Annotated in this window: 64 protein-coding genes and 1 pseudogene (1 of these 65 running past the window's edge); 54 read left to right on the top strand and 11 right to left on the bottom strand. The window is 52.9% G+C overall.

Going from position 1 to position 55,612, the window contains the following annotated elements:
- The first annotated feature begins 205 nt into the window (after positions 1-205).
- The 4 genes and pseudogenes from WBG83_RS03135 (at position 206) to WBG83_RS03120 (ending at position 3,539) form a co-directional block, all read left to right on the top strand.
- Entirely contained in the window at positions 206-1,162 is a 957-nt protein-coding gene (locus tag WBG83_RS03135) for a metal ABC transporter substrate-binding protein (protein ID WP_336742576.1), read from the top strand.
- A 127-nt stretch (positions 1,163-1,289) separates the two neighbouring features.
- A pseudogene (locus WBG83_RS03130) lies at positions 1,290-1,982 on the top strand (metal ABC transporter ATP-binding protein); the annotation flags it as partial.
- A gap of 15 nt (positions 1,983-1,997) precedes the next feature.
- Complete coding sequence (locus WBG83_RS03125) at positions 1,998-2,801, top strand: metal ABC transporter permease (RefSeq protein ID WP_336742571.1); 804 nt, start codon at positions 1,998-2,000, stop codon at positions 2,799-2,801.
- A 24-nt stretch (positions 2,802-2,825) separates the two neighbouring features.
- Positions 2,826-3,539 carry a cytochrome c biogenesis CcdA family protein gene (locus WBG83_RS03120; RefSeq protein WP_336742570.1) on the top strand — a complete coding sequence of 238 codons (714 nt, stop codon included), beginning with the start codon at positions 2,826-2,828 and terminating at the stop codon, positions 3,537-3,539.
- Positions 3,540-3,543: 4 nt separating this feature from the next.
- On the opposite strand, the gene splB is transcribed toward WBG83_RS03120, so the two are convergent.
- Complete coding sequence (splB, locus tag WBG83_RS03115) at positions 3,544-4,605, bottom strand: spore photoproduct lyase (RefSeq protein WP_336742568.1); 1,062 nt, start codon at positions 4,603-4,605, stop codon at positions 3,544-3,546.
- Positions 4,606-4,795: 190 nt separating this feature from the next.
- Here splB and mntR point away from each other — a divergent pair, with 190 nt between their 5' ends.
- Both mntR and WBG83_RS03105 read left to right on the top strand, forming a co-directional pair.
- On the top strand, positions 4,796-5,203 hold the full coding sequence (gene mntR / locus WBG83_RS03110) for a transcriptional regulator MntR (protein ID WP_336742631.1): 408 nt from the start codon (positions 4,796-4,798) through the stop codon (positions 5,201-5,203).
- Positions 5,204-5,448: 245 nt separating this feature from the next.
- Positions 5,449-6,450: a patatin-like phospholipase family protein gene (locus WBG83_RS03105; protein ID WP_336742567.1), complete on the top strand. Its 1,002-nt coding sequence runs from the start codon at positions 5,449-5,451 to the stop codon at positions 6,448-6,450.
- A gap of 41 nt (positions 6,451-6,491) precedes the next feature.
- Here the strand turns inward: WBG83_RS03105 and WBG83_RS03100 are convergent, their stop codons facing one another.
- Together WBG83_RS03100 and WBG83_RS03095 are read right to left on the bottom strand one after the other, a co-directional pair.
- Positions 6,492-6,773 (bottom strand): hypothetical protein, encoded by a 282-nt coding sequence (locus WBG83_RS03100; RefSeq protein ID WP_336742565.1) that lies wholly within the window; start codon positions 6,771-6,773, stop codon positions 6,492-6,494.
- Positions 6,774-6,783: 10 nt separating this feature from the next.
- Positions 6,784-7,719: a DUF1385 domain-containing protein gene (locus tag WBG83_RS03095; RefSeq protein WP_442955776.1), complete on the bottom strand. Its 936-nt coding sequence runs from the start codon at positions 7,717-7,719 to the stop codon at positions 6,784-6,786.
- A gap of 162 nt (positions 7,720-7,881) precedes the next feature.
- Between WBG83_RS03095 and WBG83_RS03090 the strand changes: the two genes are divergently transcribed.
- The 6 genes from WBG83_RS03090 to WBG83_RS03065 all read left to right on the top strand — a co-directional run bounded on the left by WBG83_RS03090 (position 7,882) and on the right by WBG83_RS03065 (position 12,787).
- Positions 7,882-8,505, top strand: a complete 624-nt coding sequence (locus WBG83_RS03090; protein ID WP_336742563.1) for a YqhR family membrane protein — start codon at positions 7,882-7,884, stop codon at positions 8,503-8,505.
- Complete coding sequence (aroQ, locus tag WBG83_RS03085) at positions 8,502-8,942, top strand: type II 3-dehydroquinate dehydratase (protein ID WP_336742561.1); 441 nt, start codon at positions 8,502-8,504, stop codon at positions 8,940-8,942. Before WBG83_RS03090 ends, aroQ begins: the two co-directional genes overlap by 4 nt.
- Positions 8,943-8,948: 6 nt before the next feature.
- Positions 8,949-10,019, top strand: a complete 1,071-nt coding sequence (locus WBG83_RS03080) for a M24 family metallopeptidase (RefSeq protein ID WP_336742559.1) — start codon at positions 8,949-8,951, stop codon at positions 10,017-10,019.
- A 32-nt stretch (positions 10,020-10,051) separates the two neighbouring features.
- A complete protein-coding gene (gene efp / locus WBG83_RS03075; RefSeq protein ID WP_336742557.1) occupies positions 10,052-10,609 on the top strand; it encodes an elongation factor P in 558 nt (185 codons plus the stop codon).
- An 87-nt stretch (positions 10,610-10,696) separates the two neighbouring features.
- Positions 10,697-11,422, top strand: a complete 726-nt coding sequence (locus tag WBG83_RS03070) for a rhamnogalacturonan acetylesterase (protein ID WP_336742555.1) — start codon at positions 10,697-10,699, stop codon at positions 11,420-11,422.
- 108 nt (positions 11,423-11,530) lie between these two features.
- Positions 11,531-12,787 (top strand): aspartate kinase, encoded by a 1,257-nt coding sequence (locus WBG83_RS03065; RefSeq protein WP_336742553.1) that lies wholly within the window; start codon positions 11,531-11,533, stop codon positions 12,785-12,787.
- Here the strand turns inward: WBG83_RS03065 and WBG83_RS03060 are convergent.
- Genes WBG83_RS03060 through WBG83_RS03050 form a run of 3 tightly spaced genes read right to left on the bottom strand, consistent with a single transcriptional unit; the run spans position 12,784 to position 14,883 of the window.
- Positions 12,784-13,245, bottom strand: a complete 462-nt coding sequence (locus WBG83_RS03060; protein ID WP_336742551.1) for a DUF441 domain-containing protein — start codon at positions 13,243-13,245, stop codon at positions 12,784-12,786. The two genes, WBG83_RS03065 and WBG83_RS03060, sit on opposite strands and share 4 nt — an antisense overlap.
- An 18-nt stretch (positions 13,246-13,263) precedes the next feature.
- Positions 13,264-14,025: a 2-phosphosulfolactate phosphatase gene (locus WBG83_RS03055; protein WP_336742549.1), complete on the bottom strand. Its 762-nt coding sequence runs from the start codon at positions 14,023-14,025 to the stop codon at positions 13,264-13,266.
- Positions 14,026-14,058: 33 nt separating this feature from the next.
- On the bottom strand, positions 14,059-14,883 hold the full coding sequence (locus WBG83_RS03050) for a phosphosulfolactate synthase (RefSeq protein WP_336742547.1): 825 nt from the start codon (positions 14,881-14,883) through the stop codon (positions 14,059-14,061).
- 331 nt (positions 14,884-15,214) lie between these two features.
- Between WBG83_RS03050 and WBG83_RS03045 the strand changes: the two genes are divergently transcribed.
- The 29 genes from WBG83_RS03045 (at position 15,215) to WBG83_RS02905 (ending at position 39,371) form a co-directional block, all read left to right on the top strand.
- A complete protein-coding gene (locus WBG83_RS03045) occupies positions 15,215-15,478 on the top strand; it encodes a YqhV family protein (protein ID WP_336742545.1) in 264 nt (87 codons plus the stop codon).
- Between the two features lie 78 nt (positions 15,479-15,556).
- A complete protein-coding gene (locus tag WBG83_RS03040) occupies positions 15,557-16,672 on the top strand; it encodes a stage III sporulation protein AA (RefSeq protein WP_336742543.1) in 1,116 nt (371 codons plus the stop codon).
- Positions 16,666-17,184: a stage III sporulation protein SpoIIIAB gene (gene spoIIIAB, locus WBG83_RS03035; protein ID WP_336742541.1), complete on the top strand. Its 519-nt coding sequence runs from the start codon at positions 16,666-16,668 to the stop codon at positions 17,182-17,184. The genes WBG83_RS03040 and spoIIIAB overlap by 7 nt, the downstream gene beginning before the upstream one ends.
- 33 nt (positions 17,185-17,217) lie before the next feature.
- Complete coding sequence (spoIIIAC, locus tag WBG83_RS03030; RefSeq protein WP_336742540.1) at positions 17,218-17,421, top strand: stage III sporulation protein AC; 204 nt, start codon at positions 17,218-17,220, stop codon at positions 17,419-17,421.
- 10 nt (positions 17,422-17,431) lie between these two features.
- The gene (spoIIIAD, locus tag WBG83_RS03025) at positions 17,432-17,821 is read left to right on the top strand and encodes a stage III sporulation protein AD (RefSeq protein WP_336742538.1); all 390 of its coding nucleotides are present in this window, start codon (positions 17,432-17,434) and stop codon (positions 17,819-17,821) included.
- A 12-nt stretch (positions 17,822-17,833) separates the two neighbouring features.
- On the top strand, positions 17,834-19,099 hold the full coding sequence (gene spoIIIAE / locus WBG83_RS03020; protein ID WP_336742536.1) for a stage III sporulation protein AE: 1,266 nt from the start codon (positions 17,834-17,836) through the stop codon (positions 19,097-19,099).
- Between the two features lie 19 nt (positions 19,100-19,118).
- The gene (gene spoIIIAF, locus WBG83_RS03015) at positions 19,119-19,847 is read left to right on the top strand and encodes a stage III sporulation protein AF (RefSeq protein WP_336742534.1); all 729 of its coding nucleotides are present in this window, start codon (positions 19,119-19,121) and stop codon (positions 19,845-19,847) included.
- 4 nt (positions 19,848-19,851) lie between these two features.
- Positions 19,852-20,490: a stage III sporulation protein AG gene (gene spoIIIAG / locus WBG83_RS03010; protein WP_336742532.1), complete on the top strand. Its 639-nt coding sequence runs from the start codon at positions 19,852-19,854 to the stop codon at positions 20,488-20,490.
- Between the two features lie 91 nt (positions 20,491-20,581).
- Complete coding sequence (locus WBG83_RS03005) at positions 20,582-21,352, top strand: SpoIIIAH-like family protein (protein WP_336742530.1); 771 nt, start codon at positions 20,582-20,584, stop codon at positions 21,350-21,352.
- 108 nt (positions 21,353-21,460) lie between these two features.
- Complete coding sequence (gene accB / locus WBG83_RS03000; RefSeq protein ID WP_336742529.1) at positions 21,461-21,964, top strand: acetyl-CoA carboxylase biotin carboxyl carrier protein; 504 nt, start codon at positions 21,461-21,463, stop codon at positions 21,962-21,964.
- A 24-nt stretch (positions 21,965-21,988) separates the two neighbouring features.
- The gene (gene accC, locus WBG83_RS02995) at positions 21,989-23,344 is read left to right on the top strand and encodes an acetyl-CoA carboxylase biotin carboxylase subunit (RefSeq protein WP_336742527.1); all 1,356 of its coding nucleotides are present in this window, start codon (positions 21,989-21,991) and stop codon (positions 23,342-23,344) included.
- Between the two features lie 132 nt (positions 23,345-23,476).
- Positions 23,477-23,890, top strand: coding sequence for an Asp23/Gls24 family envelope stress response protein (locus WBG83_RS02990; RefSeq protein ID WP_336742525.1), 414 nt, complete (start codon positions 23,477-23,479; stop codon positions 23,888-23,890).
- 74 nt (positions 23,891-23,964) lie between these two features.
- Complete coding sequence (amaP, locus tag WBG83_RS02985) at positions 23,965-24,522, top strand: alkaline shock response membrane anchor protein AmaP (protein ID WP_336742523.1); 558 nt, start codon at positions 23,965-23,967, stop codon at positions 24,520-24,522.
- Between the two features lie 2 nt (positions 24,523-24,524).
- Positions 24,525-24,761: a DUF2273 domain-containing protein gene (locus WBG83_RS02980; RefSeq protein ID WP_336742521.1), complete on the top strand. Its 237-nt coding sequence runs from the start codon at positions 24,525-24,527 to the stop codon at positions 24,759-24,761.
- 118 nt (positions 24,762-24,879) lie between these two features.
- On the top strand, positions 24,880-25,341 hold the full coding sequence (gene nusB, locus WBG83_RS02975; protein ID WP_336742519.1) for a transcription antitermination factor NusB: 462 nt from the start codon (positions 24,880-24,882) through the stop codon (positions 25,339-25,341).
- A gap of 1 nt (position 25,342) precedes the next feature.
- Positions 25,343-26,209 (top strand): bifunctional methylenetetrahydrofolate dehydrogenase/methenyltetrahydrofolate cyclohydrolase FolD, encoded by an 867-nt coding sequence (gene folD / locus WBG83_RS02970; protein WP_336742517.1) that lies wholly within the window; start codon positions 25,343-25,345, stop codon positions 26,207-26,209.
- 13 nt (positions 26,210-26,222) lie between these two features.
- The gene (xseA, locus tag WBG83_RS02965) at positions 26,223-27,596 is read left to right on the top strand and encodes an exodeoxyribonuclease VII large subunit (protein WP_336742516.1); all 1,374 of its coding nucleotides are present in this window, start codon (positions 26,223-26,225) and stop codon (positions 27,594-27,596) included.
- Positions 27,577-27,837, top strand: coding sequence for an exodeoxyribonuclease VII small subunit (gene xseB / locus WBG83_RS02960; protein ID WP_336742514.1), 261 nt, complete (start codon positions 27,577-27,579; stop codon positions 27,835-27,837). The genes xseA and xseB overlap by 20 nt, the downstream gene beginning before the upstream one ends.
- A gap of 48 nt (positions 27,838-27,885) precedes the next feature.
- The gene (locus WBG83_RS02955) at positions 27,886-28,791 is read left to right on the top strand and encodes a polyprenyl synthetase family protein (protein WP_336742512.1); all 906 of its coding nucleotides are present in this window, start codon (positions 27,886-27,888) and stop codon (positions 28,789-28,791) included.
- A gap of 365 nt (positions 28,792-29,156) precedes the next feature.
- Entirely contained in the window at positions 29,157-31,046 is a 1,890-nt protein-coding gene (gene dxs / locus WBG83_RS02950; protein ID WP_336742509.1) for a 1-deoxy-D-xylulose-5-phosphate synthase, read from the top strand.
- 42 nt (positions 31,047-31,088) lie between these two features.
- Entirely contained in the window at positions 31,089-31,943 is an 855-nt protein-coding gene (locus WBG83_RS02945; protein ID WP_336742507.1) for a TlyA family RNA methyltransferase, read from the top strand.
- Positions 31,944-32,174: 231 nt separating this feature from the next.
- The gene (locus WBG83_RS02940) at positions 32,175-32,636 is read left to right on the top strand and encodes a hypothetical protein (RefSeq protein ID WP_336742505.1); all 462 of its coding nucleotides are present in this window, start codon (positions 32,175-32,177) and stop codon (positions 32,634-32,636) included.
- A complete protein-coding gene (gene ahrC, locus WBG83_RS02935) occupies positions 32,633-33,082 on the top strand; it encodes a transcriptional regulator AhrC/ArgR (protein WP_336742504.1) in 450 nt (149 codons plus the stop codon). The genes WBG83_RS02940 and ahrC overlap by 4 nt, the downstream gene beginning before the upstream one ends.
- 29 nt (positions 33,083-33,111) lie before the next feature.
- Positions 33,112-34,812 carry a DNA repair protein RecN gene (gene recN / locus WBG83_RS02930; protein ID WP_336742503.1) on the top strand — a complete coding sequence of 567 codons (1,701 nt, stop codon included), beginning with the start codon at positions 33,112-33,114 and terminating at the stop codon, positions 34,810-34,812.
- Positions 34,813-34,971: 159 nt separating this feature from the next.
- Positions 34,972-36,306, top strand: a complete 1,335-nt coding sequence (spoIVB, locus tag WBG83_RS02925) for a SpoIVB peptidase (protein WP_336742502.1) — start codon at positions 34,972-34,974, stop codon at positions 36,304-36,306.
- A gap of 341 nt (positions 36,307-36,647) precedes the next feature.
- Positions 36,648-37,442, top strand: a complete 795-nt coding sequence (gene spo0A / locus WBG83_RS02920; RefSeq protein WP_336742501.1) for a sporulation transcription factor Spo0A — start codon at positions 36,648-36,650, stop codon at positions 37,440-37,442.
- Positions 37,443-37,900: 458 nt separating this feature from the next.
- Positions 37,901-38,320 (top strand): HD domain-containing protein, encoded by a 420-nt coding sequence (locus tag WBG83_RS02915; RefSeq protein WP_336742500.1) that lies wholly within the window; start codon positions 37,901-37,903, stop codon positions 38,318-38,320.
- 125 nt (positions 38,321-38,445) lie between these two features.
- Entirely contained in the window at positions 38,446-38,721 is a 276-nt protein-coding gene (locus WBG83_RS02910) for a hypothetical protein (RefSeq protein WP_336742499.1), read from the top strand.
- 140 nt (positions 38,722-38,861) lie between these two features.
- The gene (locus tag WBG83_RS02905; RefSeq protein WP_336742498.1) at positions 38,862-39,371 is read left to right on the top strand and encodes a phosphoesterase; all 510 of its coding nucleotides are present in this window, start codon (positions 38,862-38,864) and stop codon (positions 39,369-39,371) included.
- 217 nt (positions 39,372-39,588) lie between these two features.
- On the opposite strand, the gene WBG83_RS02900 is transcribed toward WBG83_RS02905, so the two are convergent.
- From WBG83_RS02900 to WBG83_RS02890, 3 genes are all read right to left on the bottom strand, one after another.
- Positions 39,589-40,494: a DUF2167 domain-containing protein gene (locus WBG83_RS02900; RefSeq protein WP_336742497.1), complete on the bottom strand. Its 906-nt coding sequence runs from the start codon at positions 40,492-40,494 to the stop codon at positions 39,589-39,591.
- 284 nt (positions 40,495-40,778) lie between these two features.
- A complete protein-coding gene (locus tag WBG83_RS02895) occupies positions 40,779-40,958 on the bottom strand; it encodes a DUF2524 domain-containing protein (RefSeq protein WP_336742496.1) in 180 nt (59 codons plus the stop codon).
- A 367-nt stretch (positions 40,959-41,325) separates the two neighbouring features.
- On the bottom strand, positions 41,326-41,598 hold the full coding sequence (locus tag WBG83_RS02890) for a DUF2627 domain-containing protein (protein WP_336742495.1): 273 nt from the start codon (positions 41,596-41,598) through the stop codon (positions 41,326-41,328).
- A 159-nt stretch (positions 41,599-41,757) separates the two neighbouring features.
- Here WBG83_RS02890 and lpdA point away from each other — a divergent pair, with 159 nt between their 5' ends.
- The 4 genes from lpdA to WBG83_RS02870 all read left to right on the top strand — a co-directional run bounded on the left by lpdA (position 41,758) and on the right by WBG83_RS02870 (position 46,943).
- Positions 41,758-43,179 (top strand): dihydrolipoyl dehydrogenase, encoded by a 1,422-nt coding sequence (gene lpdA / locus WBG83_RS02885; RefSeq protein ID WP_336742494.1) that lies wholly within the window; start codon positions 41,758-41,760, stop codon positions 43,177-43,179.
- Between the two features lie 234 nt (positions 43,180-43,413).
- Complete coding sequence (locus WBG83_RS02880) at positions 43,414-44,430, top strand: thiamine pyrophosphate-dependent dehydrogenase E1 component subunit alpha (RefSeq protein WP_336742492.1); 1,017 nt, start codon at positions 43,414-43,416, stop codon at positions 44,428-44,430.
- Between the two features lie 3 nt (positions 44,431-44,433).
- On the top strand, positions 44,434-45,414 hold the full coding sequence (locus WBG83_RS02875) for an alpha-ketoacid dehydrogenase subunit beta (protein ID WP_336742490.1): 981 nt from the start codon (positions 44,434-44,436) through the stop codon (positions 45,412-45,414).
- Between the two features lie 71 nt (positions 45,415-45,485).
- Entirely contained in the window at positions 45,486-46,943 is a 1,458-nt protein-coding gene (locus WBG83_RS02870) for a dihydrolipoamide acetyltransferase family protein (RefSeq protein WP_336742489.1), read from the top strand.
- A 119-nt stretch (positions 46,944-47,062) separates the two neighbouring features.
- On the opposite strand, the gene prli42 is transcribed toward WBG83_RS02870, so the two are convergent.
- Positions 47,063-47,161 (bottom strand): stressosome-associated protein Prli42, encoded by a 99-nt coding sequence (gene prli42 / locus WBG83_RS22560; protein WP_442955775.1) that lies wholly within the window; start codon positions 47,159-47,161, stop codon positions 47,063-47,065.
- Between the two features lie 96 nt (positions 47,162-47,257).
- Between prli42 and WBG83_RS02865 the strand changes: the two genes are divergently transcribed.
- A complete protein-coding gene (locus WBG83_RS02865; RefSeq protein ID WP_336742488.1) occupies positions 47,258-48,388 on the top strand; it encodes a M20/M25/M40 family metallo-hydrolase in 1,131 nt (376 codons plus the stop codon).
- Between the two features lie 104 nt (positions 48,389-48,492).
- On the opposite strand, the gene WBG83_RS02860 is transcribed toward WBG83_RS02865, so the two are convergent.
- Complete coding sequence (locus WBG83_RS02860; protein WP_336742486.1) at positions 48,493-48,684, bottom strand: hypothetical protein; 192 nt, start codon at positions 48,682-48,684, stop codon at positions 48,493-48,495.
- 92 nt (positions 48,685-48,776) lie between these two features.
- Between WBG83_RS02860 and WBG83_RS02855 the strand changes: the two genes are divergently transcribed.
- The 8 genes from WBG83_RS02855 to deoB all read left to right on the top strand — a co-directional run.
- Positions 48,777-49,328 (top strand): NUDIX hydrolase, encoded by a 552-nt coding sequence (locus WBG83_RS02855; protein ID WP_336742485.1) that lies wholly within the window; start codon positions 48,777-48,779, stop codon positions 49,326-49,328.
- The gene (locus WBG83_RS02850; RefSeq protein ID WP_336742484.1) at positions 49,328-50,551 is read left to right on the top strand and encodes an endonuclease Q family protein; all 1,224 of its coding nucleotides are present in this window, start codon (positions 49,328-49,330) and stop codon (positions 50,549-50,551) included. Before WBG83_RS02855 ends, WBG83_RS02850 begins: the two co-directional genes overlap by 1 nt.
- A gap of 28 nt (positions 50,552-50,579) precedes the next feature.
- Positions 50,580-51,239 (top strand): stage II sporulation protein M, encoded by a 660-nt coding sequence (gene spoIIM, locus WBG83_RS02845; protein WP_336742483.1) that lies wholly within the window; start codon positions 50,580-50,582, stop codon positions 51,237-51,239.
- Between the two features lie 130 nt (positions 51,240-51,369).
- Positions 51,370-51,849, top strand: coding sequence for a ferric iron uptake transcriptional regulator (gene fur / locus WBG83_RS02840; protein ID WP_336742481.1), 480 nt, complete (start codon positions 51,370-51,372; stop codon positions 51,847-51,849).
- A 212-nt stretch (positions 51,850-52,061) separates the two neighbouring features.
- Positions 52,062-53,210 (top strand): alanine dehydrogenase, encoded by a 1,149-nt coding sequence (ald, locus tag WBG83_RS02835; RefSeq protein ID WP_336742629.1) that lies wholly within the window; start codon positions 52,062-52,064, stop codon positions 53,208-53,210.
- A gap of 77 nt (positions 53,211-53,287) precedes the next feature.
- Positions 53,288-53,521: a DUF4227 family protein gene (locus WBG83_RS02830; RefSeq protein WP_336742478.1), complete on the top strand. Its 234-nt coding sequence runs from the start codon at positions 53,288-53,290 to the stop codon at positions 53,519-53,521.
- Positions 53,522-53,685: 164 nt separating this feature from the next.
- Positions 53,686-54,591 (top strand): site-specific tyrosine recombinase XerD, encoded by a 906-nt coding sequence (xerD, locus tag WBG83_RS02825; protein ID WP_336742476.1) that lies wholly within the window; start codon positions 53,686-53,688, stop codon positions 54,589-54,591.
- A gap of 366 nt (positions 54,592-54,957) precedes the next feature.
- A protein-coding gene (gene deoB, locus WBG83_RS02820; protein ID WP_336742475.1) for a phosphopentomutase crosses the window boundary here: on the top strand, positions 54,958-55,612 show its 5' portion. It continues 518 nt past the right edge of the window; the window shows 655 of its 1,173 coding nt (coding positions 1-655); it begins with the start codon at positions 54,958-54,960; the stop codon falls past the right edge of the window.

Here is a 55,612-nt window from a genome sequence, read left to right as displayed (position 1 = left end):
AAATCAATTCGACAGTAATCGGCAAACTCCTTTCAAAGCTGGCAAAATTTTCATGACCTTGATAAAAGCTGGCCATGTTATGCTGCAATCTGGTTCATTTCTACTCGCGCTCTTGCAATCGCGGACGAGGGCGCGTATAATCAACAATGCAATTAATAGTAAAGATTACTATTAGAATCATAGAATTGAGAGGAACGAGTGGAACATGAAAAGCAGCATCAAAGCAGGCTTCCTGCTGCTGGTAACGGCGGCGCTGGCGCTGATGTCCGCATGCGGGGGAAATCAGGCCAAGATGGTGGAGGGCAAGGTTAACGTTATTACCAGCTTTTATCCGTTATATGATTTCACAAACAAAATCGGCGGCGAGCATGTGAACGTTGTGAACCTGGTGCCGACAGGGGTCGAGCCGCATGATTGGACGCCGAAATCGAGCGATATGAAACATCTGTCCGCCGCGCAGGTGTTTGTCTATAACGGTGCCGGCTTGGAAGGCTGGGTCGGCAATTTCCTCGGCAGTTTGAACAAAAACAGCGCTCTGCAAGTCGTTGAGGCGAGCAAAGGAATTGATCTGATTCGAGCCGAAGAACAAGAGGGGCACGGTGAAGACAGCGGCCACGGCCACGAGCATGAGGAATTGGAATTTAATCCTCATGTGTGGCTGAGCCCGCTGCAGGCCAAGAACATGGCCGAAAACATCAAGCATGCGCTGATTTCAGCCGATGCCGCTCATAAGTCAGACTACGAGGCCAATTTTGCTCAGCTGAGCGCCCGGCTGGATGCGCTGCACAACAAGTTTCAGAACACCCTCGGGAAGCTGCCGAATAAAAATATCGTCGTCTCGCACGATGCCTTTGCGTATTTGGCCAAGGAATACGGCTTGAAGCAGCTGCCGATAATGGGCCTGGCCCCTGATGCGGAGCCGACGGCCCAGTCGATGAAGGAAATCGCAAGCTTTGTCAGACAAAACCAGGTCAAAGCTATCTTTTTCGAGGAGCTGGTTTCGGATAAAGTCGCCAAAGCGCTAGCTGCGGATACGGGAGTCAAAACACTGCTCGTTCTGAACCCGCTGGAGGGCCTGACGGAGGAGCAGGAGAAGTCGGGCGCAGATTATTTCACTTTAATGGAGAACAATTTGCAAAATCTCGTCAAAGGATTACAATAGAGTACGATATGATTTGAAGGAGCCGTCCGTGATGAAAAAACTGATCGAACCGCATTGTCACCAAAGCATGATCACCCTGGAGGACGTAAGCTTTCACTATGAACAGCAGCCTGTCATTGAAGGGCTAAGCTTTACGCTGTATCAAAGGGACTTTGTGGGGCTCATCGGCTCAAACGGCGCCGGAAAAAGCACGCTGCTCAAAATGATTGTCGGTTTGCTCAAGCCTAACCAAGGAGACATTCGGCTCTTTGGTCAGGCTATTTCTCAATTTAAAGACTGGGAACGAATCGGCTATGTCCCGCAAAAGAAAAACTTTAATCCCTTATTTCCGGCTACGGTGCGTGAGGTCGTCTTATCCGGCTTGTTCAGCCGCAAACGGCTATTCCGCCGTGTTAGCAGCAGTGATATGGCCCGCTGTGAAGAAGCGATGCATGCGCTCAGCATCGAGGATTTGGCGGAGAAGCGTATCGGGTTGTTGTCCGGGGGACAGCAGCAGCGGGTTTTCCTCGCCCGAGCCTTGATTAACAACCCGGACTTGCTTATCCTGGATGAACCGATGACCGGCGTTGATGCGGAAACACAGGACCATTTTTTCCATTTGCTGCGTCACATGCATGAGCACCATAACCTGACCTTTCTGATGGTCTCCCATGATGTTGACCTGATGAAATCTTATTTGGGCGGACAGCCGAAGCAAACCGCCGGCAAGCTGAATTTCTATGTCAAGCATTCCCATAGCCTGGAGGATTGCCGGGAAACGAGCATTACGCATTCGCTGCGGGATTTGCGGGGCCGGCTTGAGCCGGAGTACGCAAAGTAGAAAGGAAGAGCAGGCTTGGATATTTTCACGTATGAATTTTTTATTCGCGCCCTGATCGGAGGGATTTTGATCGGGCTTGCTGCGCCGCTGCTCGGTATATTTCTGGTGCTTCGGCGGCTTTCCATGATTGGGGATACTCTGGCTCACGTCTCGATAGCAGGAGTCGCGCTCGGGCTTCTCATTAATATTTACCCCCTGTTCGTCGGGCTGCTGTTTGCAGTCGTCGCTTCGTTCGCGATTGAGAAGCTGCGCAAAGCTTACAAGACGTATGCCGAGCTGTCGATTGCGATTATGATGTCGGGCGGGGTAGCCTTGGCCTCCTTGTTGTTTACCATGGGAAAAGGCTTTAACATTAATGTGCAAAGCTATTTGTTCGGGAGCATTCTTACGCTGGATTGGATGGATGTCGGCGTTACGCTGCTCGTTACTGTCATCGTTATCGGCTTTATCGCCGCTTATTACAAAGAGCTGTTCCTGCTCGTGTTCGATGAGGATGCAGCAAGCGTCAGCGGACTGCCGATGCGCTCCCTGAATCTGATGATGACGATATTGACCGCTCTTGTCATCAGCGTTGCGATCAAAATTGTCGGCGCTCTGCTCGTCTCCGCGCTGGTGACCGTTCCAGCCGCATGCAGTCTCGTTTTGAGCCGCAGCTTCAAGCAAACGATCTTTATTTCAATGCTTGTTGCCGAAATTGCTGTCATCGGAGGACTCATTACAGCGGGGCTGTGGGATACGGCGCCGGGAGCAACAATCGTGCTTGCTCTAATTACGATGCTGGGTATCTCCTTATTTGTGAAGCGGGGCGTTCGTACCTAGAATGAAGAAAAGAGGTCATCGACTGTGGATCAGATCACGATCTGGATTGCCCTGTGGGCAGGTTTTGCTTCGTTTATTTCACCCTGCTGTCTCCCGCTGTATCCGTCCTATTTGTCCTACATAACAGGCATCTCGGTATCCAAGCTGAAGGACGAACGAAGCGCCCGCGAGGTTCGCTTAACGACGATGGGACATACATTGTGCTTTATTATCGGATTCTCGCTGGTGTTCTATACCCTAGGCTACGGGGTGAATTTAGTCGCAGATTTGTTTTATGACTATAAGGATGCCATCCGTCAGGTTGCGGCACTGTTGATTTTGATTATGGGCCTTGTGCTGTTAGGCGTGCTTCAGCCCCAATGGCTGATGAGGGATATGAAGTTTCAGTTTAAAAACAAGCCTGCCGGCTACTTCGGATCGCTTGTCATCGGCATCGGTTTTGCCGCAGGCTGGTCTCCGTGCGTAGGCCCGATTCTCGGCGGCATATTGGGTCTGGCGGCGACCAGCCCGAGTGACTGGTTTACGCTGATGACAGCTTATTCCATCGGATTCGCGGTTCCGTTTTTCGTCCTGTCCTTTTTTATTGGAACAACGAAATGGATATTGCGGTATTCCGGGGCATTGATGAAGGCCGGCGGCGCGTTAATGATCGTGATTGCTGTTCTGCTATTTACGGACCGGATGCTGCTGATTACAGTCTGGCTGCAAGAGCGGACGCCGGATTGGCTGAAGTTCTAGTGTCCTACGTAAAATAATCAATGGAAGCTTCGGGAAAATGCTCAAAGATGCGCTCAGTGATAAATTCGCGGAGCGCATTTGCTTGTTCATCGGGATATACATACTTGCCCTGTCCCCAGCGCCCCCACTTATATTTGCGCTTAGCCTCATCCATTTCCAGCTTGGTTTTGGGGTAGCGCTGCTCGATAACGGTTTTGGCTGTTTTGGTAAAACGGTGCTGTATCAGCTCAAAGGTTAAATCGCGGACGGCTTCGGGCGGCAGCGCGTGAGCCAGCTTTTGCAATAGAGCGGCGTAGCCTTGCTCCCAGCCGTCATGCCATATAATGGGGGCAATAATAAATCCGAGCGGGTATCCGGCTCGGGCCACTTTGCCCGCGGCTTCAATGCGCTCCTCGAAGGAGGAGGTGGCCGGCTCAAAATTTTTGATGACATAATCGGCATTGACACTGAAGCGGAATCGGGTATGGTTGTTATGCTTTGCAGTCAACAGCGAATCGACATGATGAAATTTGGTTACAAACCGGAGACGGCCGTATTCTTCTTGGCCCATAAACTCAATTAATTCCCTGAGCGAGCTGCTGATATGCTCGAGACCGACCGGGTCCGAAGTACAGGCTGCTTCAAAGCGGGTTATTTCCGGCGCCCGTTCATCGATATATTGCTTGGCCGCTTGCATGATGTCATCCGTATTCACATATACCCGGATATACGGCTTGGCGCCTAGTGTTGTCTGCAGATAACAGTAGTGACAATGGCCCATGCAGCCGGTTGCAATCGGTATCGCGTATTCTGCGGAGGGCTTGGACGTATCGAATGTTAAGGTTTTTCGCACGCCGACAACAAGGGTCCGCTTGGCAAGGCGGTACTTTTCCAGGTCACTTTCTCCCGGCAGGCCGGTGATACGGTTATGGGAAGGGGTGATGCGAATGGGCAAGTTCTGCTCCTCTGCCCAGGCGTGAATCCGGCGTCCTTTCTCATATTCCAGAGCACCCGGCTCGAAATACACCAAATCGGGCACAAACATCAATGTATTTTTGGAAGGCGCTTCCAAGGCGGATGGCATCATTTGTTCCTCCTTTGGGGCTTGTAGGGCCGTGACGAAAGACGTCGTTATTTTGGCCGGAATAGCGCTTGCAGCACTCCTGACAATTTCAAGTAAGCCGCAGGGAAGCTTGCTTTATGCCGGGTGAACGTGTATTATACTATGTGCGTAACAAGCGATGGAAGGGGGAACAAGCGTGGCGGCCACACCGAGCATGGAAGATTATTTGGAACGAATCTACAAGCTCATCGATGAAAAAGGGTATGCCCGGGTGTCCGATATCGCCGAGGGACTGGAAGTGCATCCCTCCTCCGTGACGAAAATGATTCAGAAGCTCGACAAGGATAACTATCTCGTTTATGAGAAGTACCGTGGGCTGGTCCTCACCTCCAAAGGGAAAAAGATGGGCAAACGTCTGGTAGACCGACACCAGCTGCTGGAGCAATTTTTGCAGCTGATTGGTGTGCAAGAGGAGAACATTTACACGGATGTGGAAGGCATTGAGCATCATTTAAGCTGGGATTCGATTACGTGCATCGAGGTGCTGGTGGAATATTTTCACCGTCATCCGGAGCAGGCGGACCTACTGGCATCGATACGCAAGGAATTGGAATCGGAATAATACTGTTTTCTAGCAATACATACCTCCCTACCGGCAGGATTGCCGGCTGCATGGGAGGTTTTTTGCGTTTTCCGGACTTTTATTTCCTTGTCTGCCTCCAAATCTCATACGTACAACCATTCCCGGCATAGACCTAAAAGAGCGGTGATAAAACCGGAGGGTCCGATACAGCGGCTCGGCCTGGGTTAGATTGGGCTGGCACTAATGCGATCGGGAGCCTGGTGGGAGAGGGAGCGGAATGCGGTATGAAAATTAATGCTGTTTTTGAAGGTGGGGGCGTGAAGGCTATCGGACTTGTTGGAGCGCTCCAGGCCGCGCAGGAGAAAGGAATTCAATTTGAGCGTGTCGCAGGCACCTCCTCGGGCTCTATGGTGGCCTCTATGCTGGCGGCAGGGTACACGCCGGAAGAAATGAGGGATATAATCGCTTCAACCCCTTTCACTTCGTTTATCAAAAAAGGGCCGCTCCATCAAATCAGGATTATCGGCCCGGCTGTCCGCCTGTTTATTAAGAAGGGGCTGTATTCAGGGGAAGCGCTGGAGCGGTGGATGGCTCACAAGCTTGCCGCCAAGGGGGTTCGGACCTTTGCTGATTTGAAGCCCGGCACACTGAAAATCGTTGCCTCCGACATTTCGCAGGGAAAGCTGCTCGTCCTGCCGGACGACATTGAGCAGTATGGCTGGAAGCCTGCACAATTGTCTGTGGCTCGGGCGGTGCGCATGAGCACCAGCATTCCTTATTTTTTTGATCCGGTCATTTTACGAAAGCCGTTTCAGAAGCAGAAGCCGCAGCTCCCGTTCGCGCAGCAGTTTGTGTACGTGGTGGACGGCGGACTGCTCAGCAATTTCCCGTTATGGCTGTTTGACCGGGAGGAATCTCCGAAGGTATCCAGTGTGGTCCCGACGCTCGGCTTTCAGCTTGTGGGTATCTCCGACAGCCGCCAGCACCAGATCCGCGGCCCGCTTTCCATGCTGACGGCACTGTTCTCCACCATGATGGAGGCTCATGATCAGCGCTATATCGAGCAGCATAATGTATTTCGGACCATCAAGATTCCTACTCTCGGTGTCCGCGTAACAGATTTTGATATTAGCCCGGAAAAAAGCATGGCGCTGTACGATTCCGGTCTTGAAGCGGGAAGGCAATATTTCTCGAGCTGGACCGTAGGCCATTACGTTCAGGAAATGAACAAGGTCCGCCGGATGCAGTCGGCCGCTGCCGCCCAGCAGCAAGCAGAAAAAAAATGACGCCCTTCCTAGGAAGGGCGTCAGCTGCCGTAAACTACAGCTTAGTGATATTTCGGCGGTTCCTCATCATCGGTTTTACTGCCCGGAATGACGCGGAATTTGGCGGTCTTGCTTTTCGGCTGCTGCTTCATCCGGGGGCTGGGGCCGGAAGTAAAGCCGCCGCCCCGAAAGCGCTTGGGCGGAAATTTCCACAAGTAGAACACCACGGCGAAAATAATGACCGGCAGCGCAAGGCCGCTTGGGTTTTTTATAACGCTGGTGAGCAGCCCGATTACCATAAACACGCCAACAATATACATAAAAGGGGAGTAGCGGCGAAACATGCGAATCACCTCATTTGTATTGTGCGTCAAGCTCACGCATCCGGTTGAAGGAAGCGATTGAAACCTCGACCATGTGGTCTTCCGGTTCCTTGGTCGTCAGCTTCTGGAGCCACAGGCCCGGATAACCGAGAAAACGAAGAACCGGCATATCCCGCAGGGCATTGGTGAAACGGAGAACCTCGTAAGAGACACCAAGGACCAAAGGCAGCAGAATGAGCCGCTGCAGCAGCCGCTCCCAAATAGAATCATATTGGAAGAAAGAATAAATGATTACTCCGATCAAGACGGTAAACACAATGTAGCTGCTTCCGCAGCGGTAATGCAGGGTATTGAATTTCTGTACGTTGGCGACTGTCAGTTCAACACCGGCCTCATAAGCGCTAATCACTTTATGCTCTGCTCCATGGTACTGGAACAGCCGTTTAATCATCGGCGTCAGGGAAATAAAATAAATGTAGGCGACAAGCAAAATAATTTTGATTAGCCCTTCCAGCAGGTTATGGCCGATCTGGTTCTCGAACAGGCTGCTGAACAACAATTGCTCAAGAAACGGCGGAACGAGGGTAAATACAAACTTGCCGAACAAGAAGGACAGGACACCTACGACAGCAACGCCGAGAATAAGAGACAGCCGGCCCATTGCACCGGGTTCTTCCTTCTTCGCTTCTCCTTCCTGCTGCTCCTCTTCCGCAAATTTCTCCGCGGAGAAATTCAAATGCTGCGCGCCCTTCGCGCTGGATTCTATGATGCCGACAATACCTCGCAGGAGTGGAATTTTTTTCAGTGCTTTCACCCAGCCGATTTCTTTCTTCGGCACCTCTAAAAATTCGATTTCGTTGTTTTGACGACGGACGGCTGTGACATGGACGTGCTTGCCGGCGAACATTACGCCTTCTATGACCGCTTGCCCTCCGTATATGTTTTGATTTTGCGACAAAGAGGCCATCCTCCCAATAGGTTCATATATCATTTTATTTTTCTATTGTAACGGATTCAAGGGGCGATTGCTACCCGGGGTTTTGTCGTTAAATTTCAATTTGGCGGCGCATACTAACAAATAAGCGGCGTTTTAACAGCAGCCATGCGTGAAACAAGGAGAGACAATGTCATGAAAGAATATGGGAATTTGGGTATTAAGAAAAACCGCAAAGAAACGACCAAGTCAACCAATCCGTGGCTTTTCGGTGCAGAAGTCGGCTTTTTTGCAGGCCTTGTCTGGGGGCTGCTCAAATGGGCGGAGGCCTACTTGAAATTTACAACAATCAGCATTGCATTTATGCTGAAGCCCTTTTTGAGCCTTTCATTTCTGGAGTCGGGCTGGGGACAGGCCTTGGGGCTGGGAGCATTCACTTTATTCTCCATCGGCGCGGCGCTTTTGTACACGCTCTTGCTCCGCAAAGCGCCCGGCCCATGGCTGGGAATATTGTACGGAATTTTGTGGTGGGGTGTGCTTTATTTGATCGCTGGTCCCGCGATGGGCATGATGGAGAGGCTCGATAATCTGGATCTAAACACGATTACAAGCGATTTTTGCCTGTTTCTGGTCTGGGGTCTGTTTATCGGCTACAGCATCTCCTTTGAATTCACCGACGATCGGAAGCGCGAGCCGTATGAAGCGGGGACATCCGGTGGAAGCAGCGGGAACGGAGGGGGGCGGACAGAAGAAAATGGTTCTCAAAACCGGGAAGTTTATGGTAAAATGGCTACGTCTAAAAAGAGGGTGATGCAATGAAGCAAATTTTGGTGCTGAACGGGCCGAACCTAAATATGCTGGGTGTCCGGGAGCCCGGTATTTATGGTACAGACTCGCTGCCAGCCATTGAGCAAAGGCTGCGTATTCAAGCGGAGGCGCTTGGGCTGGAGCTGGAGTTTTTTCAATCCAACCATGAAGGCGCGCTAATTGACCGAATTCATGAGGCCTATGGGAAAAAGGACGGGATTTTGATGAATCCCGGCGCATTTACTCATTATAGCTACGCTCTGCGCGATGCGCTCAGCACGGTGAATTTACCGGCAGTAGAGGTACATATGTCCAACATTCACAAACGCGAATCATTTCGGCATGTTTCAGTTATCGCTCCGGTCGTAGTCGGTCAAATCGCCGGCTTTGGAGCACATAGCTATGAGCTTGGTCTTGCTGCGCTACACCAACATTTAAACAAAGGGTGATGCTTCATGATCGCAGAGCGTCTGAAACGGCTGCGGACAGCCTTGGCGGAACAAGGGCTGCCCGCACTTCTTATCTCCAATCCGTATAACCGTAAATACATCACCGGATTTACGGGCTCCTCGGGTTATGTGCTCGTCACGGACAGAGACGCGATCCTGTTCACTGATTTCCGTTACCGGGAGCAAGCCCCCAAGCAGGCCCCGTTGTACCGAATCGTTGAACATGAGCCGCGGGCTATGCTGAGTGTCAGGCAAGTGCTGCAGGAGCTGGGCATATCGGAGCTTGGCTTTGAGCAAAACGGTGTCACCTACGGGGCGTTCCTCAGCTTCGCCGAGGACCTGAAGGGGATACAGCTGCTGCCGACGGATTCCATTGTGGAAAAGCTGCGCATGATAAAGGATGCGGCCGAGCTCAAAATTATGCAGGAAGCAGTAGAGCTTGCGGATCGCGCGTTCACTCATATTCTCGGGTATATCAAGCCTGGGGCGAAGGAACGCGATATTGCACTGGAGCTTGAGTTTTTCCTGAGGAAAAACGGGGCGGCAGGAACATCCTTCGACACCATTGTGGCTTCCGGCGAGCGTTCCGCGCTGCCGCACGGTGTAGCCTCGGATCGGGTGCTGCAGCCCAACGAATTCGTCAAGCTCGACTTCGGCGCGCTGTATCAGGGCTATTGCTCTGACATTACGCGTACGGTATTTATCGGCAAGCCGACGGACCGGCACAAGGAAATTTACCGGATCGTGCTGGAGGCGCAGCTCCATGCTCTGGCGAACTTGCGCCCGGGCATGACGGGCCGGGAAGGCGACAGCTTGACAAGGGATATCATAACGAAGTATGGTTATGGGGATTGTTTTGGTCACGGGACCGGGCATAGCCTCGGCATGCAGATTCATGAGGCGCCGCGTTTGTCGCAAACCTGTGACACCGTGATGGAGCCTGGAATGACGATGACGGTTGAGCCTGGAATTTACATTTCCGGCTTCGGCGGCGTTCGCATTGAAGACGATATTGTCTTTACTGAAACGGGCATTCGCATTTTAACGCATTCAAGCAAAGAATTTCTTTGCTTATAATTTCATTTGTATGATGCAGGAGGAGAACAGCAGTGGTATCAGTTAACGATTTTCGAACAGGCTTAACAATTGAAGTGGATGGAGATCTTTTCTCCGTTGTGGACTTCCAGCACGTAAAACCGGGCAAAGGCGCTGCATTCGTACGCTCCAAGCTCAAAAATCTGCGCAACGGCAACGTCGTTGAGCGTACCTTCCGTGCAGGCGAAGACGTTGGACGGGCACACGTAGAGAACCGCCAGGTTCAATATTTGTATGCGGCTGGCGACGATCATACTTTCATGGACAATGAAACCTACGATCAGTTCGCGCTGACCAGCAAGCAGCTGGAGTGGGAATTGAAATTCCTGAAAGAAAACATGAATGTCAACATCATTAGCTACAAAGGCGAAATTCTGGGCATTAACCTGCCGAACAGCGTTGAGCTGAAGGTGGTTGAAACGGAGCCGGGGATTAAAGGCAACACCGCTACCGGCGCAACCAAAAGTGCGAAGCTGGAAACCGGCTTGAACGTACAGGTTCCGCTGTTCATTAACGAAGGCGATGTGCTGATCATTAACACCGGAGAAGGCAAATACGTTTCCCGTGCATAGCATGTAATTAATGAAAAGCGAATCGGGCAGATGAGCCGCGATTCGCTTTTTTTTACGCTGTACTAAAAAAGGGACAGAGGTGACCAGATGAGTTCGGTTACGGTATATTTAGCAGGTGATTCCACCGTTTCAAGCTACGGGCCGGAGCAATCGCCGAGAGCGGGATGGGGGCAAATGCTGGGGCGTTTCTTTGATGAAACGGTCCGGATTGCCAACGCAGCCTCCTCCGGGCGCAGCTCGAAAAGCTTTATTGATGAGGGCCGGCTGGACGCGATCCTGAGAAGCATTCAGGCGGGAGATTATTTGTTTATCCAGTTCGGGCATAACGATCAGAAGCCGGATGCCGAGCGCCACACCGAGGCAAACGGATCATACCGGGCTTATCTGCAGCAATACATAGACGGAGCTAGGCAGGCGGGGGCTTACCCGGTGCTGGTGACCTCTGTAAACCGCCGTTCCTTCGATGGCCGCGGCCGGTTTGTGCCTACGCATGACGACTACCCTGAAGCGATGCTTCAGCTTGGCCGGGAGCAGAATGTGCCTGTGCTGGATCTATGCAGCCGAAGTGAGGCGCTTTACCGGATGCTGGGGCCGGAGGCCAGCAAAACGCTGCTCCTCTGGCTTGCGCCCGGAGAACATGCGAATTATCCCGAAGGCGAGAAGGATAACACTCATTTTAATGAAACCGGCGCTGTTCAAATTGCGGGGCTGGTCGTTGAATTGCTCAAGGAAGCGGAATTGCCTCTGGTCAACCATTTAAAGGCCTACGAGCCGTATGTGCTGGGATGGTCCAAGGAAATTGTCGAAAATTAGTCATTTGACTAGGACATCTTCGTTCTCACATGAAAATTGTTGCCCTAGCCACAGGGCCGTGTGCTATAATAATGAATTGTTAAATGTCATGGTTAGGAGTGAACCCGTTTGTCTCTAATCGTTATGAAGTTTGGCGGCAGCTCCGTTGGTGATGCCGAACGTATGAACCGAGTAGCAAACCGCATTGTGGAACGTAAGCTGGAAGGGAATCAAATCGTGGTCGTCGTTTCCGCAATGGGAGATACAACTGATGATTTAATCGATTTAGCTGAGAAAATCGCTCCCGAAACGCCTTCGGCGCGGGAGATGGATATGCTGCTCTCAACTGGGGAGCAAGTGTCAGTCGCTCTCCTTTCCATGGCGATTCATAAGCTGGGCCATCAGGCCAAATCCTTTACCGGCTGGCAGGTCGGCATGATTACGGAAGCGGTGCACGGAAAAGCGCGAATTTCGGATATTCGTCCTGAGCGTGTCCACACCGCGCTGGATCAGGGCAATGTCGTGGTCGTTGCAGGCTTTCAGGGAATGACGGAAGACGGAGAAATTACGACACTCGGCCGCGGCGGCTCCGACACAACGGCCGTTGCTCTGGCGGCAGCGATTAAGGCGGATTTGTGCGAAATTTATACAGACGTGGACGGCGTCTATTCAACCGACCCCCGTGTGGTTAAGGTTGCCCGCAAGCTGAATGAAATCTCGTATGATGAGATGCTGGAGCTTGCCAATTTGGGTGCGGCTGTGCTGCATCCGCGCGCCGTGGAATACGCGAAGCATTATAATGTGAATCTCGTTGTTCGTTCGAGCTTCACCAAAAATGAAGGCACGTTAGTGAAGGAGGAAGCAGTCATGGAGCAGGGAGTTGTCGTCCGCGGCATCGCCTATGATAAAAATGTGGCCCGCATCAGCATTTTGGGCGTAGAAGAGAAGCCGGGTCAGCTTGCCAAGGTGTTCAACGCGCTGGCGGATCAAAAAATTGACGTGGACATCATCGTGCAAAGCGGAGTTCGCGACGGCGCAGCAGATTTCTCGTTCACCGTTTCGTTGTCCGATGCGGACAAAGCGATTTCCGTCATTGAAGGCATTAAATCATCGGTAGGCTTTAAGGAAGCGACCTCCGAGACGGACCTTGTGAAGGTGTCCATCGTTGGGGCGGGCATGGTCAGCAACCCGGGTGTTGCAGCCAAAATGTTCGATACGATTTCTTCCCTGGGCGTCAGCATCAACATGGTTAGCACCTCGGAAATCAAATGCTCATGCGTGATTGGCAGCGTACATTTGCAGGATGTTGTCCGCGCGCTGCATACCGCATATGACCTGGATACAGACAATCAGGCGTATGTAGGCGGACCGTCGGAACGCCGCTAAATTTTCCCGGCCAAATAACTGGCGATTTTCATCAGCAGCGCTGTAATTCCGGCGGCCATCAACGGACCGACCGGAATTCCGCGCAAGAAGATAATGCCAAATATGGAACCAATAACAAGACCCACAATTAATTGTGGGTCTATTTTTAATAGGGCCAGCCCTTTGCCGTTCATGTAGGTTGCAATAGCGCCCCCGGCCAAAGCCAATATCCCCGGCCATGATGTAAAGACCGACATCAAATCTTTGTATGTGATTCGTTCGCTCGCGAACGGAACCAAGACACCCATCATCAGAAACAGCAGGCCAATCTCCAGGCTGCGCCGTTCTACGGTCGGCAAGAACCGCTCCAGGTGAATCAGCTTCATGATGAGCAGAATGCATGCCGCAGTCGTAATAATGTGGGAGCGTCCAATAAGCCCGATGACAATCAGTATGACGAGCAGCAGTTCTCCATTCATCAGCCTATCCCTGTCCTTTCAATACGGTTTGCTTTCATTGTATGAAGGGGGACAAGATTTAGAACCGGGGAGCGCGCGCAGCAGCAAGCCATCCTTCACTGCAGGCACCGTGCTCCAGCGGCTAGTTTGGGCGCAAAACAGCACATCCTTCTCAAAGCCGAGACGAGACAGCTTGCGTCCGTTGGAGCAGGCAAGCAGCATGGCTTCAAGCTGCGGAGCGCACTGGAGGTAAGCGCGATGCAGCATGGTGCCCAGGTCATCCATATTTTCCAAGTCAAGCCCTAGCCGGCGCAGCTCCTCCAGCAGCATGCCTGCGCATAAGCCGTCCTCGAACGCAAATTCATCATTGGTCCCGGCGCAAATCAGCACCACATCCCGCTTCAGTTCCATAATATAAGCGGCGCAGGCCGTAACATTCAGCAGCGAGGCTGCAAGGATGTGGGCGGCCGGCTTGCATTTATGCAGTGCACGTGTGCCGTTGGTTGTCGTCAAAATCAGCTTGCGCCCCGCAAGCTCCGGGCTGTGGTATTCCAACGGGGAGTTGCCAAAGTCGAAACCGGCGATTTTGCGGCAGAAGCGCTCTCCGCCAAGCAAATCGCCCGGCTCCTGCAGCAGCTTCGCCTGATGAACGGTTTCCACTGGCACAATGGCCCGGCAGCCGTGCTCCAAGGCAGTGACCATCACGCTAGTGCCCCGCAGCACATCAATGACGACGGCCGTTCGGTGCTGCAGCGTGTCACTTCGTATACCGTCCACGCCGGAGACAACATGAACATTCATGAGACAGCCACCCTCCTTCGGCCGATTTTCCAGCTATATTTCATAGGTCAGTTCCGGCTCCACATGCCCCAGATCGAATGTGTCCGCCCGAAGTCCTCGCCGGAGGGCTTCCAGAGAGAAGACGTCCTGCGGAGAAATGTTGCCTAAACTAACATCCGCGCCAACAGACTTAATCAGCTGCACCTGTCCGCTTTTATTCGGGGCCTCCCACAGCAAGTGGTCACTTTGCGGAATTTGTTCCAGGATCCGGAACACCAGCTCCTGATTGCACTCCCCTTGTGTATCATAAATCCCCACGCCGCTGCCGGATTCCCTGCCTTCGATTGTGACCAGCTCTGCTCCAAGCGACAGGTCCAATTCAACCGTTTCGCCCAGTGTGTTCAGCTCTATCGCAGAGCCCTGCAGCTTCTTTCCGTACTCGGTAAACACACGCAGGCCTTCCTCGCTTCCCCGCCGGATGAGCCGGCTCCGCAGAGAACGTTCCATTTCAATGGTGCCGTCCGATATTTCTACGCCGGTGAAGCCAAACTGCAGCAAATTGTCAAAAAAAGCGGGAACAGCCTGCTGGCGTACCGCAACCTCCAGGAAGGTCCCGCCGGGAAAGACGCAAATCTGATGCTCTGCGGCAAGCTGAAGCTTGTGACGGAGCAGGGAGGCCGGATAAAGGGGCGAAGTGCCGAATCCGATTTTGATCAAATCAATATGTGACGCTGCGCTCTGCAGCATATCCTTGAAAGCATGCAGGCCGAGTCCCTTGTCAATGACCATCGTGAGTCCTGTTTTGCGGGGCTTGGCGGCCCGTATTCCGCTCGGGTCACAGAGTTCGTTTTGCCAGGTGAAGCAGGAGGTTAAATCCATATCCAGTCTCCTTACTTGTAGTGGTGGTAATCGCCAGGGAATGGGCTTGAGACGAGAAGCTTCTGCTTGCAGCACTAGGAAGGCAGATGCTTTTGCCGGCGCGCGGCTGCTTTCGTCCCGAAGCCAGGATTCACCGGACTTTTAAATCTGTGAGCAATATATGCAGTGTCGGCTGGGGAGGTGCCCAGCGGCCCGGCCGCCTTGGTGGACGCAGCGCTGATGTTGGGGTTTACGTGAAGTTCTTGCCGTGCCGCAGCAGAAGATAAATCTAAATTGAAGCCGGTCCGCATACAAATGAAGCACAGATAAGGAAGTGAAGGGAGGAAGAGGGATGGACAAAGCGGTGCTGGCGATGGCGTTATTGCGTGTGCTGTCCGGGAGCATTGAGCTGACGGCCGCCTATTTGATTTACCGGTTCAATCAGGTCGATAAAGCGCTTCTGGTCAATTCCAGCCTGGCGTTAGTCGGTCCGCTCATTTTCATCGGCGTTACCGCCGTGGGGATGATTCATTTGGCCGACAAGCTCTCGTTTAGCAAGCTGCTGTGGGTGCTGCTGGGCGTCAGCTGTATTTTTATCGGCATTCTGAAAAAATAGTGTACAAGTCATAATTTCGTCGGCCAAGCATACATATGGATATAACAACGGACAACTTGGGGAAATGGGGGAGAAGGCATGGAGACGTTGCTTGCGCTTTTGCCGCAGCCCTTGCATCCGCTGCTGCTGCGCCTTCCTGCAAGTGTACTCGCTTCGATGGAGGAAATTCGTATCCGCGAGAATCGTCCGCTGGAGTTGATTGATGCCGCCGGCTACCGCTTCGTATCCCCGCAAGGAGAGCTTCTCATCGAGCCTGACAGGGCCTACCGGGTTACCCGGGAAGATATCCGGCAATTGCTGGAGCGGGTGACGAAGCATTCGCTCTATACGTTTGAGGAGGAGCTTCGGCGCGGCTACATTACGATCGAAGGCGGACATCGTATCGGCCTTGGCGGCAGAACGGTGCTCGAGCACGGACAAGTCAAGCTGATCCGGGACATTTCAAGCTTTAATCTGCGGATTGCCCGTCAGCGGCTGGGCATCGGTCAGTCTGTATTGCCCGTTCTGTGGGATGAGGCGCACTGCAGCGTGCATCATACCTTGGTCTTATCGCCGCCGCAGTTGGGCAAGACGACGCTTCTTCGCGACTTGGCCCGGATGATCAGCAGCGGGGGGTGGCAGTCAGAACAGGCAGATCAGGCAAATTCAGCCCGCACCGCCCCGATGGGTCCTTCCTTTCGTATAAGCACCGGACACCGGAGGCAGGAGCAGCCAGCCGAGTGCTTGCGGCCGCCGGGCCTGAAGGTAGGCATCGTAGATGAGCGATCCGAAATCGCGGCGTGCGTCAAAGGGGTTCCCCGCTTTGATGTAGGCCCGCGCACAGATGTGCTGGACGGCTGCCCCAAAGCGGAAGGGATGATGATGATGCTCCGTTCGTTGTCGCCGGATGTGCTCGTGGTTGACGAGATCGGCCGGGCCGAAGACGTACAGGCTATACGGGATGCCGCTTCTGCAGGAATTCGCCTGCTCGCGACGGCTCATGCGTCCAGCTTCGAGGAGGCCATGGAACGGCCGTTTCTGCGGGAACTGCTCGTTCCGCCGTTATTTGGCCGAATTGTGCTGATCCATCGCCACGGGCAAAGGCGTCACGGGGAAGACGAAGCCAGCCGCAGCTATACAGTGCTCAGCGGTGCCGGCGGGGAGATAGGTCCGCACCGGATTCATGCAGGAAAGCAGGCTGGAATCCAATGGTAAAGCTGCTGGGGGCGGCAATTATACTTATGGCGGCAACGCTGATTGGATTTGCCAAGGCGGCTCAGTACAGCGCACGGCCTCGTCAGCTCCGGGAATGGATTTCGATTCTGCAGCGTCTGGAAACAGAGATTGTATATGCAGTCACCCCGCTGCCGGAGGCGCTGTCAACCATTGCCGGCCATACCCCGGAGCCGCTTGGCCTGCTGTTGAAGCAATTGGCCGATCGGCTTGAGCGGCCGCAGGGCGATGCGGCGGCGCTGGTATGGCGGGACGTGCTGCGGCGGGCATGGCCGGGTACTGCGCTTAAGCAGGGGGAGCTGGATATTTTGCTGCGGCTTGGCAGCACGCTTGGATTGACCGACAGGGAGGACCAGGTGAAGCATGTCCGGCTGGCTATCGGCCGTCTTCAGGCGGAGGAGGCCGCGGCTCGGGAGGAAGAACGGCGTTACGAGCGCATGTGGAAAAGCTTGGGGGCGCTAATCGGCGCGCTTGTGGTTGTGCTGATGTATTGACATGCGAGGCTGTGAAGCGAGAGGGTGCCATGAATGAATGTAGATGTCAACGCCATCTTTCAAATCGCCGGAATTGGCATCATCGTGGCGATGATTCACACCGTTTTGAAAACGATGGGCAAGGAAGATATGGCGCACTGGGTGACGGTCATCGGGTTTGTCGTGGTCCTGTTTATGGTGGTAAGCCTGCTTGATGATTTGTTCAAGGAAATCAAAACGATCTTCCTGTTCCAGTAGGTGAATGCCGATGGAGATTATTCAAATTGTCGGCCTTGGCTTTATTGTAACGGTGCTGACGCTTATCTTGAAAGAGCAGAAGCCGCTGTTCGCTTTTTTACTCGTTACCGTGACCGGTTTGTTTATTTTCTTGTTCCTGATCGAGAAAATATCAGCGATTATTGAAATTCTTGAGCAGCTTGCGCAGGCGTCGGGAATTAAAACGATTTTTCTGAAAACGATCCTGAAAATTATCGGTATTGCCTACATTGCGGAGTTTGGAGCACAAATCATCCGGGATGCCGGCCAGGAATCGATAGCCTCCAAGGTGGAGCTGGCCGGCAAAGTCCTCATTATGGTCATGGCCATTCCGATTATCAGCATCATTATTGAAACAGTAATTCAATTATTGCCCGTTTGAGAGGTGAGCGTGATGCAGCGAGGCAAAAGCCCGCCCGTTATTCCATGGAAGCCGATGCGGCAGGAGCGGCCGATGCTGAGCTTCGTGCTGCTGATGCTGCTCTGCTTCTGGTTCGGTTTATGGCAAGGGCAAACGGAGGCGATGGCGCCATCTGCACCGAGCCAGAATCAATTTGAGGGGGGCGCCGTCGAGCCGCTTGTGAAGGAGCAGACGCAGTCGATGGATACGGCCCAGGTGGAGGAGTACTGGAACAAGCTGATGCAGCAGTACAAGGGCTATTTCCCCGATAACAGGACACCGTCGTTTACGGATATGCTGGTTCCCGGCGGAGACGGCTTCAGCATCAGCTCGCTGCTTAGGGGATTTATAAACTACTTTCTGCATGAGATTCTGGTTAGCGGCAAGCTGCTGGCGTCGATTGTTATTCTTACTGTATTCAGCATGCTGCTCGAAACGCTGCAAAGCGCTTTTGAGAAAAATGCCGTGAGCAAAATCGGCTATGCCATCGCCTATCTTGTCTTAATGATTATTGCTGTCAACAGCTTCAGTATTGCAATCGGATACGCCAAAACAGCCATTTCCGGCATGATTCATTTCATGATGGCGATGGTGCCGCTGCTGCTCACGATGCTGGCCTCGATGGGCAGCCTGCAGACAGTCGCCGTGCTTCATCCGTTGTTTGTGTTTATGATTCACGCGGTCGGCACACTGATTTATGTCGTTGTATTTCCGCTCTTGTTTCTGTCGGGCGTGCTGCACATTGTCAGCAGCTTCAGCGACCGGTATAAGGTGACACAGCTGGCGAATTTCATGCGGACGGTAAGTGTTGGAATACTTGGGGTGCTGGTTACCGTTTTTCTCGGTGTGCTGACTGTACAGGGGGCGGGCGGCGCGGTAACGGACGGCGTTACCTTGCGTACTGCCAAATACGTGACGAGCAATTTCGTTCCGGTTGTCGGGCGGATGTTCTCCGATGCGACCGACACGGTAATCGGCGCATCGCTATTGATCAAAAATGCGGTCGGTGTGGCCGGCGTAGTGATTCTGATTTTCCTCTGCGCCTTTCCTGCGATCAAAATATTAACCTTGGCGGTGATTTATAATTTGTCCGCTGCAGTGCTGCAGCCCCTCGGTACAAGCCCTATCGTCGGATGCCTGGAAGTGATTGGGAAAAATCTGATTTATGTGTTTGCCGCGCTCGCCGTTGTGGGGCTTATGTTTTTCCTGGCGATTACGATGCTCATTGCGGCTGGAAATGTGGCGCTGATGATGCGTTGAGGCCGGGGAGGGTGAAGCCATGATGGAATGGATTGGCGCATGGCTGAAGCAGTTGATTTTAATGCTTTTGCTGGCGGGGTTTGCCGACCTGCTTCTGCCAACGAATCAGATGCAGCGGTATGTACGGACGGTGCTTGGCCTGCTTCTGCTGATGACGCTGCTGACTCCGGTTCTGACTTTATTTCGCCAGGAATGGGACGAACAGAAAATCGCCGTGGCGATGCAGCAAATCGATCAAGCGGGACGGACGGAAGAAGGGATGGGGCTCAAAGAAACGCAGCTTGCCGACATTCTGGACAAATCGGAACAGCTGAAGGCGCGGAACGGAGAGCAGGCCCGCAAGCTGCTGGAAACGGAGCTGGCCACAGCGATCCAACAAGGCCTGGAGACGGAACACCCGGGTGTTAAGCAGGTTCAGGTAACAACGGAGCTGGATAAAAACGGACAGCCGCGCGTAGCTGAAGTGCAGGTCGTCCTTTATGACATAGATAACCGATCTGGCACAGCAAGAGAGGAGAGCAGCCGGGCGGCGCAGGTGCAGCCTGTCACGCCTGTACCGCCTGTCGCTCCGGTGAATGCGGGAGCAAGGCAGGTGCAGAGTGAGGCATCGAGCAGGTCGAAGCCTGCTGCCGCCGCAATGCAGAACGAAAGCAAGGAGAAGCTGCGGCAAAGCATTGCCGCGGGCTGGCCGGTCCGCCCGGATCAAATTAAGCTGCTCTATGAGGCAGAGCTGAAGCAGGTGAGGTGAGACGATGCAAAATTGGTGGAAACGGATGGAACAATGGTTTGGCGGCGGACCGGGCGGGGGAAAGCGGGTCTCGACCCTGCGCTGGCTGCTCCTGCTGGGCCTCATTGGAGTGGCGCTGATGCTGATGAATTCATTCTGGAGCAAGCAGGATTTCAGCATCCTTGGGGACAGCCGCGCTTCTCCCCCGTATCCCGAGCAGCCGGCCTTCTCGGGCGGCGCGAGCGGAAGCCAGCCGCAGGAGTTCAAAGATGCCGAGGCGGTCTATCAGCTGAAAATAAAAGAAATTTTACAAAAAATCGTCGGGGTCGGGGATGTTGAGGTGCTGATTACTCTGGATACCAGCGAGGAGATCGTCGTTCAGCAAAACACGCGGGATACACAGCAAGTAACGAACGAGAATGATAACAACGGCACCAAACGAACCGTGACGGATATGAGCCGTACCCAGGATGTTGTCACGGTGCAGGGATCGGGCGGACAGCAGCCGGTCATTGTCAAGCGCATCCAGCCGAAAATCAGAGGCATTGTTATCGTAGCTGTCGGGGCTGAGAATTTGACTGTGAAAAAGATGGTCGTCGAAGCGGTCTCCCGCGGGCTCGACGTCCCGACGCACCGCGTTTCGGTGCTGCCGCGGAAACAATAAATGGCTTCTTCCCGAGAAGCCGGGCCGCTCTAAAAATGTGGCGAACAACAAACCATGTTGAAAATTCCAAGGATGTTGAGGAGGAAGCGCAATGAACAACAAACGGCAAACGATTTGGCTCGTATCCATGCTAAGTCTGATGGTGGTTCTCTCGGCGTATTACTTATTTACCGACGACGTCAAAAACTTCGATATCGCGCAGAACGGCAAGAGTGTCACAGTAAACGAGATAAAGCTGGATTCCCCGGGCGCCCCGTCAGGTCAGACGGCAGCAGGCACAGAGCAAGCAGGCAAGGCGACCGGCGCAGCCGGAGCTTCGCAGCAGGCGGCAGGCACTCAGAGCACGGCCAAAACAGACGCCTCCTCCACATCAACCGGAACGGGCAGCGGCGCTTCCGGCAGTGCGGCGAGCAAGGCAGGCACGGCCTCAACCGGTGCAGCGGCGTCTTCCGGCTCCCAGGGCGTATCAGCCAAGGATGCGCAGGTGCTGAAGCAGCTGGAGAGCGCAGCCAAAACAGGCGGCGATTATATCGCGCAGATTCAAATGAAGCGGAGCGACGAATGGGATAAAAAGTACGAGAATTTGTATAAGCTGATTACTGACACCAAGCAGGCTATTGATCGGGATAAGGCGATGACCGAGCTGCAGAAGCTTCAAGATATGCAGGAGAAAATCGATAATCTGGAGGGCACCCTGTCCCAGGAATTCGCCCAGGCGGTCGTGTCGGAGGAAGACGGCAAATGGAATGTTGTTGTACAGGCGGCGAAGCTGGAGAAAAGCCAGGCGGTGAGCATTGTAGATCAGGTGATGAAGGAAATGGGCGTCGGGCCTGAAAAAATTGTCGTGAAATACGTAAATTAATCGAGGCTGCAGCTGTGGGAAAGGGTCCGGGGAACTGGACTCTTTCCATTTCTTTCGTTTATGTTATAATAACAACGTCGCGGTTATCCAAAACGTAGGAGTGAGTGCATGTTCAAGTTGAGTGAAATCAAGGAACTGATTAAGCTTGTGGATCAGACCTCCGTACAGGAGCTGGAGATTGAGAATGAAGGCTCCCGTCTGTCGATTCGCAAACCGAATAAAACCGAATCTGTTGTTGTTTCTGCAGCTCCGCAAGCTTATGCGCCTGTGGTTACCCAGGCCCATACGGCGATTCCGGCAGGACAAGCCGTTCAAGTAACTGCAGAGGGAGCTGGCGAGCCGGCTCAGCCGCAGGCTGCCGCACACGATAACTTACATAAAATCGTTTCGCCTATGGTCGGCACGTTCTACAGCGCCCCATCTCCGGGAGCTGCCTCGTTTGTCCAGGCCGGGGACCGTGTTCATGAAAAATCTGTGGTTTGCATCGTAGAGGCAATGAAGCTGATGAATCCGCTGGAAGCCGAAGTGAAGGGCGAGATTGTGGACATTTTAGTGGAGAACGGCCAACTGGTCGAATACGGACAGCCGCTGTTCCTGGTCAAGCCGGAGTAGTGTGCACGGGAGGAAGAAGAATCAATGAAGTTTCATAAGGTATTAATCGCCAACCGCGGCGAAATCGCCGTGCGCATAATTCGCGCCTGCCGCGAGCTGGGGATTTATTCGGTGGCTGTTTATTCCGAAGCGGATCGCGATGCGCTGCATGTACGGCTTGCTGATGAAGCGTACTGTATCGGTCCGGCACTCTCGAAGGACAGCTATCTGAACTTCACCAATCTGATGAGTGTCGCCACCTTGACGGAGGCGGACGCGATTCATCCCGGCTACGGCTTCCTCGCCGAGAACGCTGACTTTGCGGAAATATGCGAAAGCTGCAACATTACCTTTATTGGCCCGTCGCCGGAGGCGATCAGCAAAATGGGTGACAAATCGGTAGCCAAGCAGACGATGAAGGAAGCGGGCGTTCCTGTCATTCCCGGCTCCGACGGACTGATAGAGGATTTGGACGAAGCCATCCGTCTCGGACGGGAAATCGGTTATCCTGTGGTCATTAAAGCGACCGCGGGCGGAGGCGGCAAGGGCATCCGCATCGCTGAGAACGAAGAACAGCTGGTCGATATGATTACAGCCGCACAGCAGGAAGCGGAGAAGGCGTTCGGCAATGCTGGCGTCTATCTGGAGAAATTCCTTACCGGCATGAAGCACGTAGAAATCCAGATCATTGCGGACAAGCATGGCAATGCTGTCCACCTCGGAGAGCGGGACTGCTCGATACAGCGCCGCCGCCAGAAGCTGGTTGAGGAAGCGCCTTGCCCGATCCTTTCCCCGGAAGTGCGCAAAGAGATGGGGGAGGCGGCTGTTCGTGCCGCGAAGGCCGTGAACTATTCCGGCGCCGGGACACTGGAGTTTCTGCTTGGGCCGGACGGGAAATTTTATTTTATGGAAATGAATACGCGGATTCAGGTGGAGCATCCGGTAACCGAGATGGTAACCGGTGTTGACCTGATCAAGGAAATGATACGCGTTGCGGAAGGCAATCCGCTTTCATTCACCCAGGAGGACGTCGTTATCGATGGCTGGGCTATCGAATGCCGGATTAATGCGGAGGATCCAAGCCGGAACTTTATGCCTTCCGCCGGTCAAATCAAATTTTATTTGCCGCCAGGCGGTCTGGGTGTGCGCGTAGACAGCGCCGCCTATCAGGGCTATAGCATTCCGCCTCACTATGATTCCATGATCGCCAAGCTTATCGTGTGGGCGCCTACCCGGGAAGAGGCTGTCGCACGCATGAAACGGGCGCTTAGTGAATTTGCAGTAGAGGGCGTGCATACCACCATCCCGTTCCATTTGAAGCTGATGGACAATGTACGGTTCCATCAGGGCGATTTTGATATCAAGTTTCTTGAAGAACATGATATAATGGTAGAAGGATAAAAATTCCCGTCATTCTTGTATGAATTTCATCCCATTTTAGACGGATAGCGGACACATATTTGTCATATTTTAATTGAAATGGTATAGTAATGAGTACGAGACGGGCTACAAATTAGGGAGGTGTTTGACCCAATGAATACATTGGCACCTGATTTTGTGAGAACTGAAATGGGCAGTATTCAAATTGCGCCTGAAGTAATCGAAATTATTGCCGGTTTGGCGACTGTAGAGGTACCGGGCGTGGCTGGAATGAGCGGCGGCTTCGCAGGCGGGATTTCCGAATTGCTTGGACTTAAAAATTTATCCAAAGGCGTTAAGGTTGACGTCGGCCAGCGCGAGGCTGCGGTTGATGTCTCCATTATTATTGAGTTCGGCTCCAAGATTCCGGAGGTTGCTTCCGGCATCCAGCAGAACGTCAAGAACGCGATTGAATCTATGACAGGCCTTCATGTCGTTGAAGTGAATGTTCATGTGCATGATGTTCATATCAAGGCGGCGGAGAAGCCGGTTGAAGAAGAAGAAGCACCGGTAAATCGAGTAAAATAACGAATAAACCCGAGACCCCCTGCCGCCTTGAGCGGTACTGGGGGCTTCTCTACGATGTGGAAGGAGACCTGACGTTGGCAAAAGTGTTGGACAGGCTGCTGTTATTTGTTTACAGCATTATTATAGGCGTCATCTCAGTTGCTGTGCTGCTTCTCTCCTCTGCGATTATTCCGAAAGAGACCTCATCTCTTGCGCTCGATAAAGTTTACCTTGAACCGTCTGTCGCGTATCCGACGATTATTGTTTCCGTTGTTATGCTGCTGCTCAGCTTGCGGATGTTCTATATTACTGTACGACGCGGGCGCAGCCAAGCGCCGTCGATTGATCAGCGTACAGACTACGGAGACATCCGCATTTCGCTGGAGACTGTGGAGAATCTGGCGCTGAAAGCAGCCGGGCGTGTACGTGGTGTCAAGGATTTGAAAACCCGCGTCAATGTAACGGATTCCGGACTTGATATTGTGATTCGAGCCGTAGTTGACGGGGAAAGCTCTATTCCGGACTTAACGGAAGAGGTGCAGCGGAACGTTAAATTGCATGTAGAAGAAATTACAGGCATACCGGTAGCTGGCGTAGCGGTGTTTGTTGCGAATATTTTGCAGACGAATACCTTTAAGAGCAGGGTGGAATAGAGGTGTTGCCAGTGTGGAAGGAATTGTGGGAGCACCATCGGGGCAAATGTATTGGCGTTGCCGGCGGTCTGTTTTTTGGGCTCATATATTTAATTAGCGGTTTTTGGGATATGCTGATCGTAGCGGCGCTGCTTGCCATCGGTTATGAGGCCGGCAAGCGGGTTGATCGGGGACAGCGTCTGCCTACCTGGGAGGACGCGGCCAGATGGCTGTCCGAGCGGTGGGGAATGTTCCGCTAATGCTGAAGGAGGAGAGGCGCTGAGCGCGTCCTCTTTTTGCCTTTAACAGCAGTTCTATGACTGCGGCACAGTGGATGACGGTTTACAAAGAACAATTTAACTGGGGGCAAAAATAAGCATGAAACGCAGACTGGCAAGGGAACTGGCGCTGCAAAGCCTGTACCAAATGGAAATGAATGAAGTGGGGGCGCGCGCAGCCATTGCCATCACCATTGAAGAGGCGCAGCATGATAATGAAGCGGGTCTGGAAGTGGCCGGCAGCACGATCTCGGAGCAGTATGTGCAGGAATTGGTCGAAGGTGTAATGGTGCGTAAAGCGGACATTGACGATACGCTGGCGCAATATTTAAAAGGCTGGAAAATGGATCGCTTGTCCCGCGTAGATCGGCAGGTGCTCCGTTTGGCTGCCTATGAGCTTATTTACCGTGAGGATGTGCCGCCGAAGGTTGTGGTAAACGAGGCGATTGAGCTGTCCAAGCATTTTGGAACAGAAGAATCGGGCAAGTTCGTCAACGGGGTTCTTGGCAAAATGCTGAAGGAACTGGATCAAATCAAAGAGAAGACGCAAGGGGGCGTTTAGGGTGACAGCACAAATCATTAACGGGAAAGAGTTAATTCCGTCCGTACGGGCCCAAATCGCAGAGGAAGTCCGCGAGCTTACCGGACAAGGAGTCAAGCCAGGACTGGCTGTCGTTCTTGTTGGAGATGATCAGGCATCGGCTGTATATGTTCGCAATAAGGCCAAGTCGTGCGAGGAGGTCGGAATTTATTCCGAAGTGCACCGCTTGCCGGGAGAAACGACCCAGGAAGAGCTGCTTAAGCTGGTTGCTCAGCTTAATGCCGCAGACAACATTCACGGGATTCTCGTGCAGCTTCCGCTGCCGAAGCATATTGAAGAGAAAGCGGTTATCGATGCCATCCGTGCGGATAAGGACGTCGACTGCTTCCACCCGATCAATGTCGGTAACCTCATGATTGGAGACGACGGCTTCTTGCCTTGTACGCCTTCAGGGGTTATGGAGATCTTGCGCCGGACAGGCGTCAGTGTAGCCGGCAAAAAGGCTGTTGTCATCGGACGCAGCAATATCGTCGGAAAACCGATGGCGCTGCTGCTGCTTCGCGAACATGCTACAGTAACGGTGTGTCATTCCAGAACAGCCAATATGGAAGAAATTACACGGGAAGCGGATATTTTGGTCGTTGCGATCGGAAAGGCCAAATTCGTTAAGCGCAGCTTTGTTAAGCCGGGAGCGGTTGTTATTGACGTCGGAATGAATCGGGACGAGAACGGCAAGCTGTGCGGGGATGTGGATTTCGACGATGTGAAGGAAGCGGCCGGCGTCATTACTCCGGTACCGGGTGTTGTCGGCCCGATGACCATTACGATGCTGCTGCAAAATACGCTCGAAGCCGCCCGCCGTCTTCATCAAGCTGCTGTAAAGGCCTAAGGGGTAGTGCCCAATGAGCCGGAATCCGGATGCAATTTTATCGATAAAAGAATTAACCCGTTACATTAAAATGAAGCTGGAAGGCGATCAAGTGCTCCAGGACGTCTGGGTGCGGGGGGAAATCTCCAATTTCACCCGGCATTCCAGCGGCCACATGTACTTCACGCTTAAGGATGAAGCCAGCCGAATGAAATGCATCATGTTCGCCTCGCATAATGCGAGGCTTGCTTTTATGCCCAAGGAGGGCATGAAGGTGCTGGCCCGGGGCAGCTTGTCGATTTACGAGCGGGACGGGCAGTATCAATTGTATTTGACACAGATGCAGCCGGACGGAATTGGGAGCCTTTTCCTTGCCTTCGAGCAGCTGAAACGGCGCTTGGAGGAGGAGGGGCTGTTTCGGGCCGAACGGAAAAAGCCGCTGCCGCCTATCCCGCAAGCGATAGGTGTTATTACTTCCCCTACCGGAGCGGCGGTTCGTGATATTATTACGACGCTGCAGCGGCGCATGCCGACGGTACAGGTGCTCTTGTTCCCTGTTCTAGTTCAAGGAACACAAGCTGCAGCTTCGATCGCAAAGGCGATTGAAGCGATGAACAGCCGAGCGGAGGTTGACGTACTGATTGTGGGCCGAGGCGGCGGCTCCTTGGAGGAGCTGTGGGCGTTTAACGAAGAAATCGTAGCCCGGGCAATTCACCGTTCACAGCTTCCCGTCATATCTGCGGTCGGTCACGAGACAGATTTCACCATTGCGGATTTCGTAGCCGATTTGCGGGCGCCGACGCCGACTGCTGCGGCCGAGCTTGCCGTTCCTCACCATCTGGAGCTGAAGCAGCAGCTGCAGCAATATAGCCAGCGGCTCAAGAACGGGCTGACCCGCCAGCTGCAGGCCGGCAGGGAGCGTCTTGCCCGGGTGCGGCGCTCTCCGTATTTGACTCAGCCGCAAAAGCAGCTGCTGCAGCCTGCTGAGCGTCTGGACCGTCTGCAGGAGCAGCTGGTTTACCGGATGCGCGCCCTGACAGCGGCTTCCCGCCAGCAGCGGATGCTGCTGGAGCAGCGTGTTTCAGCGGCAAGCCCGGCTGCCAAGCTGGAGCTTGCCTATGAGCGGCGCGGCGCACTTCAGCGGCGCCTGTTACAAGCAATAAGCAGGACACATAAGGACTATGGTCAGCGTTATGCGATGGCGCTGAAGCAGCTGGATGCGCTTAGTCCATTGAAGGTCATGTCCCGCGGGTATAGTCTTATCTATGACGAAAAGCAAAAGCAGCTAATAAAATCGACCAAACAAGTGCAGCTTGGCGATATTGTCAAGATTAGGCTCGCGGACGGACGGCTGGATTGCCATGTCTGGTCTATGGAGGAGAACGAAGATGAGCAAGGAAACGAATAAGGAAGTTCCCAAGGAAGCGGCTGAGCTGAGCTTTGAGCAGGCGATGGACAAGCTGGAGCATATTGTGGCCAATCTGGAAAGCGGAGACGTGCCGCTGGAGCAAGCGATTGAGCTGTTCCAGGAAGGAATGAAGCTCTCTATGCTGTGCGGACAAAAGCTGGATCAGGTGGAACGAAAAATTGAAGTGCTAATCGAAGAGAACGGCGGTTTAACCCGCAAGCCGTTTACACCCGCAGAATAATTTCAGTGCGTACAATGATTATACTAGCGATAGATAGGAGTAACTTCGATGCTTCAGCAATTATCGATCGAACAATACTTGAAACATCAGGCTTCTGAAGTGGAGCAGGCGCTGCGGCAAGCAGTTCCTGCAAGCTGGAATGTGCCTGCCAGGCTGCGTGAAGCGATGGATTACTCCCTTCATGCTGGAGGGAAACGGCTTCGTCCTATTTTGGTGCTGGCTGCGGCGGAAGCATTGGGAGGACGTTTGGAGGCGGCGATGCCTGCAGCCTGTGCGATTGAGATGATTCATACATATTCCCTCATCCACGATGATCTTCCCGCGATGGATAATGATGATTTTCGGAGAGGGAAACCGACCAATCATAAGGTTTTTGGCGAAGCCATGGCGATACTTGCCGGAGACGGCTTGCTGACACACGCGTTCTACAGCATTGTTCAGGCTTCCCTTCAGCATGGTGTTCCAGCGGAACGGGTACTTGCCGTGGTTGCCGATTTGGCTGAGCTGGCAGGCGCCAGAGGAATGGTCGGCGGTCAGGTGGCGGATATGGAAGGGGAGCAGGGCTTAACAAGCATTCATGAGCTTGAATTTATTCACCTTCACAAAACGAGCGACCTGATTGTGTTTTCGTTAAAAGCCGGTGCGCGTATCGCGGGCGCAGGCGACCCAACCCTTGCTGCGCTTGAACGGTTTGGAACTGCGCTTGGACTCGCCTTTCAAATTCAGGACGATATTCTGGATGTGATCGGGGACGAATCGAAGCTCGGTAAGCCTGTGCATAGCGATGAAGGAAACCAAAAGGTCACTTATCCGTATTTCATAGGGATAGAAGCATCTCAGGACAAGGTAAAAGAATTGACCGCGGAAGCCCAGAAGGCGCTGCTTGAGGCCGACTTGCCTTATCCGGAGCGATTACTGCAAATTGCCGAGTTTTTGATGCGCCGGGATCATTAATCCCGTCACTTCATTATCAGACGCTTAAGACTGTTTTATAACTGCTTATTGCAGTTGAGGATGCTATAATAATAACATTCGGCGATCATATCAGATGAAAACGCCCAAACCAAGCGGCTTGTCGACCATTGAGCGTTTTCATCTGCATGTGATATAATGATTGGCAAGGCGTTATAAGCCCATAAGAATCATTGAGGTAGTCTGCACGTGGTGAAGCGCGCGCATGACGGTGGTTAATTTCAGATCATGTACGGCCCGCTATGCTGCTCAGGAGCGTTTAGCAGAGCAACGGCATGCCGGGTCGTTTTCATTGAAGCATACAATCGCATTTCAATAACAAAAATAACGGAAAAGGGGGTTCAAGCGTGCTCCTTGATCGCATTAATCAGCCTGAAGATTTGAAGCCGCTGACCATTTCCGAATTGGAAACGCTGGCACAGCAAATTCGTGATTTTTTAATTGAAAATTTGTCCGCAACCGGAGGCCACCTGGCTCCGAATCTGGGCGTTGTTGAACTAACTCTTGCAATTCATTACTTATTTGACAGCCCACGGGACAAGTTTATTTTCGACGTCGGCCATCAGTCGTATGTACATAAAATATTGACAGGCCGCAAGGATCGCTTCGATACGCTGCGGAAGTACAAAGGACTGTGCGGATTTATTAAACGCTCGGAGAGCGATCACGATGTCTGGGAAGCGGGACACAGCAGCACGTCGCTTTCCGCAGCAATGGGAATGGCGCTTGCCCGTGATCTGAAGCAGGAAACGAACCGCGTCGTAGCCATTATCGGTGACGGCGCGCTCACAGGCGGTATGGCATTGGAGGCATTAAACCATATCGGCCACGAGAAGCGTAAAATGATGGTCATCTTGAATGACAATGAAATGTCCATCGCTCCCAATGTCGGGGCGCTTCATAACTATTTGGGCAGAATCCGGTCGGATCGTCATTATGTGAAGGCCAAGGAAGAGCTGGAAGGCCTGCTGCGCAAAATCCCGGCAATTGGCGGCACACTGGCCAAAACCGCGGAACGTGTCAAAGACAGCTTAAAGTACATGCTCGTTTCCGGCATGCTGTTTGAAGAATTCGGCCTGACGTATTTGGGTCCGATTGACGGCCATAATTTGTCCGCTTTGCTGGAAGCTCTGAAGCAGGCTGACAATGTAGACGGTCCGGTGCTTGTCCATGTCATTACCCGCAAGGGGAAAGGCTACTCGCCGGCTGAGGCGGACTCGCATACGTGGCACGGAATCAGCCCGTACAAAATAGAATCCGGACAGGTTTTAAAAGCGGTGGGACCGCCGATGTATACGGAGGTATTCGGGAATACGCTTATCGAGCTGGCAGAGCAGGATTCCCGGATTGTTGCGGTGACCCCGGCGATGCCAGGGGGATCAGGGCTGCTTAAATTTGCGGCAGCTTTTCCTGATCGCATGATTGACGTAGGGATCGCCGAGCAGCATGCGGCAACGCTCTGTGCTGCGCTCGCCATGGAAGGCATCAAGCCGGTGTTTGCTGTATATTCGACCTTCCTGCAGCGGGCTTACGATCAAGTGGTACACGATATTTGCCGTCAAAATCTGAATGTAGCCTTTGCCATTGACCGCGCCGGATTCGTGGGTGCGGATGGCGAGACGCACCAGGGCGTCTATGATATCGCATTCCTCCGCCATGTGCCCAATCTGGTGCTGATGATGCCGAAGGATGAGAACGAATTGCGCCATATGCTCAAAACGGCTATGGAATACAATGATGGACCGATTGCCGTGCGTTATCCGCGTATGAACGGTGTAGGGGTGAAGCTTGATGAAGCCTTGCAGCCGCTGCCAATCGGGACTTGGGATGTTGTCAGAGAAGGGGATGGCGCAGCGATTTTGGCGATCGGCCCGATGGTTCAGCTTGCGGAAGAGGCAGCCGATATTTTGAAGAAGGACGGCATGAATGTGCTTGTGATCAATGCCCGATTCATCAAGCCGCTGGATGAGGCAATGCTGATGCAGCTTGCTAAAGAGAGACGGAACATTTTGACGCTGGAGGAAGGCTCGCTTTTAGGCGGATTTGGAAGCAGTGTGCTTGAATTTTACGCTGAACGCGATATTTCGGACCTGCATGTCAAGCCGCTCGGTGTACCGGATGTTTTCGTCGAGCATGGCTCTGTAAAGGAGCAGCGGGCTGAAATTGGGCTGACCGTGGAGCAGATTGTTCACGAAATCAAAGCAATGATGCCCAAAATCCAGCGTCAACGGGCATAGCCCGGATAGGCGCTACTATGAAGCAGCAAGGAGAACGTACCTTTGAATGCATCGGATAAAAAAGACCGGATCGACGTGCTTCTGGTAGAACAGAAGCTGTTCGAGAGCAGGGAAAAAGCACAGGCCGCCATTATGGCTGGCCTTGTTTTTGCGGATGGAGAGAAAATCGAAAAAGCCGGGACGAAGCTGCCTCGTACAGTTGAATTGACCGTAAAAGGAGCGCTTCATCCCTATGTAAGCCGCGGAGGCTTGAAACTGGAGAAGGCCTTGAAGCAATTCGGGCTGGATTTGAATGATGCGGTTATGATCGATATTGGCTCGTCCACAGGCGGCTTTACGGATTGTGCGCTTCAGAATGGGGCCAGTCATGTTTATGCAGTTGATGTCGGCTACAATCAATTGGATTGGTCCCTGCGCAAAGACCCGCGGGTTACGGTTATGGAACGCACCAACTTCCGGTATATGAAGCCGGAACAGCTAAATGGACCGCTTCCGACCTTTGCCAGCATCGATGTGTCCTTTATTTCCCTGAAGCTGATTCTTCCTCCCTTAGCTGCGATATTGCAGCCGGGAGGCCGGGTTGTGGCGCTGATCAAGCCCCAATTCGAGGCAGGGCGAGAGAAGGTCGGCAAAACGGGCGTTGTTCGTGATGCTGCCGTTCATCGTGAAGTCATCCACATGATTTTGAGCTTTGCCCAAAATACGGGCTTTCAAGTCGAGGGCTTGACATACTCGCCGATTACCGGCGGTGAAGGCAACATCGAATTTCTCGTGTGTCTGCGCCTTCCTGATTCACAGGAGCCCGTTCAAGCAGTGGACGAGGCTGTGTGGCAGGCTGAAGCGGAACGCGTTGTTGCGGAGGCGCGCGCTGCCCATCATCCGAACTCATCGACCTGATCTCAGGTTGATGAGTTTTTTCATATGACGCTACAAAAAATTTGATCAGCCTGAAATTCGTAATCTATCCCATTTGGAGGAGTACAGAAATCAATAGGTAGATGCTAATAATTACTATATATAGAAATTAATGATGAGTAAAAGTGCCCTATTCAACAAAAATGCAAATAAATGTTCCCATAAAAGAAGGAATTTTGCCCGTCATCGCGAAATAGGTAGCGAGGTGATGACATGCATCAAGGCGACGGATGGATTGTCGTGTTTGTCATCGTGGTGCTGACAGCAGGAATTGTAGTCTGGTTATGGCGTTACTTCACATCGAATCGGCTTGGGGTTTCGTTGCCAGAAGGAAACCTGGAGAATGTCAGCGAGGAACTGGCGGCGATGCTCGAGGAGTATGGCTTCGAAGTGACCGGCGGCAAAATCAAATGGCCCGTGTCCGTATCGGTAGATGAAGTGGAATTACCGCCAGCCGGAATTATTGTAGATGCTTTTGCAACCCGTAACGGGCAGTATTATGTTGTTCGCATTGCGCGGCCCAGCCAGGTCATGGAATGGAACGCGAAGTCGATACGGGATCGGCTGCTGATGTACGCACTGCTGTTTCCTGAGGCCCGGGGTATCGTATATATCGACCCGGATGAGGACAGTCTTCATGTAATTGAGTTCGAAATTGATAGGAGGAGCTTATGAAAGGCCATCGTCATATGAAAATCAGACAAATTATTTCTACGGGGGAAATTGAAACACAGGATGAGCTGGTGGATGCGCTGCGCAGTGCAGGCTTCCATGTAACCCAGGCAACGGTATCCCGGGATATTAAGGAGCTGCATTTGGTGAAGGTGCCGCTTGACGACGGGCGTTATAAATACTCCCTGCCGGCGGATCAGCGCTTTAACCCGCTGCAAAAGCTGAAACGAAGCTTAAATGATAACTTTATACATATTGATTTTACCGAAAACTTGGTCGTCATGAAGTGTCTCCCGGGAACGGCTAATGCGATCGGCTCCCTGATTGACAGCTTGGAATGGCCGGAGATTATGGGGACGATTTGCGGGGATGACACCATTTTAATTATATGCCGAACGAAGGAACAAAGCGGTCAAACCGTTCAACAGTTTTTATCGATGTTGTCCTGATTTCGTCCAGGGGAAAAGAGGGGGAAGCGATGCTAGCAGAACTGACGATTCGGAATTTAGCGGTTGTAGAAAACACGCAGCTCCACTGCAATAAAGGGTTCCATGTATTGACCGGAGAGACCGGCGCCGGGAAATCGATTATCATTGATGCGCTAAGCTTAATCGCCGGTGCTCGCGGCTCTGCGGAGCTGGTGCGGTACGGCTGCGAGAAAGCGGAAATGGAAGCGATGTTCGAGCTCCCCAAGGAACACCCGGTATGGGCGGTGATGGAGAAGCTCGGGTTCGTATGCGAGGATGGAATTATTATTATTCGCCGGGAGATCACCGCCCAGGGAAAAAGCACCAGCCGCATTAACGGGCAGCTGGTGAATCTGGCTTCCTTGCGGGATGTCGGGGAGTGCCTGGTTAATATTCATGGCCAGCATGAGCATCAGTCTCTGCTTAAGGTGGATCGTCATTTGCAGTGGCTCGATGCTTTTGGTGAAGGCAGCATTAGCGCTGTTAAAGCCAGGTATCAAGCGGCATATGACCGGTTTATGGCGCTTCGCCGCGAGATGAGAGCGCTGGAAGACAAAAGCAAGCAAGCGCTGCAAATGGCGGATTTGTACCGCTTTCAGATCGAAGAGCTGAAAAATGCCGAATTAAAAGCGGGTGAAGATGAATTACTTTTGGAAGAAAAGCGCAAGCTAGGAAATGCCGAAAAAATGTTCCAAAATAGTGCGGATGCCTATGAGCAGCTGTACGGCAATTCCAAAGGGATCAGCGCCATTGCGAAAGCGATAGCCAAAATCGAGGAGATTACGGCTCACGATAAGAATGCACTTCAGCCTTTGTTGGAACAAATGCAGTCGGCCTATTATCAGCTCGAGGATGCCGCGTTCCAGCTTCGGGACTATCGGGACAGCATTGAATTTAATCCAGGCCGGCTCGAATTTATTGAGCGGCGCTTAGATTTAATCTCCGGTCTGCGCCGCAAGTACGGGGATTCGGTACAGGATATGCTGGACTACTTACATAAGATTGAGAATGAATTATCTTTAATTGAAAACAGCGATGAAACGCTTCGCGAAATGCAGGCGGAGGCTGAACGTCAGCAGCTGCTTTTGAAGGATCTGGGCGGGCAGCTTTCGCAGCTCAGACGAGCCGCGGCGGACCAATTGGCACAGCTTATTGAGCAGGAGCTGAAAGGGCTGCACATGGAGCGGACCCGTTTCTACGTGCAAATGGAATCGACCGGAGACAAATTCACCCGGGATGGCCTGGATCAGGTTGAATTTCTTATTTCTCCGAACCCGGGCGAGCCGCTGCGTCCGCTGCATAAGATTGCATCCGGCGGTGAACTGTCGCGGATTATGCTGGGGATGAAATCGATATTTGCGCGGATTGACCGTATACCGGTCCTTGTCTTTGATGAGGTGGATACAGGCGTAAGCGGCCGGGCTGCACAGGCCATTGCAGTGAAGCTCTCCCATTTGTCCCGTCATGTGCAGGTATTCTCCATCACCCATTTGCCTCAGGTTGCGTGTATGGCCGATGTTCATTTTGAAATACGCAAGGCGGTTGACGGGGAGCGGACCTTTACTCGCGTGGAGCATTTGCAGGAAACGGTACGCGTAGAAGAGCTTGCGCGAATGCTCGGCGGGGTAGAGGTTACGTCGACGACACTTCATCATGCGGAAGAAATGCTGCAGCTGGCATCGCAAAAAAAGCAGGAATTGGCCGCAAGCTGAAGCATTGGAAAGCATGGAAGCGATCATGCATGAAAAGCAAAAATATTTGCGCTTAGGAGCGCTTTTACAGTAATAAAACAAATGGGGTGCGGTTAATTTAAAGGTACCAGCTTGCGAGAAAACATTGTCAGGCTAAGCTGAAAAGGGAGCGTGACTCAAATGGAAGCAGGCCATAAGAAAAGACTTCTAGGCTTACTGCTCGTCCTCTTCGTTTGTATCATCAGCTTCTCCACGCCTTTTCAAAATTTCGCATCCTTTCCTAGTGAGCTGCGCTTGTTCGCAGGGCAGGATAAACAGCTTCGACTCGATGTTCCGGTTCATGCACAGCTTACAGTCACGAATCCGGATATCGTAAAGGTGAACGGCGCAAGTCGTCAATCATTCCGCGTCGATTTGGAAAAGCCCATTTCATTGCAATCCTCTCATGCCGGAGAGGCACAAATGCAGTTGAAGCTATTCGGCAAAATTCCGTTTAAAACGGTAAAGGTCAGTGTCATTCCAGACTTGAAGGTCATTCCCGGAGGGCAAACCATTGGCGTCAAAATGAAATCTGCCGGAGTTATGGTTGTCGGACATCATTTGGTTGAACTGAGAAATCAGAAAAAAGCATCTCCCGGTGAAGACGCCAAGATTCAACTCGGGGACCTCATCGTCAAAATTAACGGTGAGCCGGTCTCTGATGTAAGCAAGGTAGCCGTATATGTCAATGAGGCCGGGGAAAAGAAGCAATCGCTTGAGCTTACGATTCAGCGCGGCAATGAACAAATCATGCTGCCGATAAGCCCTGTTTTTGACGAGGCCGATAAATCATACCGGCTCGGTTTGTACATTCGTGATTCTGCAGCAGGTGTAGGCACATTGACGTTTTATGTCCCGGATCAGGGCGTTTACGGGGCGCTTGGACATATTATTACCGATATGGACACTCAAACACCGATCGTTGTTGGCAGTGGTGAAATTGTGCATTCTAATGTGACTTCCATCGCCAAAAGTCAAAACGGTGAGCCTGGCGAGAAGCGGGCACAGTTTTTCAACGAAAGCAAGGTGTTGGGAAGCATTGAACGTAATACGCCGTTCGGCATTTTCGGTAAATTATTCAATCCCCCTGATCATAGCTTAACCAAGACGCCGGTCCGAATCGCTTTTGCGGAAGAGGTACAGGAAGGCCCGGCCCAAATTTATACGGTAGTCAATGGTCAAAAGGTGGAGCAATTTTCTATCGAGGTTGTGAAGGTAAACAAGCAGCAGTATCCGGCAACCAAAGGAATGGTTATTAAAGTAACGGATCCGAAGCTGCTGGAGAAAACCGGCGGTATCGTACAAGGCATGAGCGGCAGTCCCATTATTCAAAATGGCAAGCTCATTGGGGCGGTAACACATGTTTTTGTAAATGACCCGACCAGCGGCTACGGCTGTTTTATTGAGTGGATGCTGCAGGATGCAGGAATTGTACTTCGGCAGAACGGTGGAGAACAAATCGAGCAAGCATCATGAGTTGCAGAATACTCCCTTTTTAGAAGGGGGTATTTTCTATATTCCAATTCATTTTTCTTAAGCTAAACTGACGAACAAGGCGGCAATAGCAGCTCAAAGCTTCGCTGCAGCATTTGATGTAGGAAGCTTTCTTTCGGATGAAAGGATGTCGAAATCGTCTCCGATGACATGTAGAATTTTGCTGAAACCCTGTTTATTTTGTAACAAATTATCAATTATATCGTATCTCGAAAAAAAAATAAAGAAAAATAATTTTCGACAGAAGGAAATCCAATACAGATGTCGAATTGCTATGTAGACAAACACCAATCCAATATTTGGTTTAATAAGGAGGATTTACGTTGCAAAAAATCGAAGTGCTGTTAGCAGATGATAACCGGGAATTTACAAACCTGTTGTCCGAATATATTTCGGAACAGGATGATATGACAGTCACAGGTGTTGCGTATAACGGTAATGAAGTGCTTCGCTTTATAGAAGAAAGCCGTAAAGTTCCGGACGTGCTTATCCTGGATATTATTATGCCTCATCTGGACGGACTCGGTGTTCTTGAGAAGCTGAGAGAAATGAATCTGACGCCTCAGCCCAAAATTATTATGTTAACCGCCTTCGGTCAAGAGAACATTACGCAAAAAGCAGTTCAGCTTGGCGCCGCGTATTACATCCTGAAGCCGTTTGATATGGAAGCGCTGACGAACCGAATTCGTCAACTGGTGTCCAATCAGGTGCTAACCTCTTCGATTCCAATGAGCAAGCCCAATGTCATTCCGATGACCAAAGGTAAAAATTTGGATGCGAACATTACCAGTATTATTCATGAGATTGGTGTTCCGGCTCATATTAAGGGCTATCAATATTTGCGAGAAGCGATTACGATGGTCTATAACAACATCGAAATTCTAGGCGCCATTACGAAAACGCTATATCCCGCTATCGCCACTAAATACAAAACAACCCCATCCCGGGTGGAACGAGCCATCCGCCACGCCATTGAAGTTGCATGGACCCGCGGCAATATTGATTCTATCTCCCACCTGTTTGGATATACCGTAAACATCAGCAAAGCGAAGCCGACCAATAGCGAGTTCATCGCGATGGTGGCGGATAAGCTGCGGATCGAGCATAAGGTTAGCTGAGGAAGGGAATAGTAAAGGTGCAGCAAGGATTTCGGGTTGAGAGCGGTCTCCAGCCAATGTAAACGATTGGTGATCTGGTAAATGACAAATGCCGTTGTTAAACCGAATAAGTTAGCTTGCTTAAAAACAAGCGGATTATCATATTTTTTATTGATAAACTTTTTCGCTCATTAATGCGGCGAATGAACTTAAGAAAAAGACCTCAATTTTCTTCAATGGAGATTGAGGTTTTTTTGTATTGGTTTACCCGGACGGCCTATGCCGGAGGGGTGTTTGTTGTATCAGGCGGCCCCGCTATTATGAATTTGGAAAAAAATTGGTTCACGCTGCCATCGCTATGGTAAAATTCAAGTATTACCCGAAGTGCAGCAGCTAGGGAACCATGAAGAACAAGCTGTAAGCCCGTCAACAGGGCATGAGCCGGCAAAGCTTTGTTTGGGGAGGATGGTGTGTAAACGATGTCTACTTTAACCGAGGCGATTATGATTGCGGCGAAATCCCATGAAGGCCAGCTGGACAAAGGCGGTCAGCCCTATATTTTGCATCCTTTGCGGGTCATGCTTCAGGCTGGCGACACTGACACGCGGATTGTGGCGGTACTGCACGATGTGGTGGAAGATTCGGACTGTTCACTGGAGGAGCTGCGTCAAGCAGGCTTTCATGAGCACATTATTGCGGCACTGGACTGTCTTACCCGAAGGCCCGAAGAAGCTTACGAAGCATTCCTGCAAAGAATTCGGCCAAACAAGCTTGCGGCAGCCGTCAAGCGGTTGGATCTGGAGGATAATATGAATTTGGACCGTATACCTAATCCGACGGAACAGGACTATGAGCGGTTGAGCAAATATAAGCATGCGGTTCGGAGGTTGTCAGAATGAGTCCTGCTACAAGCGCAGTAAGTGTTCGTTTGTCGCGCAGTGCGGCGCCGCATAATGGTCGCTAACCGTGCTTGGAGCAAGCAAAAAAAGCTGGATGAACATGCAAGGGAAAGGAAGGTGGGCTCATGAAGCTGTTGATTACGGCGGCGGCAGTGCTGGCAGTTGTCTTCCTTGCGGTTTGGTTCCGCCGGAGAATCCAGAACCGACAGGCTGCGACAGGCAAGGTGGTTCAGCTGAAGGCCCGTCGCAAGGTATCCGGACAGGCCGGAGTAAATCGCTGCTCTTTTTGTAAAAAGAAAGCGAAACGGTTATCTTTTTACGCCAATGAGGGTGGCCGTGTAATCGGAGTTTGTGACATCTGCAAGCCGCAGGCCGAGCGGAGAGCGCTGCTTCGGCTGTAGTGCCGCAAGTCTTCTGATTGAAGCGCGTTACGGAGAGCGCTGGATGTTTTCCAGGCAAGGTAAAGTCGGGCGCTTTCGGACCAGCTAGCCAGTAGGGGAGCGGGAATCATCATGGTTTCATGGACAAAGGAGCGGGCAGCATGCAAAATGTTTATGTGATTTCGGATCATCATTTCGGTCATAAGCACATCATTGACTTTGAATCCAGGCCGTTTGCCGATGTAGAGCAAATGACGGAGGCAATGATCGCGAAATGGAACGCCGTAGTAGGCCCGGAGGACAAGGTTTTTCATTTGGGGGATTTTTCGTTCTTGAATCTGGAGAAGACGAAGGCGATTGTGATCCGATTGAACGGGTATAAGCATCTCATTATGGGCAACCATGACCGCGGCCGTTCCCGGACGTGGTGGCTGGAGGCCGGATTTGACGAGGTGAGCGAGTATCCGCTGATTTACAGCGGGTTTTATTTGCTCTCTCACGAGCCTTTATATATGAACAAACATATGCCCTATGTGAATATTCATGGCCACATTCATGGGCAGCATTACGCCGGGAATCAATACGTGAATGTAAGTGTCGAGCCATGGGACTATACTCCGGTTCATTTCGAGACGATTCAGAAGCGGGTTGCAGTCAGTGAGGAACAGTAATCGTCATTGGGTCGAATAACCGGCCTGAAGCTATACGGACAAGCCCGGGTCATGCTGCTGCGGCTTTGCTGCCTATGCGGTGTCGGCTCATATGTGCAGATTGTCATAGACAAGCAGGTGCGTCTGGGTCGATTATAGAAAAATAACGGACACCGTCTAGTTTAAGAGGGTGTCCGTTGGTTCAGAGCTTTTTCTGAATCGTCCTGTTCGAATCAGGTCAAACCGACGGCTGCTGCGGGTCCTGCGGCGGTTCTGCCGGGGTTTGCTGCGGCGCAGCTTTGTTTTTGCGTCCCATCAGACGCTTCACTCCGCCGAAAATGATGCCAATCAGGGCGAGGATGACGATCCAGCCTTTTTTGAGGAAGACCGCCGCCAATGCGAGCAGGCCGGCTTTTTTGGCGACGGCCAGTCCTGCGCCGCCCAAAATGAGAGCGGAGAGACCGTACTCCGAGGTTTTGTCCTTGCTTGCATCATAGTCCTGATAACGCTGGCCTTCGACAGGCGCGAATTTCGGCAAAATTTTGGAAATGAGAATTTGCTTGTCCTCGTTCAGATGATCCGGATCGGAAGCCAGGATAACCGAGACGTAGCCGGTCCGTGTCAAGAGACGCACATTATAGTTAATCAGCTTGGTCTTGTCGGAATATTCGGCGAGCATGGACCAGGACAGGTTATGGGTCTGGCTGTCATAGAACGGCTCAACGTCCCAGCCGACCACGTGGATTTGATCCGCTTCGGAAAGCGTCTTGTTATGCTCCTCCGTACCTTCCTTATAGCTTTTGAGGATGGCCTTGGCGTCGATTTTTTCCTTCTCCGCGTCCTTGATATGCCCGGAATCGTCATATTCGAAGTAAACGACCCAATCCTGGTTCTCATCGGCGGGATAGACGCTGCCAAGCTCATTGCCGTAAACCGAGTTGTTCGTCTCCTTGAGCATTTTTTTCGTATCCGTATCATTTAAGAAAAGAAAGTCGGGTCCCAAATCCAGTGTGGCGATATTGCCCAGCTTAACGGATTTGCCTCCTTTGATCCAGTTGTACGTTTGAGCCGGTGCTGCAGCCAGCGCTTGCCCCTGCATCATTATGGCTAAACTAAGTAAAATTGCAGTGATTCGTAAAAACATAAAACAATTTCCTCCTGAAGTATGAATTGGAATGCTTTCCCATGCTATCACGGAGAAAATGTTTGCACAATGAAAATATAGCAAAATGTTACAAAGTTCACATTTTTAGATATAATTTTATGGATCTTTTGGTACAAAGTGGAACTGGTGATGGCATTGCTGTCTTTTTCTAGAGACTGCTTGTTGTGAGGGTAGGGGCTGTTCATCTATAAAAAAACATCCCCCCGACGTTTTGTTCGTCCAAGGAGGATGTCCGATTTTTCAAGCTATGGCTGTCGGGATGGCTACCGAATGTCGCATTTGTTCATAATGAACGAAATTTGATTTCGAAGCCGGTTGCGTTCGTTCTCCAGCTCCGCACTCCTGTCCTCCCGCTGCTCCAGTGATGCAAGCTGCTGCTTCAGCTCATGCAAATCATCTCCGGCGCTGGCACAATCATAATTGCTCGTCAAGTCCTTGGTCATTCGTCCCGCCTCCGATGGTTAGTGGTTGTTTCCGCTTTTGCCGCTGCGGTCCGAGGTGCGGGTTTTGGTGTTCTTGACGGCATGGCCCTGCTGCTTCGACATGTCGGTTCCTCCTTACGATGATGGTAGTAGGACAACTACATCGGATAGTATGGATGGATACCGGGAATGTAATGCGCTCAGGAGAACGTACGATTTTTCCAGATGGCTTGGGAAAGAACGGAAACAGCAAGCATCCATGGACGGTGAAATCAGGGGCTGCATTGGACCGTATCCAGACATATTTCGGCCGCCTTGACCTCTTCCGTCAAAGGCTTAGCTTGGATTCAAATAGGGTCAATCAGAGCCATACATCCTCCGATTCCGTTTAGCTTTGCGGACGGCGGCGGCGTTTGGACTTGTCCCGGAAGCGGGGGGCGACATAATTGTTTTTGCGGTCGCGGAAAAAAATCCAGCCTCCGATAAAGGCGACGCCGATGACGAATAAAATAAAGCCGATGATAAATTTCCCCCACAGCATTCCGGCGCCGCCAACCAGGGAGAAAATGGCGTCCTTCATCCCTAAAAAACCGTAGGTTGCCACAATACCGGGAATCACGAGAATCAGAATGGCGATAAACCGCTGAAGTTTTAAATACATGCTGCTGCGAACGTCCTTTCACAAATGAATGATCTTTTCTTATCATACAGGCAATTCGGAAAAAAGGCTATTTTTCACAAGGAAAACAAAGTACAATGAGGAGAAAACGATGCGTGCTGAGCAGCGATGATTATTTGAAGCGAAAGGAACGAAGAATAGATGAGTAAAACGGTTGATTTGGCCATTTTGGGCGGAGGCATGGGCGGTTATATGGCCGCCATTCGCGCCGCGCAGCTTGGCATGACGGTAGCGCTTGTGGAGAAGGATAAGCTGGGCGGAACCTGCCTCCATCGCGGCTGTATCCCGAGCAAATCCCTGCTGCGCAGTGCGGAGCTATTCTCGCAAATGAAGGACAGCGAGGCTTACGGCATTACTACAGGCGGGCTGGGACTTGATTTCGGCCGTGTCCAGGACCGGAAAACGAAAATCGTGGATCAACTGCATCTTGGCGTTCAGGCGCTGATGCGCAAAAATAAAATTGATGTCGTTCACGGCTACGGGCGGATTATCGGACCGTCTATTTTTTCGCCGCGGAGCGGTTCGGTGGCGGTGGAGTTTGCCGACGGCGAGCTGGAGACCATCGTTCCGAAGTTCCTGCTTGTGGCAACCGGCTCCCGTCCCCGGGTTCTGCCGGGCCTTGAAGCGGATGGAACGTTTATTTTGACCAGTGATGACGCCTTGCAGCTGGACGAGCTTCCGCGCTCCATTCTGATTGTGGGCGGCGGCGTAATCGGGGTGGAATGGGCATCCATGCTGAATGATTTCGGCGTGGAGGTGACAGTGATCGAAAATGAAGGCCGCCTTGTTCCTACGGAGGATGCCGATGTATCCCGCGAGCTGGAAGCCTTGTTCAAAAAGCGCGGAATCCGCGTGTTGACCGGAGCCAGATTACAGACGGAATCCGTACAAGCAGGAGCGGCAGGCGTACGTGCGGTCGTGGAGCATAAGGGGACGCAGGTCGAGCTGGCAGCAGAGAAGCTGCTGTTGTCTGTCGGCCGTGAGGCGAATCTCAAAAACATCGGTGTGGAAAGCACGGATATTAAAGTCGAACGCGGCTTTGTAAAGGTAAATGCGAATTATCAAACCTCCGAGTCGCATATTTATGCGGTCGGAGATGTGATTGGCGGACTGCAGCTGGCGCATGTGGCAAGCCATGAAGGCATTCTGGCCGTCGAGCATATGGCGGGGCTTAAGCCAGAGCCGATGAAAAGCCATCTTGTGCCGCGCTGCATTTATACCCGTCCGGAAATCGCCTCCGTCGGCTGGACGGAAGCGGAAGCCCGCGAGAAGGGCTTTGATGTGAAGGTCGGGAAATTCAGCTTCCGTTATATCGGAAAAGCGCTCGTGTACGGGGAAACCGACGGCTTCGTGAAGGTTGTTGCGGATCGCGCGTCCGGGGATTTGCTTGGCGTGCATATGATTGGGCCGCATGTGACGGATTATATTTCCGAGGCGGCGCTTGCGCAGGTGCTGAACGCGACCCCTTGGGAGGTAGCCCACACCGTTCATCCTCATCCGGCGCTCTCTGAAATTTTGGCAGAGGCGATGCTTGCGGTTGACGGCCAAGCCATGGGGATGTAGCTTCACAAAAGTAGCTTCACAAAACAAGAACATCGTATGCTATATGGGCAGCCGCAGAGGAAACCTAAAAAAAGGCTTCGCTGCGGCTTTCCGAATTGTGTTCAGGGGCAAAACGATTTATAATAGGATCATAATGTTAAGTCTTAGTACCAGGTAATAATTTTGTTATGGGGTGCAAAGGAATACGGGGTGTATGCGCATTGCGCATCCTGTATAAAAAAAGGAGGACTGTTTATGTCCATCGGCCAACTTTCGGTGCATCAGCAGCTCGGCTTGACTGAAGAACAGGTGCTTGAGATGTATTCCAAGATGCAGCTTGCGCGTCAATTCGACGAGCGCAGCTTTGTGCTGCAGCGCGCAGGGAAGATTGCGTTTCACGTCTCCGGCATCGGGCAGGAAACGGCACAGGTAGCAGCCGCTTTTGCAATGAACCGGGAAAAAGATTATTACTGCCCTTATTATCGGGATTATGCATTTGTACTGTCGGTCGGCATGACGGCGAAGGAACTGATGCTGTCCGTATTCGCCAAGGCGGATGACCCGAACAGCGCGGGACGGCAAATGCCGGGGCATTTCAGCCACCGCCGTTTAAATATTGTTACCGGTTCAAGTCCGGTTACTACACAGGTTCCGCACGCTGTCGGCTTTGCGCTGGCATCGAAGATGAAAGGGGACCCTTTTGTCACCTATGTTGATTTTGGCGAAGGCTCCAGCAATCAGGGGGATTTCCATGAGGGCTGCAACTTTGCCGGTGTTCATAAGCTGCCGGTTATTTTCTTTTGCCAGAATAACCAGTATGCGATTTCGGTTCCGGTTAGCAAGCAGATTGGCGAAGCGAGAATCGCGGATCGGGCGATTGGCTATGGATTCCCTGGCGTCCGTGTGGACGGCAACGATGTGTTTGAGGTATACCGCGTGGTGAAGGAAGCCCATGAACGGGCGATGCGGGGGGAAGGGCCGACATTGATTGAGGCCATGATGTACCGGGTGTCCCCGCACTCCACGTCCGATAACGATTTGGTCTACCGCTCGAAGGAAGAAGTGGATCATCACCGGAGTTTGGACGGAATACCGAAGCTGAAGGCCTATATGATGGAGCGCGGCTTCTGGAGCGAAGAGCAGGATCGGGAGCTACTGGCCGCGTTGAAGCAGGAAATTCATGAAGCGACTGTTTTTGCGGACAATGCCCCGTACCCCGACCCGGAGCATACGCTGCGTCATGTGTACGCAGACGATTCGGAGGAGGTGTAGGCTATGGCGGTGATTACCTATTTGGAGGCAATCCGTTCCGGTATGCAGGAGGAAATGCAGCGAGACGACAATGTATTCGTTCTGGGCGAGGATGTCGGAAAGGGCGGCGTATTGAACGCCACCAAAGGCCTGCGTGACCTGTTCGGGGAAGCCCGCGTGCTCGATACGCCGCTGGCGGAATCGGCCATTGCCGGTGTAGCCATTGGAGCAGCGATGTACGGAATGAGGCCGATTGCGGAAATGCAGTTTGCGGATTTTATTTTCCCGGCAACGAACCAGATTATCAGCGAGGCGGCCAAAATCCGCTACCGCTCCAACAACGACTGGACGTGCCCGATTGTGGTCCGCGTGCCATACGGCGCAGCCGGAGGCGGCGCGATTTACCATTCCCAGTGCCCGGAGTCCGTGTTTTTTGGCACGCCCGGCTTGAAGATTGTCGCTCCTTCCAACGCTTACGACGCGAAGGGACTCATCAAGGCGGCGATTCGAGATGCAGATCCGGTGCTGTTTTTTGAGCATAAAAAATGTTATCTTTCCATTACCGGCGAAGTGCCGGAGGAAGATTACGTTGTGCCTATCGGCAAGGCGGACGTCAAGCGGGAAGGAACGGACGTAACCGTCATTTCGTACGGGGTTACGGTCAATTACGCTTTGCAGGCCGCAGAAGAGCTGGCGAAGGAGGGCATCAGCAGCCATGTGCTGGATTTGCGTTCCCTGCAGCCGCTGGACAAGGAAGCGATCCTGGAAGCCGCAGCCAAAACCGGCAAGGTGCTTATTATTCATGAGGATAACAAAACCGGCGGGGTTGGTGCCGAGGTATCCGCTATTATTGCGGAGGAAATGCTATATGATTTGGACGCCCCGATTCGCAGACTCTGCGGAGCGGACGTGCCGGCTGTAGGCATGAGCCCGTCGTATGAGAAGTTTTTCCTGTTGAACACGGACAAAATTATGCAGGCAATGCGCGAGCTGGCCTTATATTAGATTAAATTTCGAAGAAACGGCACCGCAGCCCTGAGGGGAGAGCGAGCCGTTTCGTCTTGGGAGGAACCGGAATGTCGGAGAACAATGTGCGGATTACGGAGGTCACGGTGCCACATTTGGCGGAAAGCCTTGTCTCCGCAACTGTCAGCCGCTGGATGAAGCAACCTGGTGACGATGTTGAGCAGTATGAGGTATTGTGCGAGCTTATTACGGATAAAGTGAATGTAGAGATGCCATCGCCCATTGAGGGGCGCCTGCTCAAAATTTTGGTCGGAGATGGAGAAACGGCAGATGTCGGAGCGCCGATGTGCTTGATCGAAGAGCCGGTAAGCGGTTCTGCAGCAGGCGGGAATACAAATGCCGGAACAGGAGCAGCCCCGGACAGCGGGAACGAGGGGAATGCCGCTGCAAGTCTCGAAAAGGTGGCTCCTGCCGCCGCAAAAGGCGGGCAAGACAGATCCGCGGTTCTGAACGTGCAGGCGACAGCTGACCAGCCGATGCGCGCTCGGTTTTCCCCGGCGGTTCAAAGTCTGGCAGCCGAGCACGGCATCGATTTGAATCAGGTGAACGGGAGCGGGCTTGGCGGCCGCATCACACGCAAGGATGTGCTGCTGGCTGTAGAGAGCGGAGCGGCCCGGCTTGGCAGCGCCGCCGCAGCTGGCACAGCGAATCCGCAGGGAGCTGCGGCAGGCAGGCAGGCTGGACAAATCCCGGAAGCAGTGGTGCAGGCCGCGGAAGGGCCGAAGGTGTCCGTTCGTACCACCGGGCTGCATTTGTCGGAGAGCGTCCGCATCCCGAGCATCGAGGTGGAGGGCCAAGAAGTGCCGGGCCGCGGGGAATATATTATCGATGTGACGCCAATCCGCAGCACGATTGCCCGCAACACCCGCCAAAGCGCCACGGAAATCCCGCACGCATGGACGATGATTGAGGTTGATGTTACGAATCTGGTGCTGCTGCGCAACAAGCTGAAGGATGAGTTTATCCGCAAAGAAGGCATTAATCTGACGTATCTTGCTTTTGTGATGAAGGCGGTCGTCAATGCGATCAAGGATTATCCGATTATGAACTCCGTATGGGCCACGGACAAAATTATTGTGAAGCGGGACATTAACATTTCCCTGCTCGTCGGCACCGAAGATTCGGTATTAAATCCGGTCATCAAGCAGGCGGACCAAAAAAACATCGCCGGACTGGCGCATGAAATTGATGAGCTGACCAAAAAAGCCCGGGCCGGAAGACTGTCACTCAACGACATTCAGGGCGGCACGTTTACCGTCAACAATACCGGTTCTTTCGGATCGATTTTATCTTATCCGATTATTGTGTACCCGCAGGCGGCCAATATGACCTTCGAATCTATCGTCAAGAAGCCTGTCGTCATTCAGGATATGATTGCTGTGCGATCCATGGTTAATTTGTGCCTGTCGCTGGATCATCGGATTTTGGACGGGGTCATTTGCGGAAGTTTCCTGCAGCGGGTAAAAGAAAACCTGGAAAGCTACGGGCCGGAAACGAAGCTGTACTAGAAATACGGGGAAAGAAAGCGGCAGAAGAGGATTGATTATTCCCGCCGATGCCACCGGGGATGAACCCGCGGCATCGGACTGGGGATACGAGGGCAGGCATAGCCTGGCCGGCGTGCCTGTTATTGCATAAACATGCCGGCGGTGTACAACACTACCGAGGAAATCATACAAACCAGCATGACGTACACCATGATTTTGACTATTTTTTTTTGAAACAAGGAAATCGCTCCTTTGGTACGCTGCCGATGGCAGCCGCAGGCTGAGGACTAGCTAAGCTCTATTGTATCGCATTTTGTGGCTGGGAGGAAACAGAAATGATTCAGCAATCGCGACTGGTCGAAGAATTTATCGAGCTTGTGAAGGTGGACAGCGAGACGAGGCAGGAACGGGAGATTTGCGACGTTTTGAAACGCAAGTTTGGCGAGCTGGGCCTTGATGTGGTCGAGGACGATACAACCGCCCAAACCGGACACGGCGCAGGCAACCTTATTGTAACCTGGAAGGCGGACGGCGCCGAGTGCCCGCCTATCTATTTCACGTCCCATATGGATACAGTAACACCAGGCAAAGGGATTAAGCCCCAGGTTGATGCGGACGGCTACATCCGCAGTGACGGGACGACGATTCTTGGAAGCGACGACAAGGCTGGCATCGCTGCGATGCTGGAGGCCATTCGGGTCATTCAGGAGAACAAGCTGCCCCACGGGCAGGTGCAGTTTATTATTACTGTAGGCGAGGAAGCAGGGCTTCACGGAGCACAATCGCTGGACCCGAAGCTGCTGCAAGCAGAGCTTGGCTACGCGCTGGACTCGAACGGCAAAGTCGGCGAAATCGCGGTGGCGGCCCCGACACAGGCCCGGATTCATATCGTCTTCCGCGGCAAATCGGCTCATGCCGGTGTAAATCCCGAGGATGGAATCAGTGCAATTCAAGTGGCCAGCAAGGCCGTATCCCGCATGTCGCTGGGACGTATCGATTTTGAGACGACCGCCAATATCGGCAGCTTTGCCGGAGGCGGAGCGACGAATATCGTGTGCGACAAGGTGGAGCTTCATGCGGAAGCCCGCAGCCTCGTGCAGGAGAAGCTGGAGAAGCAAATCGCGGCGATGAAGGAAGCGTGCCAGCTCGCCGCACAAGAAGCCGGGGCCGGCTACAGCTTTGACAGCGATATTATTTATCCCGCTTTTAAGTACACGGAAAAAGATGAAGTGGTGCAGCTGGCAATGAAAGCCATCGAGCGCATCGGCCGTCCCTCCAAAACGTTCCATACCGGCGGCGGCAGCGACGCCAACGTGTTCAACGGGATGGGGGTTCCGACCGTAAATCTCGCTGTAGGCTACGAGCATATTCATACGACGAAGGAGCAAATGCCCATTAGCGAGCTGGTAAAAACGGCGGAGCTGGTCGTCGCTATCGTACAGGAGACAACGGGGCTGAAGCGCTAATCGCGTACAAGCTGCTCTCAGGTGCTTGAATATAAGGGAATACGGGAGGAGTGGGACCCGTGTTCCTTTTTTACTACCGGAAAATGCAGACGAGACGAACCGGTTTATTTATCCGCTGTTTTGCGGCATGTTGATTTCCGGCAGGAAGCGGCAGGGAACATGCTGCGTTTGTCAAGAAATGCGCTTAACGGCAATTCAGGCGCCTGCTCTTCCAGAAACCAGCGCGCGAGCTGCTGGCGAATATCCCTGGCTTTGCCGGACATGCACAATTGGCGGGGCGACATAACGGTTTTCATAGAATCCCTCCAGGCTCAAGGTCTGATATAATACAAGCGTATGAACGGCTGGAAGAAGATAGAATCATAGATTACAGAAAAGAGGAAGCCGCATGAATAAATTTGAGGAAATTACAATCAGCTCGGAACCGATTTTTAAGGGGAAAATAATTTCGCTGCAGGTTGATCAAGTCCAGCTGCCTAGCGGCGAAACTGCGTCAAGGGAAATTGTCAAGCATCCTGGCGCTGTCGCCGTGCTGGCGCTAGTTGAGGACAAGATGCTTGTGGTGGAGCAGTACCGCAAGCCGCTGGAGCGCAGCCAGATTGAAATTCCGGCGGGCAAGCTGGATCAGGGGGAAGCGCTTGAGACTGCGGCCCGGCGCGAGCTGGAGGAGGAAACAGGCTACCATGGCGGGGAGTGGAAGCACATTTCGTCCTTTTATACATCGCCGGGCTTTGCCGATGAAATTGTGCATTTGTACTTGGCGGAAAATTTGACACAAGGCCAGGCTCGTCCCGATGAGGATGAATTTCTGACCTGCGAGCTGATTACACTCGAACAGGCGCAGCAGTTGATTAGGGAACAACGGATTAGCGATGCCAAGACCATTATGGCGGTGTATGCCTGGCAGCTGTACCGTCTGACCGGTCAAATCGGCGGCTGATGGCACTTCAAGAGGTTTATGTTGATCTGCATGTACACATCGGGCGTACGGAAGCCGGACAGCCGGTCAAAATCAGCGGAAGCCGCGATTTGACGTTCTATAACATCGCCAAGGAAGCATCGCAGCATAAGGGCCTGGATGTCATCGGCATCATTGACTGCCATTCCCCGCCGGTGCTGGAGGAGATGGAGCGCTATGTTGCCGCAGGTGAAATGCAGGAGCTGCCCGGTGGCGGAATCCGCTTCGGGCGGACAACGGTTTTGCTGGGCAGCGAGATTGAAATCAAGGACCCGGGCGCCGGCGCCGTACACATTTTGGCGTTTTTGCCGGACCTGCAGGCGATGCGGGATTTCTCTAGTTGGATGTCCAGGCACATGAAAAACGTGACACTCAGCTCCCAGCGCCTGTATGTGCTTGGACGCGCGCTGCAGGAGGAAGTGAAACGCCGGGGGGGCTTGTTCATTCCGGCACATATTTTTACGCCATACAAAAGTGTTTACGGCAGCGGCTCTTCCCGGCTGGCTCACTTGTTCGACCCTGCGTTGGTCGATGCGGTCGAGCTGGGGCTAAGCGCGGACACCGCAATGGCCAGCTTCATCTCCGAGCTGGACCCGATTCTGTTTGTCACGAATTCCGATGCGCATTCGCTGCCGAAGCTTGGCCGGGAATACAACCGGATGCGGCTTGCTGAACCGTCGTTCCATGAAATTGCGATGGCGCTCCGCGGGGAGCAGGGACGGGGGATTAGCGCCAATTACGGGCTGAATCCCCGGCTTGGCAAGTATCACCATACTTATTGTGCATCCTGCCAGTCTCTATTGATCAGCCGGGAGCAGGATGCCCGCCGCTGTCCGTTATGCGGCCATACCGGAATCGTGCGGGGGGTCATGGACCGCATCCTGGATATTGCAGACCGTGAGGAGCCGCTGATCGGGGCGCAGCGTCCGCCGTATATTTTCCAGGTTCCGCTGGAATTTATCCCCGGTGTCGGCCCCAAGCTGATGAACAAGCTGCTCTGCCGATTCGGGACCGAAATGAACATCCTTCATCAGGCCACCCGCGAAGAGCTGGAGGAAATTGCAGGAGCCGCCATTGCCGGTTCGATAGATTTGGCCAGACAAGGCCAGCTGTCGCTCGAAGGCGGAGGCGGAGGCGTGTACGGCAAGGTTACCCGACGACCATCATCCCGGGGTCATACTATCCGTCCTCCCGACATAGGGTAAGAAGAGGACAAGGTTTGGGGGGACGAGCATGAGCCCGGGAGTACGGACGTATGTGAAGGAGCATTTGGCACTGTTTTTATTTGTTTGTGTCCTGCTGACGATGGGCGTCGTATTCGGAGCGCTCCTGGTCGGAGCTTTATCGCCGGAGCAGAAGCAGGACATGTCGCGGTTTTTGAGCAGCTATTTCCACTATATTCATCAAAATGGCACGATGGGGAATACCCTTTCCTTTTGGGACGTATACAGCCAGCATATGAAGTGGATGCTGCTGATCTGGCTGCTCGGATTGTCTGTCATCGGGCTGCCCTTCATCTGGGTGCTCGATTTCCTGAAGGGGGTTCTGCTTGGCTTTACGATTGCTTATTTGGCGGGCGAGCTGTCGTGGAAGGGGCTGCTGTTCGCTCTTGTTTCCGTTGCCCCGCAAAATATTGTGCTGCTGCCGGCCATCGTTATCACCAGCGTCATGGGGATGTCGTTTACTATTTTTTTGTATCGGCACCGCCTGTTATCCGGGGATCGCTCCGGGTCTGTGATGCAGCAGCTCGTCCAGTATACCTCGGTAGTAGCTTCGCTCGGCATTCTGCTGGCCGGGGTCGCTCTGTTCGAGGTCTATGCATCGCCCCTGATGATGCAGCGGGTTAGCTCCATGCTGATTAGCGTGCTGGATGAAGCGGCTTCATTTCTGTAACACAATCTCCACGAAAAAGGACAGTCGCTTACAATTAATGGGTGTTCCTGTAGGGAAGCGTTGACTTCTTTCGCCAACTCCTTCTATAATAGTTACATGAGTTGAAGGTGCAAGTCGGAGGAGGAGCCGAATGGAATCGCGCATTGAAAAAATAAAACAGCAGCTGCAGTCCCAGGGCTACAAGCTGACGCCGCAGCGTGAAGCGACCGTTCGAGTCTTGCTTGAAAATGAGGAAGACCATTTATCTGCGGAAGATGTGTTTATGCTAGTAAAGGATAAGGCTCCGGAGATCGGTCTGGCTACTGTATATCGGACTTTAGAGCTTTTGAGCGAGCTTCATGTCGTAGAGAAGATGAATTTTGGCGACGGTGTGGCGCGCTACGATTTGCGGAATGAAAGCAACCGTCACCATCACCACCACTTGATTTGTGTGCAGTGCGGAGCCGTGGATGAAATTATGGAGGACTGGCTGACACCGCTGGAAGAACGGCTGGAGCAGGAATTTAACTTCAAGGTGCACGATCACCGGCTGGATTTCATGGGAGTTTGCCACCGCTGTAACGACAAACAAAAAGCAGAGAAAGAACCGGATTCGGATAAAAACGCTTGATGCTGCCTCATGCAGAAATCAAGCGTTTTTTATTTAAAACCGGGATGTACCTGCGTTTATTTGCGGATTTGTTTCGTTTCCGGCATGGATACCGCCCTGCTGCCAGGAGCAACTCGGCCACAATAATCATAAATAAAATGATGACAGTTCGGCACACTAGAAAGTGGAAACAAATCACGGCTAAGGAGGGAGATGCCATGACAGCGCAATCGATGATCATTGGTGTTCCGAAGGAGATCAAAAATAATGAGTACCGCGTCGCTCTTACACCTGCGGGAGCCGGGATGCTCCGAATGGCGGGACATGCTGTTGTTGTGGAGCGGGGAGCCGGTGAAGGCAGCGGCTTCAGTGACGGCGATTACGAGCAGGAAGGCGCTGTAGTGCTGCCGACCGCTGACGAGGTATGGGAGCAGGCCGGCATGATTATGAAGGTCAAGGAGCCGCTGCCGGAGGAATATGACCGTTTCCGGCCGAACCAGGTGCTGTTCACCTATTTACACCTGGCCGCTGCGGGCGGACTGGGGGCTGCGCTGCTGGAGAAGCAGGTGACGGCAATTGCTTACGAAACGATTCAGCTTGCGGGCGGAGGATTGCCGCTGCTTACGCCGATGAGTGAGGTGGCGGGCCGAATGTCGGTTCAGGTCGGCGCGCAATTTTTGGAAAAAATGAACGGGGGACGGGGGATATTGCTGGGCGGCGTTCCTGGCGTGCCTCCGGCGGATGTTGTGATTTTGGGCGGGGGGATCGTCGGCACGAACGCGGCCAAGATGGCCCTCGGGCTCGGCGCCAGCGTGGTGATTCTCGATCGCAGCTTGGACCGGATGCGGTATTTGGATGATATTTTTGGCGGCCGGGTACGGACATTAATGTCGAATCCGTATAACATTGCCTGCGCTGTCCAGAAGGCGGATTTGCTTATTGGGGCGGTCCTTATCCCGGGGGCCAGGGCGCCAAAGCTGGTGACCGATGCTATGGTGCAGACGATGAAAAAAGGGGCCGTTATCGTCGATGTCGCGGTCGATCAAGGCGGAACCATCGAGACGGTGGACCGGGTAACGACCCACAGCAATCCTGTCTATGAAAAGCATGGCGTCCTTCATTACGCGGTCGCGAATATGCCGGGCGCGGTACCCCGGACCTCGACGCTGGCTTTGACGAATGTGACGATTAGCTACGCCCTGGAGCTGGCGGCGAAGGGCTTCAAGCAAGCGGTAACGGACAATGAGCCGCTGCGGCTCGGCGTCAACACCTACAAAGGGCAAATGACGCATCCCGCCGTAGCCGAAGCGCTCGGTTATTCCTACACCCCCCTGATGAAGCTGTTGGAGGGAGACAAGGTCCGCTACGAGCATTTAAGCTGACGCCTCCGGGTTCATACGGCTTGGACCGCAGGCATACGATAAAAGGAGGGCAAAACTTCGGCAAAGGGGCAAAACCAATGATATTCAGTGTGCGCAAATGGTGGATGAGAGGGAAGTTTGTTTTTATGCTGCTGCTGCTGTCCTTTCTGCTATATCATCTGTTTCAATTTGTCTCCTCGTGGGTTGAGCCGATGCAGCGGTATAAAGAACCGAGCGGACGGGCGGTAAAAGCCTTCGAGCCGGACGGGGAGCCCGCACGTCCAGAGACGGTGCTGGACCGGCTCATTTTATTTTACTGGATCGGGGAATAGCCTGCGGAAGGGAGCCGGTTATACGTAACCCTCCTTCGGGCAGGAGTTTTGTACGGTCTTGTGGAATGTTTATTTAGAGAAACTGACATGACATGGTGTCCCGGCGGGCAGGTGAACGGAAGCCTTGCTTTTGCCGTGGACAGGCGTAAGGGGAGCGGCGCAGGTTGGAACAGGCCATTCAGGATTGGATAAACAGCTTGTCTCACGAACGGGGCTTGGCAGCAAATACGCTTCAATCGTATGAGCGGGATGTAAGGCAGTACATGCATTTTTTGAGGGACAGCTACGAGCTGTCCGGGTGGGGGGACAGCCGGAAGCTGCATTTGACGGCATTCCTTCTGCAGCTGAAGCAAAGCCGGAAAACGGCGGCGACGATTTCACGATCCTTGGCCGCGATTCGGGCCTTATATAAATATTTGCTGCGGGAACGGCTGGTGGACCACGATCCGTCCGTACATATGGAAGCTCCGCGAATCGACCGCAAGCTGCCGAAGGTAATCAGCCTGACTGACGTGGAGAAGCTGCTGGAAGCGCCGCAGACGGATACGGAAGCGGGTGTCCGTGACAAGACGATGCTGGAGCTGCTGTATGCAAGCGGCATTCGTGTGTCGGAGCTGGTCGATTTGAATGTGGACAGCATTAATCTGGATATGAGCTTTGTACGCTGTGTCGGGAGTGGCGGCAAGGAACGTATTATTCCGCTTGGCGGAATTGCCGTGGAGTGGCTCCGCCAGTATATAGGCGGCGCTCGCGCGGCGCTGGTAAGGCAGGATACACTAGCTGAGCCGGCGCTGTTCATCAGTCAGCTCGGCACCCGGATGACCCGTCAGGGCTTCTGGAAGCTGCTGAAAAAGTACGCGCAGGCCGCCGGAGTAGATGCGGACATTACACCGCACACCCTTCGTCATTCCTTCGCTTCGCACCTGCTGGAGAATGGCGCTGATTTGCGCGCCGTGCAGGAGATGCTTGGCCATGCCGACATCACCACCACACAGGTGTATGCCACGGTCACGAAAAAAAGGTTGAAGGATGTTTACGAGCTGGCCCATCCGCGGGCGAAGCAAAAGTAACGGGACAAGTTCACCGGCGGTTTTAAATTCCATAGTTCGCAGCCGGACTGCCGCAGCCAATTCATCGCTGGAATTCGAACCGCGTGCAGCGTACAATCCGTCGTAAAGCGCACCTCTTAGAAAAAGCATGGGTACAGCCTGATGGTTTGCCTGGTGCAATTTTTCGAAGGGGTGCCTTTTCTTCATGGCTTCGAGGTCGTAAGCCCCGGGCTTCCGGTGTAGCTAGGGAAACATGCTCTCTGCTCCGGTTGCCCCGTTACAGCGGCTTATGCGATAATAACTGCATGATCTGAAAATGTTAAACCTTGGATGCCTCATCATCCAGAAGCAGCCAAACGTGCTTGCAATGTACAAGGAGGGGAACCGGTGAGTTACCGCAGAATTATTTTTATCGTGCTGGACAGCGTGGGCATTGGCGAGCTTCCCGACGCGCCACGGTTCGGAGATGAAGGGGCGCATACCCTCGGCCATATTGCCGCCCGCCGGGGGCTGAAGCTGCCGAACCTGGCCCGGCTTGGTCTCGGGCATATTGCGCCCTTGACCGGAATTGATGCTGTAGAGGAGCCTTTGGGCGGCTATGGCAAGATGGTGGAAACCTCGGTCGGCAAGGATACGATGACCGGGCATTGGGAGCTGATGGGGCTGCGGGTGGATATCCCGTTTCAGACGTTCCCGGACGGGTTCCCGGAGGAGCTGCTTCAAAGGTTTACGGAGGCGACAGGCCGTCCGGTCATTGGCAATAAGCCGGCCTCCGGTACGGAAATATTGGTTGAGCTCGGCGAAGAGCAGCTTCGGACTGGGGCATGGATTGTATATACGTCAGCGGACAGTGTGTTCCAAATCGCCGCCCACGAGCAGAAAATCCCGCTGGAGGAGCTGTACCGCGGGTGTCAAATCGCCCGTGAGCTGACCCTGGAAGCGCCGTATGCGGTGGGCCGCGTTATTGCAAGGCCGTATACCGGAGAGCCGGGAGCCTTCGAGCGCACACCGAATCGTCACGATTACGCAGTGAAGCCCCCGG

It is taken from the genome of Paenibacillus sp. y28 (assembly GCF_037137075.1).
GTDB lineage: Bacteria > Bacillota > Bacilli > Paenibacillales > NBRC-103111 > JBBBNV01.
This window is presented reverse-complemented; position numbering and strand designations above follow the sequence as displayed.

Bases quoted from the DNA above. Each gene is read 5' to 3' on its own strand.
- WBG83_RS03135 (WP_336742576.1), top strand. From the start codon at position 206: ATGAAAAGCAGCATCAAAGCAGGCTTCCTGCTGCTGGTAACGGCGGCG.
- splB (WP_336742568.1), bottom strand. From the start codon at position 4,605: ATGATGCCATCCGCCTTGGAAGCGCCTTCCAAAAATACATTGATGTTT.
- mntR (WP_336742631.1), top strand. From the start codon at position 4,796: ATGGAAGATTATTTGGAACGAATCTACAAGCTCATCGATGAAAAAGGG.
- WBG83_RS03105 (WP_336742567.1), top strand. From the start codon at position 5,449: ATGAAAATTAATGCTGTTTTTGAAGGTGGGGGCGTGAAGGCTATCGGA.
- WBG83_RS03100 (WP_336742565.1), bottom strand. From the start codon at position 6,773: ATGTTTCGCCGCTACTCCCCTTTTATGTATATTGTTGGCGTGTTTATG.
- WBG83_RS03095 (WP_442955776.1), bottom strand. From the start codon at position 7,719: ATGGCCTCTTTGTCGCAAAATCAAAACATATACGGAGGGCAAGCGGTC.
- WBG83_RS03090 (WP_336742563.1), top strand. From the start codon at position 7,882: ATGAAAGAATATGGGAATTTGGGTATTAAGAAAAACCGCAAAGAAACG.
- aroQ (WP_336742561.1), top strand. From the start codon at position 8,502: ATGAAGCAAATTTTGGTGCTGAACGGGCCGAACCTAAATATGCTGGGT.
- WBG83_RS03080 (WP_336742559.1), top strand. From the start codon at position 8,949: ATGATCGCAGAGCGTCTGAAACGGCTGCGGACAGCCTTGGCGGAACAA.
- WBG83_RS03070 (WP_336742555.1), top strand. From the start codon at position 10,697: ATGAGTTCGGTTACGGTATATTTAGCAGGTGATTCCACCGTTTCAAGC.
- WBG83_RS03060 (WP_336742551.1), bottom strand. From the start codon at position 13,245: ATGAATGGAGAACTGCTGCTCGTCATACTGATTGTCATCGGGCTTATT.
- WBG83_RS03055 (WP_336742549.1), bottom strand. From the start codon at position 14,025: ATGAATGTTCATGTTGTCTCCGGCGTGGACGGTATACGAAGTGACACG.
- WBG83_RS03050 (WP_336742547.1), bottom strand. From the start codon at position 14,883: ATGGATTTAACCTCCTGCTTCACCTGGCAAAACGAACTCTGTGACCCG.
- WBG83_RS03045 (WP_336742545.1), top strand. From the start codon at position 15,215: ATGGACAAAGCGGTGCTGGCGATGGCGTTATTGCGTGTGCTGTCCGGG.
- WBG83_RS03040 (WP_336742543.1), top strand. From the start codon at position 15,557: ATGGAGACGTTGCTTGCGCTTTTGCCGCAGCCCTTGCATCCGCTGCTG.
- spoIIIAB (WP_336742541.1), top strand. From the start codon at position 16,666: ATGGTAAAGCTGCTGGGGGCGGCAATTATACTTATGGCGGCAACGCTG.
- spoIIIAC (WP_336742540.1), top strand. From the start codon at position 17,218: ATGAATGTAGATGTCAACGCCATCTTTCAAATCGCCGGAATTGGCATC.
- spoIIIAD (WP_336742538.1), top strand. From the start codon at position 17,432: ATGGAGATTATTCAAATTGTCGGCCTTGGCTTTATTGTAACGGTGCTG.
- spoIIIAE (WP_336742536.1), top strand. From the start codon at position 17,834: ATGCAGCGAGGCAAAAGCCCGCCCGTTATTCCATGGAAGCCGATGCGG.
- spoIIIAF (WP_336742534.1), top strand. From the start codon at position 19,119: ATGATGGAATGGATTGGCGCATGGCTGAAGCAGTTGATTTTAATGCTT.
- spoIIIAG (WP_336742532.1), top strand. From the start codon at position 19,852: ATGCAAAATTGGTGGAAACGGATGGAACAATGGTTTGGCGGCGGACCG.
- WBG83_RS03005 (WP_336742530.1), top strand. From the start codon at position 20,582: ATGAACAACAAACGGCAAACGATTTGGCTCGTATCCATGCTAAGTCTG.
- accB (WP_336742529.1), top strand. From the start codon at position 21,461: ATGTTCAAGTTGAGTGAAATCAAGGAACTGATTAAGCTTGTGGATCAG.
- accC (WP_336742527.1), top strand. From the start codon at position 21,989: ATGAAGTTTCATAAGGTATTAATCGCCAACCGCGGCGAAATCGCCGTG.
- WBG83_RS02990 (WP_336742525.1), top strand. From the start codon at position 23,477: ATGAATACATTGGCACCTGATTTTGTGAGAACTGAAATGGGCAGTATT.
- nusB (WP_336742519.1), top strand. From the start codon at position 24,880: ATGAAACGCAGACTGGCAAGGGAACTGGCGCTGCAAAGCCTGTACCAA.
- xseA (WP_336742516.1), top strand. From the start codon at position 26,223: ATGAGCCGGAATCCGGATGCAATTTTATCGATAAAAGAATTAACCCGT.
- xseB (WP_336742514.1), top strand. From the start codon at position 27,577: ATGAGCAAGGAAACGAATAAGGAAGTTCCCAAGGAAGCGGCTGAGCTG.
- WBG83_RS02955 (WP_336742512.1), top strand. From the start codon at position 27,886: ATGCTTCAGCAATTATCGATCGAACAATACTTGAAACATCAGGCTTCT.
- WBG83_RS02940 (WP_336742505.1), top strand. From the start codon at position 32,175: ATGCATCAAGGCGACGGATGGATTGTCGTGTTTGTCATCGTGGTGCTG.
- ahrC (WP_336742504.1), top strand. From the start codon at position 32,633: ATGAAAGGCCATCGTCATATGAAAATCAGACAAATTATTTCTACGGGG.
- recN (WP_336742503.1), top strand. From the start codon at position 33,112: ATGCTAGCAGAACTGACGATTCGGAATTTAGCGGTTGTAGAAAACACG.
- spoIVB (WP_336742502.1), top strand. From the start codon at position 34,972: ATGGAAGCAGGCCATAAGAAAAGACTTCTAGGCTTACTGCTCGTCCTC.
- WBG83_RS02915 (WP_336742500.1), top strand. From the start codon at position 37,901: ATGTCTACTTTAACCGAGGCGATTATGATTGCGGCGAAATCCCATGAA.
- WBG83_RS02910 (WP_336742499.1), top strand. From the start codon at position 38,446: ATGAAGCTGTTGATTACGGCGGCGGCAGTGCTGGCAGTTGTCTTCCTT.
- WBG83_RS02905 (WP_336742498.1), top strand. From the start codon at position 38,862: ATGCAAAATGTTTATGTGATTTCGGATCATCATTTCGGTCATAAGCAC.
- WBG83_RS02900 (WP_336742497.1), bottom strand. From the start codon at position 40,494: ATGTTTTTACGAATCACTGCAATTTTACTTAGTTTAGCCATAATGATG.
- WBG83_RS02895 (WP_336742496.1), bottom strand. From the start codon at position 40,958: ATGACCAAGGACTTGACGAGCAATTATGATTGTGCCAGCGCCGGAGAT.
- WBG83_RS02890 (WP_336742495.1), bottom strand. From the start codon at position 41,598: ATGTATTTAAAACTTCAGCGGTTTATCGCCATTCTGATTCTCGTGATT.
- lpdA (WP_336742494.1), top strand. From the start codon at position 41,758: ATGAGTAAAACGGTTGATTTGGCCATTTTGGGCGGAGGCATGGGCGGT.
- WBG83_RS02880 (WP_336742492.1), top strand. From the start codon at position 43,414: ATGTCCATCGGCCAACTTTCGGTGCATCAGCAGCTCGGCTTGACTGAA.
- WBG83_RS02875 (WP_336742490.1), top strand. From the start codon at position 44,434: ATGGCGGTGATTACCTATTTGGAGGCAATCCGTTCCGGTATGCAGGAG.
- WBG83_RS02870 (WP_336742489.1), top strand. From the start codon at position 45,486: ATGTCGGAGAACAATGTGCGGATTACGGAGGTCACGGTGCCACATTTG.
- WBG83_RS02865 (WP_336742488.1), top strand. From the start codon at position 47,258: ATGATTCAGCAATCGCGACTGGTCGAAGAATTTATCGAGCTTGTGAAG.
- WBG83_RS02860 (WP_336742486.1), bottom strand. From the start codon at position 48,684: ATGAAAACCGTTATGTCGCCCCGCCAATTGTGCATGTCCGGCAAAGCC.
- WBG83_RS02855 (WP_336742485.1), top strand. From the start codon at position 48,777: ATGAATAAATTTGAGGAAATTACAATCAGCTCGGAACCGATTTTTAAG.
- WBG83_RS02850 (WP_336742484.1), top strand. From the start codon at position 49,328: ATGGCACTTCAAGAGGTTTATGTTGATCTGCATGTACACATCGGGCGT.
- spoIIM (WP_336742483.1), top strand. From the start codon at position 50,580: ATGAGCCCGGGAGTACGGACGTATGTGAAGGAGCATTTGGCACTGTTT.
- fur (WP_336742481.1), top strand. From the start codon at position 51,370: ATGGAATCGCGCATTGAAAAAATAAAACAGCAGCTGCAGTCCCAGGGC.
- ald (WP_336742629.1), top strand. From the start codon at position 52,062: ATGATCATTGGTGTTCCGAAGGAGATCAAAAATAATGAGTACCGCGTC.
- WBG83_RS02830 (WP_336742478.1), top strand. From the start codon at position 53,288: ATGATATTCAGTGTGCGCAAATGGTGGATGAGAGGGAAGTTTGTTTTT.